The sequence below is a fragment of the Aestuariivivens marinum genome (assembly GCF_022662175.1).
GTDB classification, from domain to species: domain Bacteria; phylum Bacteroidota; class Bacteroidia; order Flavobacteriales; family Flavobacteriaceae; genus Aestuariivivens; species Aestuariivivens marinum.
The window spans coordinates 1-57,671 of record NZ_JAKMCR010000002.1 but is presented as its reverse complement, the minus strand read 5'-3'; the positions used below and the strand labels follow the sequence as shown (position 1 = coordinate 57,671).

Here is a 57,671-nt window from a genome sequence, read left to right as displayed (position 1 = left end):
ATATTATGTAAAAAGCAACTATCGTGATAATTGGACATTGGTAAAACAAAGACGCCTTAAAAAACATAAAGACTATTTGAAGCAAATTCCATTTAGTGATTTTATGGTATTCGATATTTTGGTTAAATCGTTACCAAAAAATATTATTTTACAATCGGGTAACAGTTCTACCATTCGTTATTTACAATTATACAATTTAAATAAAAGTATTGAGGTATATTGTAATAGAGGCACTAGTGGTATTGATGGTAGCACATCTACAGCTATAGGTTGTGCTACAGTAAGCGCTAAACAAACCGTATTTATTACAGGAGATTTAAGCTTTTTTTATGATAGTAACGCACTATGGAATAACTATATCCCCAAAAGCTTTAGAATCATCATCATCAATAACCAAGGCGGAGGTATTTTTAGAATATTACCCGGTAATAAAGATACCGAAAACTTTGATGATTACTTTGAAACTACACATAGTTTAAGTGCTATGCATTTATGTGACATGTATGGTTTTGACTATGCTAGTGTGTCTAATGAAACAGATTTAAAACAGGCTCTTGCACGTTTTTATTCAAGAAGTAAAATACCTAAATTGTTAGAGGTTTTTACGCCAAGACTTATTAATGATAAAGTGTTGCTTGAATATTTCGAATTTATAAAGTAATTTAATCTTTAAATACCTAAAATACCTATCCAATATGAACAAAAGAGAAGAACTTATTGTTAAATACGCCTTCGATTTAAAGGAAAAATTTGATATTGATGCCGATATGGATTTATTGAGAAAAATAGCCATTGGTTTAGGTCCTTCGATTTATAACCCAGATTCCTCAACAGTTTCGAGCTCCGATGCTTCAGAATTGGAACGTGTTAAACACAACTTCTTAATCAAAAAGTTAGGGTTGAATGATGAGCCTGCATTAGATCAAGTTATCGCATCGGTTATAGAACAGTATGGACGAACCAACCGGAGTAAGTATAGGGTAGTGGTTTACTACTTATTAACTAAGTACTTTGGAAAAGAAGCTGCTTATTGAATTCGGTATGGATTTTAAAATGAATCAACCAACGTTGGATTTATTTTAGTTTTTCTGCCTTGATTTTTTCACCTTAACTCAGTTGAAATACATTACCTTTGCGGCATGATAAAATTAGGGCATTACAATACATTAGAAATATTTAGGGAAGCAGAACAAGGGGTTTACCTTGCTGATGAAGATGGCAATGAAGTATTGTTACCCAATAGATATGTGCCAGAAACATTTAAGATTTGGGACAAAATTGATGTTTTTGTGTATTTAGATAATGAGGAGCGTCCGGTTGCTACTACCGACAAACCTTTAGTAACGAGAAACGATTTTGCATTGCTTCGATGCAATGAAGTTACTTCATTTGGTGCTTTTTTAGATTGGGGTTTGGTAAAAGAATTGTTTTGTCCGTTTAAAGAACAGGTCTTTAAAATGAAAGCTGGTGGTTGGTATTTGATTCATTGCTACATGGATGAGAAAACCAACAGGCTAGTGGCGTCTAGTAAAACTAATAGATTTATAGATAATAAAGAGCTTACTGTTAGTCAGTTTGATGAAGTTGATTTGATTGTATCACACCCTTCTGATATTGGGATGAATGTTATTGTTAATAACATACACCATGGGTTAATCTATAATGATAATATTTTTAGGGATTTAAGTATTGGAGACAAGCTTAAGGGCTATGTAAAAAAAATTAGACCAGGCAATAAACTGGATATTGTCTTGAGCAAGGTTGGCTACAGAAGCATTGAGCCTAATGCAGACCGTATTATGCAAGAGCTTAATAATAATGATGGCTATATTAACCTTAATGATAAATCGGATCCGGAAGCCATTAAAGACTTGCTTCAAATGAGCAAAAAGAACTTTAAAAAAGCTGTTGGCACATTATACAAAAAACGTCTAATTGAGATTAAATCAGATGGTATTTATTTAGTTGAGTAATTCAGCTATTTTTTTTTCCAATGCTTGGCCCCTCAAATTTTTGGCAATAATTTTGCCTTCGGTATCCAAAATGAATGTCGCTGGTATAGAGCGAACATTATAAAGTTTTGCTATGGGGTCTTGCCAAAATTTTAGGTTAGATACGTGATGCCAAGTCAGTTGGTCATCCTCTATGGCTTTAAGCCACCTGTCTTTTTGCCCTTCCCGATCTAGTGAAACACCAATAATTTCAAGGCCTTTTTTATGATAGGTTTCATAAAGCTTAACCACATTCGGGTTTTCGCGTCGACAAGGACCACACCATGATGCCCAAAAGTCGATGATTGTTACTTTTCCTTTTACGTCATTTAAAGCAAGTGTTTGACCTTCTGGGGTAGGCGCACTAAAATTAGGTGCCATATTGCCTATTTGAGTTGCTTTTTCAGCTTCCATGATTTGCTTTTGGGCTGTGATAAAAGCTCCAATTTTATTACCATTCGTTGATGTTTTTAACGCTTGGGGTAAACTATTGTAAGCACTTTCAATTTGCTCAAAATTAAGCTGGCGGTTTTGAATCGCTTGATTAAGTATCAATACCGATAAATAAACATCCTTATTTTGGGTTATGTAAGTTATTGGCAGTTCGTTTAGTGTTTCTCTAGTTTGGGTTATTTCCTTTAGAATGGCTTTTTGGTCACGACTGTTTGAAGCTGTGGCCTTTTGGTAATTGGAAGTAAGTGTCTTTAGCTTATCTTTTAGACTATTTTCATTCTTAAAATAACGTTGATAGGCTTCATTATTCGCCGTACCACTTATTTTTGAGGTCAACAGGCTATCTTTTTCAATGTATATATAAATCTCTCCATTTTCAATAATAACAGGCAAAAAACCTTCATAACCATTAATTGTTAGTAGTTCCAAGCTAGGTTCATCTCTTTTACCCTGAAACGAGAACTTTTCATCTATAACTATGGCAGTATCTTTATTAATTAAACGTCCGCGTTCATCCTGAACCTTTAAATAGGCACGCATGCCATTATAAATACCAGGAGCATGGACTTCAATACTATAGCTGTCTTTAAAAGGCTTTTGGTTTTGACAAGAAAAAAATAGTAAGAAAAGTAGTAGGTAACTCAGTTTATTCATTATCTTTTTAAGATGTTTAATTGCTTGCTGTAGTTCGCCCAAATATAATTATTTTTGCGCTATGATACATCAAGATACCATCGTAGCATTGGCAACACCATCGGGTACGGGAGCTATTGCGGTCATTCGTTTATCGGGAAAAAATGCTATAACATTAGCAGAGGCTAATTTTAAGTCGGTTTCAGGAAAGCAGTTGAGTAAACAGGCAACACATACCATCCATTTAGGACATATTATAGATGGTGAAAAAACAATAGACGAAGTTTTGGTATCGGTATTTAAAAATCCAAATTCCTATACGGGTGATGATGTCGTGGAAATCTCATGCCATGGCTCAAATTATATTCAGCAGGAAATCATTCAATTGTTTCTTCGGAAAGGCTGTCGTATGGCTACCGCAGGAGAGTTTACATTACGTGCTTTTTTAAATGGTAAGATGGATTTAAGCCAGGCTGAAGCTGTTGCCGATTTAATTTCGAGTGATAATGAAGCATCCCACCAAATTGCCATGCAACAAATGCGAGGTGGGTTTTCTTCTGAAATTGCTAAACTGCGTGTAGAACTATTAAACTTTGCGTCGCTAATAGAGTTGGAGCTTGATTTTGCCGAAGAGGATGTGGAATTTGTAGATCGTACCCAATTCAAAGATTTAATCAATCGAATAACTTTTGTTTTAAAGCGACTCATAGACTCGTTTGCTGTGGGGAATGTCATCAAGCAAGGTATTCCTGTAGCGATAGTGGGAGAGCCCAATGTGGGGAAGTCGACTTTATTGAATGCCCTGTTGAATGAAGAACGCGCTATTGTTTCGGACATAGCAGGAACAACTCGAGATACCATTGAGGATGAAATTACTATAGGAGGTATTGGTTTTAGGTTTATTGATACTGCGGGTATTCGTGATACTCAAGATGTGGTTGAAGGTTTGGGTATAAAAAAGACCTTTGAGAAAATAGAACAGGCGCAAGTGGTGATCTACCTTTTTGAAGCTGATGTCATTTCGAACGATAGTGAGAAATTTCAAAACCTAAAACTTGAGATCCAAAAGATCAAAAACAAATATCCTCAAAAACCTGTAATTGTTTTAGCAAACAAAATTGATAAACTTGCAAAAGCTCAAAAAGAAGATTTAGAGATTACCCTGAGCACAGTCGAAGGGTCACACAGCCAATTTTTGTCGGCTAAAAATGGAATAGGTGTCGAAGAACTCAAAAATACCTTGTTAAGTTTTGTAAATACAGGTGCTTTGCGTAATAATGATACCATTGTAACGAATTCCCGTCATTACGATGCCCTATTAAAAGCCTTTGAAGAAATCAATAAGGTAAAGGAAGGCTTGGAGACTGGCCTTTCAGGGGATTTATTGGCTATTGACATACGACAGGCCTTATATCATTTTGGTGAAATTACTGGACAGGTGACCAACGATGAGTTATTGGGAAATATTTTTGCTAACTTTTGCATCGGGAAGTAAATTATGCTTGTTAAGCACATGTATTTGTTTAAAATGTGTTAATTATTAGGGTCTTGTTAATTAAAAATAGTCGACTTATAATTATATAAATCAAATTAAAAGACGTTTCTTTGCATAGTTGGTCAATATTATTATTTAGTAAAGATTTTTCCTTTCAGTTTAACTCCTTCCTATATTTTCTGGCTAACATCACTTTAATGTAATTGGATACTGCTTGTTTCTCTAGTTTTTAACTTGTTGTTGTTTTTTCGCATTTCAGTTAAACAATTTTAAACATTTTAAATACTATAATTATGAAAGAAGGAACAGTAAAGTTTTATAATAAGCTTAAAGGATTCGGGTTTATTGAATTATCTGACGGACAAGAAGATATTTTTGTACATCAAAGCGGGTTGATTAACGATATCAACGAAAAAGACAAAGTAAAGTTTGATATCGAACGAGGAAAGAAAGGGTTAAATGCAGTTAATGTTGAAGTAATAAGATAAACTTCAAAATGGCCTCTAAGAATTGTTAGAGGCCATTTTTTTAAACTATATACATGCTTGTTATAAAAGTAATTACAGGAGAAAATATTGAACGTACTTTAAAGCGTTTTAAGCAAAAAGTAAGAAAGACTAAACAACTAAGGACAATAAAGGACAATCAATATTTTATAAAAAAATCGACTAGAAGACGAGAGGAGGTTGCAAAGGCAAAATACAAAGAAGACTATGAACGGTCTAAAGAGATATAATTGTTATGAATGATTTGCATTTAGCGGTTTTAATAGATGGTGATAATGTACCTTCTGGATATGTTAAGGAATTATTGGAGGAAATAGCCAAATATGGAAACCCGACAGTAAAGCGGATTTATGGGGATTGGACAAAGCCTGGTTTAGCTAAATGGAAAAAAGTATTACTTGAAAATGCCATAACACCTATACAGCAATATGGGTATACAGTAGGCAAAAATGCTACCGATTCGGCCATGATAATTGATGCAATGGATATTTTATATTCTGAAAAGGTCAAGGGGTTTTGTTTGGTTTCCAGTGATAGCGATTTTACAAAACTAGCCATAAGGCTAAGGGAGGCTGGAATGATAGTTTATGGTATAGGCGAAAAGAAAACGCCAAACCCTTTTATAGTTTCCTGTGATAAATTTATTTATTTAGAAATATTAAAAAAAGAGACCGAACAAGATAAGTTGACCCCTTTGGAGGTGAAAACGCCTAAATCAAAGATTGATAAAATTACTCCAGCAGTCGTTAATTTAATTAAATCTACTATTTCTGACCTTGAAGATGACGAAGGTTGGGCTTTCTTAGGAGAAGTTGGAGCCTTAATTCAAAAAAAACAACCAAATTTCGATCCTAGAAACTATGGTTACCAAAAACTAACGCCATTTATTAAATCTATAAGTGATTTTGAAATAGAACCACGAAAAAACCCTAATAACAGACAGAAGCTTATTTATGTTAAAATAGTTCAACAATCTAATCTTTAATGAGGCCTCTTTAAATGGTTGAGGAAATTACAATTAGGGATAATTCTTCTCTAGGCACAAGTATTTAAGTGATATTGGTAAAATAAATTTGGTTTCAGCAGAAAGGGAAGTTGAATTACCAAAACAGATAAGAAATGTAAATGAATAAGCACTTAACGAGCTAATTATTGCCAATTTACGATTTGTTGTTTCAGTTGTAAAGCAATATCGAAATAGTGGTTTGCCTCTTTCCGATTTAATCACTAAGGGCAATCTAGTATTGTTAAAAGTAGCTAAGAAATTTGACGAAACACGAGGATTTAAATTTATTTCCTGTGCTGTTTGGTGGATAAGACAGAGTATTATTCAGTTGTTATCCCAAAATTCAAGAACTATTCGATTGACTCTTAATAAAATTGAAGTATTGGTAAAAATAAAAAAGGCAACTGTATTTTTGAGCAAAATCATTATAGAGAACTTACAATTGAAGAAATTTCAGAGATCATAGATGTTTAAAGAGAAGAGATAGAGCTTTGTATAATGAGTTCTGGGTACAGTACTTCTATGGATGCACCATTATCTGAAGATGAGAACCTAAGTTTGTACAATATTATAAAAACATTTATGTCTCTAAAACCAGATGCAGTACTGTTTATTGATTCACTTCATTACGTTTTAGAGGTTGTTTTTATTACACTTTCAGAAAGAGAATCAGAAATAATTGGACTTAATTATGGTATTGGTAATAGAAAGCCTACTAAGGCTATAGATGAAATACCAGAACTATTTGTAATTACAAGAGAACGTGATGGCCAAATAGAGTAATTGGCTATTTTATTAATAAAAGAAACTAGTAAATCACATTTATTAATTAAGTATTTGTAATTTATATTTATTCTAATTTTTTAGTGTTCTAATATAACTTCTTAATTTGTAATTAATTAGATTATTGCATTTCATAAAAAAGAAAGAAAATACTGTCTTGAAATATAAAAAAATAGATTAAATACATAAAATGTCGATAAAATGTATTATGTTTGTGGCATAGTGTTATTAAAATTTACGATATGCAAACAAAAATTATTTTTTTTACGTTGTGTTTTTTTATGGTAACCGGTATTGGTTTTGCTCAAAAGAATAAAGAAGAAAAAAGTATTATTCAGGAAGGTGTCGCTATAAAAAAATATCATAATAAGCCAGAATTGGAGCGTATGCCTAAAGGTATTTTGTTAGGCCTTTATGTTGAGCGTATTGAAAGCTTAGTTAAGTTATTACCTTATATTGCTTTTGCCACCAAACCAGGTGTAACAATGTCTACATTGGGTATCCCAAACGATAAGGATAACAGTAAGATTTTAGATAAGCAATTTGAAGCTACAGACAGTTTTTTGGAAGACAATGCAGATTTTCAAAAGCGTATTTTGCCTTATTCTGATACAGACGATTTAGTTTCAGCCATTCTTTTTTATGAAGAAACTTTAAAATCTCTGCATGAATATGCTGAGTTTCATTAAACATTATATTTTAATTTTATTTGTAAGCTAATGTGTATTCATTAGCTTTTTTTGTTTTAATAGAAGTATTCAATCCAATTTTTAAAATTTAACAAAATTTTAAGAAATATATTACCTATGGTATTTTACCTTTTAAAACTGCATTTTATCGATAAAAAAACACAAAATATATCCAAAATATGCATTTTATCGTAAAAATTTGCATTACATGGATATTTTTTATTATGTTTGGTCATAAATTAATAATTAATCATTTTTAAATTTTTTGCCATGAAAAAATCTACTAGAATGTTTCTATTGTTTCTCTTAGTATTAGGAATATATAGTAATTCCTATGCACAACAAGAAAAGGGAATAGTAGGTATAGATAACTGGTTAAATAATTGGACACAATTTAGACCCAATCAAGAATACTATGGAGAACCTACTCAAATTTTAACAGGAAGTATTAATAAGGACACAAGATTATCTAAACGATATGTTTATTTGCTTTTAGGAAGTGTGTTTGTTGTAAATAATGCCACACTAACAATAGAGCCGGGTACTGTAATAATAGGAGATTATAAAACGAAAGGGTCATTAACAATATCTAAAGGGTCTAAAATTATTGCAGATGGTCTAGAGACAGATCCTATCGTATTTACATCTGGTAAAAGTGTTAAGCGTGCTGGAGACTGGGGAGGGATTATGATATTGGGAGATGCACCTACCAACAAATTTGGAAATGGTTCTGTGGCAGCTTTTCACGAACAGTTAGATGCCAATAATTACGGAAATACTAATTATGGAGGTGACAACGTAGAGAGCAATTCAGGAATTCTTAGATATGTAAGAATAGAATATGCGGGTAAAAGAACAAAAACAGCAGGCTATTTTGATGGATTATTACTCGCTGGTGTTGGCAATAAAACCAAAGTTAGTAATGTTATGGTGAGTTATGCTGCAGGTGATGCTTTTAAAATATTGGGAGGTGGATTCAACCTTGAGCAGGTGGTTTCTTATAAATCTAATGGAAATGATTTTAACTTTAATTATGGAGCTCAATGTGGGTTAATCAATTCGTTAGCTGTTCGTTCACCATATATCTCAAATAGTGAAGGCTCATCACGGTGTGTACATATAATTTCCTATCAAGAACAAGGCGAAGTGGATTTGTCTAAAAAAGGAACAACGGTAATGGCAAAAAATTTAACGCTCCTAAATGATAGTGAAGACCTGGCATCTGATATTAAGTTGGGCTTGGTACGTGAAGGTATTTATGTAGGACATAATTCATCATTGGATATGAAAAAAACAGTCGTTTCAGGATTTAATCCAGCTGTAATTTTTGAAAAAAAGATAACCATTAATCAAGAAAATTTAGAAAAGATTCAATTTTCTGAAATGTATTTTAATAATTGTAATGGAAATATTTTTGTTGAGAACAATACAAATAATGATGATTTAGAAAATTGGTATGGTAATAGTGCATTTTTTAATGTGTATTCAAAAGGCCATAATGCAGAAACTTTTATTGATTTGAATAATGAAAGACGTCCTGATTTCAGATTAAAAATTAATAAAATAATAGCTACGAACAACGACCCAGACTTAGACGATTAACTAAAAACTGATTTACCATTTATGTTTTTTGAGCTTCATTAGAAAAAATGTATTAACATCTTGTTGTTAATTATTGTCTATGTTTATAAGCAATGATGACTTGCTTAACTAAATCCTCTTATCAAAAATATAGAATGAGACATTACGCGAACATTATATTAACTGTTATATTTACTACATGTCTTACAGCGTTATTGAATGCGCAAATCGTAATTAGTAAACCAAACTTGGGTTTTAGCCAGGCCTGTGCAAGCGAATCATTTAACACTTATAATGTTACGTTTACCTTTTCACCTGAAGGTGATTTAACCGCTAGCAATCAATTCATTATTGAACTATCTGATGACACTGGTGATTTCTCAAGTGCAACAGTTATTTTTACATCTACAACAGGAAGTGTTACGACTTCACCAGCCACATTAACATTTTCATTACCCACTACAGTTTCTGGTGAAGCTTATAAATTAAGGATAAAAAGTACATCCCCTGCTGCTTCAAGTACCCCATCCGATGCTTTTCCAGCATATTATAAAGCTCAGGATGAGCCTTTTACCATTAATAATTTGGTGGCTACAGGGGCTTATTGTCCTGGAGGGAGTTATTTGTTAACTATAGATAACCCAGGTGGGCCATCAAACAATTCGCCTTTACAATATCCATCATTAACCTATAACTGGTATAAGGAAACAGGACCTTCGACCTCAGCTTTTGTAGATTCTGGAGAGAGCTTAGTAGTAAACGAACCAGGAACCTATTTTGTAGAGACTAATTATGGATCCTGTACATCAAACTCTTATTCAAATAGGGTAACTGTAAGTGAGTCTGGTTCTGGTTCATCCTCAGAAATTGCTTCAAGCTTAGGAAATCCTTATTGTTCTGGTGATGGTCCAACAACATTAAATGCAATTTCCGGTCAAAGTTATAAATGGTTCAAGGATGATATTGAAATAGATGGTGCCACTGGTCAAATGTATCAAACCAATGAATCTGGAACTTATACTGTTGAAGTTGATTTGGGAGAGTGTATAGATACTGCATCAATTACTTTAAATGCGGAAGGGTTCACCAGTTCTATTGATGTGCCGGAAACCAACTATATTGATGAAGGAGAAACTTTAGTTGTTACTGTCACCACGGACGCAGTTAGTCCTACTTTTCAATGGTATAGAAATGATTCGCCAATTACTGGTGCTGTAAATACTAGTTATGAAACTACTCAAACAGGTGATTATAAAGTTGTTGTTACCCAAACAAGTGGTTGCTTGGCTTCGGTAGAGCATACTTTTGTAATTATTGATGCCTTTCCTGCGGTTGGAAATATTCCGAATGTAATTAGTCCTAATGGTGATGGAGTAAATGATACATGGGTGATACCTCAGCAGTATGTGAGTGGTACAAATACTAAAGTGGCTATTTATAGTTCACATGGTAAAATGGTGCTATACACAAATGATTATCAAAATAACTGGCCCCAGACCCAGTTGGATTTCAATGATATAAACCCTGTTTACTATTATATTATCACAACAGCTAACAATAGTACCAAAAAAGGTTCTATAACGGTATTAAAATAGCATGGGAAAATATCTATTTTTACATATTATTCTATTGGCTTTCCTTCAACAATTCCATGCTCAAGAAAATGGGGTAGTAGCCCTTGATTTACCTGTTAGAAATGGATTACGATTTAATAGATATGCCATAAACCCTACTTTTAGTTTTGTTAGGGAACAAAATAAATACATAAGCTTTACCAATAAAAGGCAATGGGTACAGTTTGATGATGCTCCACAAACCTATTTGTTTAGTTATTCTGGCAGGTTTAGGGAAAATATTGGGGCTGGTATTGGACTTTTTCAACAGGATTATGGTGTATTGACTACTTTTGGAGGCACACTCAATTTTGCTTATAATGCCGTTTTAAATAGTAATAGTAATCTCACATTTGGTGTGAATTTAAGTTTTTATCAAAGTGGTATTAACGAGGGTAAGGTAGTAACAAACTTTCCAGACCCTTCACTGAATAATATTCCAAACAATTCTGTAATTGCAATAAATCCAGGGATTAATTATGGGACTACCTTTTTCGATTTCGGACTTTCTGTAAATAATATGGTCGCCTATAATTTTTCAACATCACAAATGCTAGAAGACAATCCCGGACAAAGTGTTCAAGCTCATGTTATGTACACTGGCTATATGAATACGCGTGGGTTTTTAGATCAAAGCAAATTTTCTGCACTAATAAGATCGGAATTTAAGAGTGACAATACTGTGTTTTCTGGAATCGCCATGTTAACCGTTCCTAAGGGTATATGGATGCAGGCAGGTTATAATTCACTTTATGGGGTGTCTGGCGGGATAGGGTTAAATCTTACCAAGGAAATTGCATTGGAATACAACTATGAGCAGGCCATTGGTGATTTGTCCGGCTTTGGAAATTCACATGAAATCACTTTGGCTTATAAATTTAAGAAAGCCTATAGATATAATTATGCCGATGATGACGATGAAGAAGCATTGATCACACCTTCAAAACGAACAAAAAGTATTGCTGCTAGACGAAAAGTGGCAAGTAATAGCAACAGGCCACGCGTAGTACGACAACCTAGAACAATTAAGGAAAATACAGTTAAGGAAAATACAGTTAAGGTAGATACTAGTGCAGTAACTACCAATAATAAAGAAATAGAACAGGTAACAGAAACCCCTACAGAAGAAATTAAAGCTGAAGAGGTTGCTAGACTTCAAGCAGAACAGGAAGCTAAACTTAAAGCAGAAGCAAAATTAAAAGAAGAACAAGAAGCTCAGGCCAGATTGGCAGAAGAAGCCAGACAAAAGGCAGAAAGGGAAAGATTGGCGAAATTGGCTGAGGAAAGACGCATTAAAGCCGAACAAGAAGCTAAGTTGAAAGCTGAACTTGAAAGACAACGGCAAATAGCTGAGGCCGCACGATTAAAAGCTGAAGCAGAAGCCAAGTTAAAGGCCGAGCAGGAGGCACAACAAGCCAAACTGGTCGAGGAAGCAAGATTGAAGGCCGAACGAGAATCCCAAGAAAAACTAGCTGAAGAGGCTAGGCTTAAAGCGGAAGCTGAAGCACAAGCCAAATTAGCAGAAGAAAACAGACTCAAGGAAGAAGCAGAAGCCAAAGCCAAAGCCGAGCAAGATGAGGAAATTGCAATGCAAGAGCTGGATGGTGTGCTTATACCAGTTGCCAAGGACAGGCCCGCATTGGAGTTGGCGGATTTAACTGTATTAACAGAAAAAGCTAAAATAGAACAACAGGATTTATTGGCTCAATTAAAAGCTAAAGTAGCTAGTAAGCAGCAAGACTTGGATGATCTTAAAGAAGAAAATGATTTAAGTGAACAAGGTATTTATAATACGGCTCCAAAGGCCTTTAAGAGCATATCTGCCGAGAATAGGGAGATAGAGGCCATAAAGGAGGATATTGACAATATTATTAAGTCTCAAAGCAGTCAATTATCCGAACTAGAGCGTTTGTATAATGAGCGATTAAAATCGGTTACGGATCGATCGGATAAAATCAATGTGTTCTATTTACAAAAAATTAATGAACTTAAATCACAACAAAACCAAGCTTTAGTAGTAAAAGCCAATCTTTTATCTGAGCTAGAAAGTATTAGTGTAGCAACTGAAGTAGAAAGAAAGCGTAGAATTAAGCGTGCTGCCTATGATAATGAACAAGCAAGATATCAAAAAGATAGAGAGACATTAAAGCTGCTTAAGCAAATTACACCACTTAGTAACGAACCTTTAAGGCCTGAAGATTTCGATTCTGGTGAAATATTAAGTAATATTCAAATCCTAAAAGGAGTGAATCATACAGATAACGGATTTTATCTTGTTGTTGCTGTACATACCGATGTTAACAAAAGGGATGAGTTCTTGAGAAAGGCCATCTCAGCAGGACAGACCAACATCGATTTCTTTTTTGATGTAAATTCGAGTAAGTATTATATCTATTATCAGAAATATGATTATATAGAAGCAGCAAATTCTGCTATGCAATCAAAAAGTAGTGCGCCTTATAATACCAATATGTCTGTTGTTAAAATTGAAGATTAAAAGTATTTAAAATACGGGTACAAATTAATTTTAAATTTTTGAACTCATTTTCATTTCTATGTATTTTTTTAGATTTCTTACTTTCTATAACACAAAACTTTTTATATATTATATAAAATGTAATAAAAAGACTACTTTAAATTATATAATACTTGATTAATGTAAAAAAAACATCGATAAAAAGCACTTTTTTCAATTAATTTTATAATTGTTCCAAAAAAATTTACGATATTTACTCCGTTTAAAAGCATAAATAATAGATGAAAGTTTTTAATTATATGATTTCAACTACATATTAATGTTTAAACACTAAAAAACAAGACTTTTAATTTCCCCAGTTAAAAGTTATGAGAAAATATCGGCAACCATGAAAAAAACTACTTATGTAAAAACTATTCTTGCTTCTTTCTGCTTTTTGCTACTGGGCTTTTCGGGTATAGCACAATCTTACAAGCCTTTTTCCTTAAGGAGAAATGTTGAAGTAAAGGGAAGCATGCTTGTTGTAGGTAATACAATATTAGGTGAAAACAATCTTGATTTTAATGATCTTAATAGGGACAATCAAGATATTTCAATGCAGTATATTGACATCGATAGTGATGCTTCTACCTATAGTTCTAGTAGTGCCGATTTGTCTTTGCATCTTCAGCCAGATGGTAGTGCAACAACGTGTTACAGAGTTGCTTATGCTGGGTTGTATTGGGGGGCTATATTGCAAAGTGGTAGCAGGGCAGATATTGATAAAGTAAAATTTAAGTTACCAGGAAGCACTACTTATGTTGATATTACTGGAGAAATAGTTTATGATGCTATTGTATCTCCAATTCCAGCTGAAACTGGCGAACCAAGCAATACACCTTACGCATGTTATGCAGAAGTAACCGATTTATTGTCAGCTTTAACTGATATTGAAGGAACTTATGCTGTTGCTAATGTCACTTCTAGTTTAGGATTTAATCATTCTACGGGTTTATCGGCAGGGTGGACTCTAATCGTTATTTATGAAGATCCTAATCTACACACAAAATCATTTAATATTTTTGATGGTTTTAGTCACATATATGATGGCCACCAAGAAACCGTTCCTGTAACAGGTTTTGCTACTCCTCCTGCTGGAAATATTGATTTACAGTTTGCATATGCTGCATTGGATGGTGATAGGACTAAACGTGCCACAAAGTTAGAAATTAATGGTAAAGAAGTTACCACACCATTAAGATCGGCTAATAAGTTTTTTGGTTCGGTAATTGAAAATGAAAATGGTGTATCACATCCAAGGGTTCCTTATAGTTCTAACACTTTGGGCTATGATACTGGATTTTTGGAAATTATTAATTCTGAACCAGAATTTATCAAGAATGGTAATACTTCTGCAGACTTTAGATTGCAAGTGGCAAAGGGACAAGCTGATCCCATTTTTACTTTTTTAGGAGCTTTTGCCGTAGACATCATCGCTCCAGATATTGATTTGACCAAAGTGGTTTTAGATACTGCTGGAGATGATATTGATGGTGGTGATGTGTATTTGGGAGACCAATTATTTTATGAAATAACCTACCAGAGTGTTGGAAACGATAATGTTACTGAGTTTACTATAAAAGATGTACTACCAGACAACATTGTATTTGACCCCAATACCGATATTGATTTATCTAATGCAGGTGGAGCTATGTTACAGTCTTGGGATCCTGATACCCGAACGTTGATTTTCAGTATACCAGACGGATCTGTTGAAGTAAACGATCCCTCTTATGTTATTCGTTTAGCAGTTCAGGTGGTACCTAACTGCTATGACTTAAGTCAGGCTTGTTCGAATGAAATAAAGAATCAGGCTTTCGCTACCTATAGAGGGGTAATTAATCCAACTATAATTGAGGAGGAAGGTAGCTTTGCTACTGAGGAGTGTTTAGGTGTTCCAGGGTCTACAAACTTTATTGTAGACATATCCAATTGTGATTTTACTAGAACTGAAATATTGTGTGGAAGTAGTGTTGTTTTAACCGCTGCTTCTGGGTATGATAGTTATTCTTGGTCAACAAGTCCAACAGGAACACCTGTAATAGGAACTGGTCAAACCTATACAGCAACTGCCGTTGGAACTTACTATGTAACTAATACTACATCATCTACCTGTATTTCGATTGAGGAAGCTATAACTGTATCCCTATACGGAACTACACAAAACAATCCCGTTATTCCGTATGCTGATCAAGTGGTTACTTGCCCAAATGATGGGAAGCAATTGCCATATATTTTCTTATGTGGTGCAAATGAAAACAGAACAATAAACACAGGGATTAGCGATGCAGCTTCAATTGTATGGGAGCAATTGGATGAAAATAGTTGTCCTGCAATGACAATTGATGATTGTGCTAACGAAAATGATGCCTGTACATGGAACCAAGTTGGGACAGGACCCGATTATGTAGCAAATGCAGCAGGAGAGTTTAGACTTGTAATTACTTATCCTGGTGGATGTTTTAGTATTTTCTATTTTAATGTATACCAAAACTTATTAAATCCAACCATATCGGCTGAAGATATTATTTGTACTAGTCCCGGTAGTGTAACTGTTGGTGGGGTGCCTTCAGGCTATGAATATAGCTTAGATCCTAATGGACCTTACCAAGCGTCCAACACTTTTTCCATAAATACACCTGGCTATTATACCGTTTATATACAACAAACTGTAGCCAATTCGTTTCCATGTACATTCCAAACCCCTAGTATATATGTTAGACTTCGTGATGCGAACCTAACCACTGTGGTCACACAACCAGATTGTAATGGTGATAAAGGCAGCATTCAGTTGCAAGTTAACGACGCACTTCCACAATATTATTACAGTCTATCATCAGGAAGCACTTTAATAAATAGCATTGGGCCAATCAACGCTAGTGATTACACCTTTTCAAATTTAAATTCAGGCACTTACACTTATAATGTATCTACAGATGATGGTTGTGTTTTTACAGGTAATATTGATATTATAGATACTCCTGTAATATCAGTAACAGCAGCATTAACACAACCTTTAACCTGTACTGATGGAGAAATAACCATTTATCCTGTTGGAGGAACACTACCATATAACTATTTTATTAATAGTATGACAGTTTCACAAGACTATCCTGAATATGTGGTTACAACTGCTGGAACGTATAACATTACTGTTTTAGATTTTAATGGGTGTGAAGCTTCTACGTCAATTACTGTTGATGGTATTTTACCCCCAGAATTCAACATAAGTCAAACCAATATTTTATGTGCTGACGATCCCAATAGTGGTTCAATATCTGTTAATGTGACCAATGCCAATGGCAATAGCTTAATGTACAGTATTGACGGAGGAACTACCTTTGTGAGTTCACCTGTGTTTAATGGATTATCGGCAGGTAGTTATGATGTCGTTGTACAATATACTTATGATGCCGATGTATGTGCCACTGTAGCACAAACGATAACGATAACTGCGCAAGCCCCAATAACAGGAACCGCGACTTTAACCTCTCCTTTTACGTGTATAACCAATGGTGTTATAACAGTTTCCGGAGTCACAGGAGGAACGTCGCCTTATGAATACAGTATCGATGGCGTGAATTTTCAATCTGGAAATACGTTCTCAGGATTAACCAATGGTACTTATACTGTTACTATAAGAGATGCAAGTGGATGTTCTTCAGCATTGGCACCTATTACAATTGATGCCCTGGATCCGCCAACCGACATGGACTTTAGTAGTACACCATTAACGTGTCCTACAAACACTTCCGATGTTACTATTATCAGTACTACCGGTGGTACAGCGCCTTTGGAGTACCAAATCATTGCACCTTCTGGATCGACAACGGCTTATCAATCCTCAAATGTATTTACAGGATTGGCACCAGGCACTTATACCTTCCAAGTAAGGGATGCCAACGATTGTACTTATAGTGAAAGCTTTACCATCAATTCATTACCTGTGTTAACAGTAGTGGGACAAGCTTTAAGTAATGTTACTTGTTTTGGTGCTTCAGATGGTACTGCCCAATTTACAGTTTCGGGAAGTTCAGGATTTACCTATACCTTAAATGGAGGGGCTTCAATAGCAGGAGCTTCACCAATTAGTTTAAACGGATTGGCTTCAGGTAGCTATACAATAGTCATTACAGATACAGCCACTAACTGTACAGCAACCGATACGGTAACCATAAGCGGACCACCAACCGCATTAACAGTTTCTACTACAGAATCGCCAATTACTTGTAATGCTGATGGTAGTGTAACAATTACTGCATCAGGTGGTTGGGGTGGCTATAGTTATGAACTAGAACAACCAGATAGTTCTGTATTAGGCCCTCAAGGCAGTAATACGTTTGGAGGACTTACACAAACAGGAACTTATACGGTTACGGTTACCGATGCCAATGGTTGCGCTGTTACAACGACTTTCAATTTAAGTACACCAAGTAATCCAACGGCAACGATAATCAATGCCGATTACTGTTTTGATGGGACGAATGCCTCTTCTCTTGAAGTGAGTGCTTCAGGAGGGAATCCACCATATGAATATAGTATTAATGGAAGTGTATTCCAAACGAGTCCAATTTTTTCAAACTTAACACCAGGGATTTATGATATTATAGTAAGGGATTCCTACGGTTGTATTTTTAACTTACCAACAGAAACTATCTCTGATCAATTAACAGCCTCGGCTAGTTTGTTAAAAGGATTGGATTGTACCATTAACCCTGAAGCTCAAGTTGATATTACGGTTTCTGGTGGTACAGGTCCATATAATTATGAAGTATCGTTTAATGGCGGTGCGTTTACAGTAACAGGAAACCCAATATACACCTACAATAATGCGCAAACAGGGAATTACCAATATAGAGTTACTGATGTTTTGGGCTGTATCGCTTTAACAAATGTGGTGACAATCCAACCAATTACAAATCCTTCAGCTACAACTACTGCCACTGATGTTTTCTGTAGCGGAGATTCCAGTGGTATTGTAACCATTGATATTAATGAAACAGTGGGGACGCCTCCTTACGTAGTAAGTTTTAATGGTTCTGGATTTACTTCACAGACTATATATGGTGGTTTAGCTGCTGGGTCATACAACTATATTGTACAGGATTCTAATAATTGTGTGTTTAATGGTTCGGTAACTATTAATGAACCAAGTATTATAACACTGGGATCAGAAATAATTACACCCATTACATGCGGTGTAGGAGGTAATGTACTTGGAGCTATACAAATTCTTAATGTAACAGGAGGAACACTTAATTATACCTATACGCTTTTAAATAGTTCTGGAGCTATAGCTGCTACATCTTCAACCAATCCGTTTGGGCCTACATCAAATGATAATGTCACTTTTAATGACTTGGATTTCGGTAATTACTATCTAAGAATCATAGATCGTAATGGTTGTGAGTATAATTTTGGTCCTTATTTAGTGGCTTCTGATGTTGATAATCTGGATATTACTACTAGTGCAGGAGGAACCTGTATTGCAGGAGTAGAATATAATGTTGAAATAGTTAATGGTACAGGACCATTTAGGATACGCATTTATGATGGTACAACGATTTTTAATCCAACCGATGGGGTTTCACCTAACGGTTTACCAACCTCTAATGTTTCTCCTAGTGAAAGGAATCACCAATTTTCTGGTTTAATGTTCGATGTAAGCTATGTTTTTGAAGTATTAGACACTAGTACAGGATGTACTTATATAGAGGAAGTGCCAGCAGTTCCAAGTCCATCATCCATAGAAGTAGCTGGAACACCTACAAATGTTACCTGTTATGAATTACCTGCTTTAAATAATGGTAGTTTTGATTTTACTGTTTCAGGTTATGATGGAACAGACTTGTCTTGGGAAGTATTTGAAAATTTGACCAATATGACTACAGGAATAATTGGGAATGTTGCTGGTTTAACAGGAGCCGATTACAGTAACAATGTATCTGGATTAGCCCCAGGGGATTACTATTTGTTAGTTTCTGAAACTGATTTGGGGTCAACACAATGTACTGCTATTGTAAATTTCCAGATAACAGAACCAACAGAATTAATACTTGCCGAAGTCGTTAATACAAATGCCAACTGTAACCAAAATGCTCAAGTAGCAGTAAATGCTAGTGGAGGTACACCGCCTTATGAATACGCTTTCGTCGTTGATAGTGTTTTACCCAATGCAGGAGATTGGAACACAAGTAATCTAGCATTCTTAGATGCTGGTGTTAGTTTGGATTGGGATGTTTATGTTCGTGATTCAAACGGATGTAATATTGCAGTACCGCTTGATGTGACTATTGCGACAGATCCCACACCAACAGTGATATTGCCTGCTATTGCAGATGATCAATGTACTTCTGACGGTAGTTCATACACATTTACTGCTACACCTGGCGGTGGAGAAGCAGCACCTGTTACTTACAGTATTGATGGCGTGAATTTCCAATCAAGCGCTACTTTTATAGTTTCAGCTCCAGGTACCTATACCGTAACGATAAGAGATGGCAATGGGTGTACGGCAACCGATACAATTACTATCTATCCGCCTATTCAAATTAATGCTCAAGTAACCGCATTACCTTCATGTACAAATAATGACGGTATTATTACGGCAACAGGTTATGGTGGCTCTGGAAATTACACTTATGAAATTACCTCTGGACCTGTGTTGGTAGGTCCTCAAGCATCAAATGTATTTAATAGCCTGCCAAGTGGTGTTTATACCATTACTATAGAAGACGCTACTTCAGCATGTACTGACCAAGTAGATATAACCTTGGATGCAGCAACTCCAGTAGTGTTTACACCTATAGCAACAAACGTGAGTTGTAATGGTGGTAATGATGGGACTATTACCGTAAACTTGCCAGCAAGTAACGATAATCCACCATATACTTATGAGATTACTTCTGGTCCTGTATTAGTTGGACCACAAAGTTCAAATATATTTACAGGATTACCAGCTGGAAATTATGATATTACTGTTACTTCAGGTAGAAATTGTAGTGAAACAGAGCCTGTTGTTATAGGGGAACCATTGTTATTAGTGGTTTCAGGATCTGCAACCGATTTTGCATGTGCACCAGATAACTCAGTAAACACGTCAACGCTTACCATAGTTGAAAGTGGAGGAACTGCTCCATTCACTTACAGTATAGATGGTACTAACTATTTTACGACGAATACTTTTGATATTATAGATGCCGGCAGTGTTCAAACCATTACTATCTACGTAAGGGATGATAACGGTTGTATCGCATCAAATTCTGTAAACATTAACCCGCTACCTGCATTGACTATGGCTTCTGTAGCTATAGCCACGCCAATAGATTGTAATAATACAGGTACAGTTTCAATAGCTGTTACTGGAGGTTCTGGTAATTTTAATTATCAACTATTACCTAGTGGTACGCTTCAAGCATCGAATATTTTTGCTATTACTGATCCAGGCACCTACTATTTCCAAGTTAATGATTTAGATACTGGTTGTAGTATAGCTACTCCAGCATTAACAATCGCTCCATTTGACACTATAGAAGTTATTGCTAATGCAACTACGCCAGTAACTTGTTTCGGTGACAATAATGGTGCATTCGAATTTACTATAATTGGTTATTCTGGTAACTATAATTATGAAGTTTTTGATAGTTCAGGAATATCTATAAGTGGAATTTTGGCGGGTAACACCTCAACTAATCCCCAAGTAGTTAATGGTATGGCTGCGGGTAATTATTATATTGAAATTACAGAAACAGCTAGTCCATTCTGTTCAACAACATCAAATATGGTAACTATAGCATCACCAGTGTCTGCATTAATGCTTTCGGTTACCGAAACGTCCAATGTTACCTGTAATGATAATCAAGGCACAATTACTGCTGTAGCAAGTGACGGATGGGGTGGTTACCAATATGAATTAACAGGTGCTGCAACGGTAAACTATTCATCAAATGGAACTTTTACAGAACTTTCAGCTGGGTCTTATACGGTTAACGTTATGGATGCTGGCGGCTGTATCGTTTCAGAAAATATAACACTTAATTTACCGACACCTATCGATGCTACAATAACAGCCACACCAACATTATTAAGCTGTTTTGGAGATACTAATGCAACCATTACGGTTAGTAATGTAACAGGAGGACAAGGTAGCAATTACAGTTACACATTGAATATGCTCGCTCCAACTGTAAGTTCATCTGGGCCTCAAACATCACCAATATTTAATGGTTTAGGGGCGGGAACATATAATGTGACCGTTACGGATGGTTATAACTGTTCGTTTACCACACCAGACCTAATCATCGATGAACCGACTCAAATAATAGCCTCTTTGGTAACGGCAACCACACAGACCTGTTTAAACGATACCACACTAACATTGAGTGCTACTGGAGGCACAGGAACTTATGACTATAGTGACTCTGCATCATTTACAAGTGTTTTGGGTTCGTTTACAACATCAACCACATTCTCTGTTCCTGCTGGTACCTATGCTTATTACGTTAGGGATGCCAACGGTTGTATAGCTGTTGTATCTAATGAAATAACCATTGAGCCTTTGGAGCCATTAACCGTGAATTTAGATACTACCAATGCTACTGTTAACTGTGCTGGAGATTCTACTGGAGTAATTGTTGCCGAGGCACAGGGCGGTTTAGGCAATTATTTATATACACTTCAAGATGGTGGTGGAAATGACATTCTTGGTGCTACACAAAATAGTCCAGGGGTCTTTACAGATTTGCCAATAGGAACTTATCAAGTACATGTGGAAAGCATAGATTGTGAAGTAACTTCGGCCACTGTAATAATCACCGAACCATCTGAACCGTTGGTGGCACAATATACGGTAACCGATATTACCTGTAATGGGGAAAATGATGGTATTATTGAAGTCATCGCCTCAGGTGGTACAGGCATTATTAAGTATGCCATAACACCCCGATTGGATCAGTTCTTTGATGAAGCTATTTTTGATGAACTTTCACCAGGGTTTTATGATATTATTGTTCAAGATGAATTGGGTTGTTATATATTACTTGAAGATATTGAAATTGTAGAGGCAGCTCCTGTAATATTGAGCATAGTACCAAACTCTATATTACCCGAAGTTTGTGAAGGCGACATGGATGGTGAATTCAGTATAGATATTTCAGGAGGAAGTTTACCATATAGTGTAGCTTTAGACGATATAAATGGCACTTATACTACTGGTGGAGCTACACAAACCCAATTTGATTTTGTTGGCTTGGCAGGTGGCGACCATACCGTATATGTACGTGATGCCCAAGGTTGTGAATCAGAATGGAACATAACATTTCCAGAATCAGTAAGAATTAACCCTGAAATAATTGTTGAGTTGGGTTGTGCCAATAATTCATCAACCAACATAGTTACGGTAACTATTGACGATAGCATAACCAATCTATCCGATGTAGATTATTCATTAAATGGAGGTCCTTATCAGGTGAGTAATGTCTTTACCGATGTACCTGCAGGTATGGGTCATTATATAGACGTTAGACATACCAATGGCTGCATACAACAGACTGATCTGTTTGATATACCAGCATACGAGCCTTTGGAGGTCGTTCTTGTGGAAAGCACCAATATTAATGAAATCGTTGCTATCGCAACAGGAGGAACCGGTGATTACGAATTTACATTTAACGGAGAGTCCACTGGAAGCACCAATACATTCCAGATTTACGAAACTGGAAACTACACAGTAGTTGTAACCGATAGTAATGGCTGTACCGCAGAGGCCTCAGGGTATTTTGAATTTGTGGACCTCTGTATACCTAACTATTTCACTCCAAATACAGGAGGCCAGTGGGGTCCTGGATGCGGTAAGGACAGCTATAAGGATTTAACCGTAGACATCTATGACCGTTATGGACGTATTGTGGCCAGGTTACGGGTAAATGATACCTGGGATGGTAAATATAATGGCCGTGAATTGCCAACAGGTGATTATTGGTATGTAATAAAACTAAACGACAATAAAGACGATCGGGACTTTGTAGGGCATTTTACCTTGTACCGATAAGAATGTTAACCCTCAAACATGATATTATGAAACTTAAAAACCTACTTATATGTGTTCTGTTTACTACCGCAACCTTTGGTTATGGTCAGGAGCTTAATTTGCCTGTATATACCCAGTATTTGGCCGATAACGATTTTGTGGTCTCACCAACCTTTGCGGGTATAGGAGATTATTTGAAGATCAGGGCAAATGGATTGACCCAATGGGTTGGTATCAAAGATGCACCAGATAACCAGTCAGTATATGCAGATATCCGAATTGGTGATCGTTCAGGACTCGGAGCTTCTTTTTACAATGATCGTAACGGTAATACCATACAAACAGGATCCAAGTTTTCATTTGCCCACCATTTGATTTTGGATGTGACGTCTGAACAGTATCTATCGTTGGGAATTTCATTGAACGTTAATAATTTTAGAATTGACATCAATAATTTTGTGGGTTATGATAGCAATGGGAATCCAATACCAGCATCGGCGCTAGGTATTGAAGACGATAGGGCACAATCTAATTTAAACTTCGATGTAGGGGCTTTGTACCGATACAAGGATTTCTTTATTAGTTTGAACCTAAACAACATCCTTGATAAAAGTTTGGATGAATTTAAGGATATTCAAAACCAGATTTTTCAAGAAGAGCCACGATTTTTAATGAATTATCAAATTTATGCTGGCTATGTGTTCGGAAAGCCCATACGTAATGGCCTGCAGTTTGAGCCCTCTATATTTTACCAAATGTTTACCAGCGACAAGCGTTCTAGTACGGACTTCAATTTTAAGGTAAAGAAGTTTGGTAGGAACGACAACTATGTGTTTGGAGGGATATCCTATCGTTTTTTGAACGACCAATTCTTAAAACCTCTTAATGTTGGACCTATGCTGGGGCTAAATCAAAATAAGTTCTATTTTGCCTATGCTTACCAAATCACGGCTAATGGTTTGTCTGCCTATAATTCTGGAACACATGTGGTTACAATTGGATTGAATTTCTTAAGGGGTATTAGTAATTGTCCTTGTACAAAGACTAGGGTAAGGTATTAATTGAAGTTGGGCAATAGTGTTTATTTGTTTTCTTCTTTAAATTTTAAGTGTAAAATTATTTTGCCTTTATTTGGGACGGGACCATAATGAATGCAGCCACAACTTAATATATCTGTATCAACATACTCAACATCCTTTATTTTTTACTGATAATGGAGTATAATATTTAACCATACTAAAATGGGAGGCCAATTGGCCTCCCATTTCATTTTTAATAATTTAAATTCTAAACTGCTACATCATGCTCACGTAGGGCGTCATTTAAAGAGGTTTTCTTATTGGTACTTTCCTTGCGTTTACCAATTATTAAGGCACAAGGCACATTATAACTGCCAGAAGGGAACGTTTTGGCATAACTACCAGGAATAACTACAGAACGTGCTGGTACGCGACCTTTCATTTCAATTGGGGTATCTCCGGTTACATCAATTATTTTGGTTGATCCTGTTAAAACCACATTAGCCCCTAAAACAGCCTCGGTTTCTACATGTACACCTTCTACCACAATACAACGTGAGCCAATAAAGGCGTTATCTTCTATAATTACTGGCGCAGCTTGTAGAGGTTCTAACACACCTCCTATACCTACACCACCGGATAAGTGTACATTTTTGCCAATTTGCGCACAACTACCCACAGTAGCCCAAGTGTCTACCATTGTACCTTCATCTACATAAGCACCAATATTTACATAACTGGGCATTAAAATGGTGCCACTTGAAATATAGGCGCCATGTCTGGCAACAGCATGTGGAACAACCCTAATACCTTTCTGAGCATAACCCTTTTTTAATGGGATTTTATCATGGAACTCAAGAGGTCCAGCTTCAATAGTTTCCATTTTTTGTATGGGAAAGTATAAAACAACCGCTTTTTTAACCCACTCATTAACTTGCCACCCACTATCTAATGGTTCTGCTACGCGCAATTGGCCGGCATCCAATAAGTTGATAACTTGCCTTATGGCATTAATGGTTTTTTCGTTGTTTAATAAGGATCTATCCTCCCAAGCCTGTTCTATGGTTTGTTGTAATTCTGTCATTGGTCATTAAATTTTCACAAATATACTAGCTATAGTTATTTTATGGAGTAATTTATTGATAAAAATCCTATTAGTTTATTGGTAATTTGGCAACATAAAATCATTGTTTTTACTTTGAACGTATTAATTTTTTTGATGAAGTGCATTAATGTTGTCTTTTGGTCGGTAAAGTTGTGGTTTTTATCAGTTTATCGATAGAAATAATCACATTTTCTAATAATCGAAAATACCAAATGCTACAACTAATTTTTTGTATTTGAGGGGTTTTACTGTTCTATATTTGAATAAGAAATCAAAACCCAAATCTGATGAAAACTTTATACATAACTTTAATCTTAGTACTTTCTTTCACACTTTCTAATGCACAAAGTGAAGTAGAAACAAAGCAAGATGGTCAAGAAATTGTTGTAAAGACATTGGAAATGGATGTTGAAATAGATACTTTAAAATTAAAGGAAGCTATTTCTAAAACCAGTGATATTAAAAACTTTTTAAACAGGGAACGCAAAGTTGAAAATATTAAATTGGTTTTCCCTAAAATTAACAGACGTAAGATCGCTTAAGCTTAGACATATTCAAATATTAATAGAGGTTAAACTTTTGAGGAAAGATCATCTTATTTAGATGATCTTTTTTACTTTTATGACTATTTTTGACTTTTAAAGATATGGGACGTATTTTAGCTTTAGACTACGGATTAAAAAGAACGGGAATTGCGGTTACCGATGAACTTCAAATCATTGCTTCAGGTTTAACTACAGTAGATACAGAAAAGTTGTTATTGTTTTTGCAGGATTATCTCGATAAGGAGAAGGTAGATTTATTTTTGGTTGGAGAGCCTAAGCAAATGGACAATACCCCTTCTGAAAGCGAAGCCTTAATCAAGCCGTTTTTGGTTAAATTAACTGAACAATTTCCCAATATTCCAATAAAAAGAGTTGATGAACGCTTTACTTCTAAAATGGCTTTTCAGACCATGATAGATAGCGGAGTTAAAAAAAAACAGCGTAAAAATAAAGCCCTTTTAGATGAAATAAGTGCCACATTAATTCTGCAAAGCTATTTATATTCAAAAATTTTGTAATAATATACGTTATAAATTTTTTGTTTAATTTAATTCATAAAAACATAAAAACACTATTACTAATATTACTTTCTTTTTTGTCGTAAATTTTGTTAGTGCTGATCCATTTCCAGATGGAGGAATAACTTCATTAAGCGGTACTCAAATTATTTTTACTTAAACTTCATTTAATTCTTCGTGAGTAGATATTCCAATGCAAATTATTGTAGATGAACTTCTACTTTTGACTTAGATCAGTTTTCATGTTCTGAAGGTTTCACAGCATACAATTTTACCTATGGACCAGCAATATCTGAACAAGATTTTACGGGTACCTGTGGATTTGATACTACATGCGATTATAATGGGGGAACTTTGCCTGTAGAGGAATTTATTTTAAATAAAACATTAAATATATTTCCAAACCCTTTACGACATGGAAATGATATAACTGTATCTTTTGGCAGCCTAATTACAGTAAAAGCCAGTCTCTATAGTATTACTGGTAAAAAAATATTTCAGGTTAATATTGAAAACCAGGATAGAAAAGTGATTAATTTAACCAATTTGGTAAATGGAGTGTACATGCTAAAGATTGAAAAAGGCGAAGCCTTGGTAACACGGAAAATAGTTATAATGAAATAATTTTTATTTTCAGCAAACAACATAGGTAATGTATCTCTGTAAACTCAAATTTTATTTATGACTACACAAAATTTAATTTCAATTTTTTAGTATATTTTATTTTTCATTCATTTTATATGAATTTATAAATGAAAAAATTCATGTATTTTTGTGCGACTAAAAAAAGCAAATCAAGACAATGATTTTACCTATTGTAGCCTATGGAGATCCAGTGTTAAGGAAAAAAGCAACCAATATTTCAAAGGATTATCCAAACTTGGATGTGTTATTGACAAATATGTTTGAAACTATGTACAATGCCTATGGGGTAGGGTTGGCTGCTCCACAAATAGGCTTGCCAATCCGCCTGTTTTTGGTAGACACTTCGCCGTTTGCTGAAGATGAAGAACTTTCAGACGAAGATAAAGATGCTTTAAAAGACTTTAAACGCATATTTATAAATGCAAAAATAATAGATGAAGAAGGGGAATCTTGGACATTTAACGAAGGTTGTTTGAGTATTCCTGATGTTAGGGAAGATGTATTGAGGCAACCCAAGATAACGATTGAATATTTTGATGAGAATTTTAATGCACATACTGAAACTTTTAATGGTTTGATTGCTAGAGTTATTCAGCATGAATATGATCATATTGAAGGTATTTTGTTTACCGATAAACTTTCTGGTCTTAAAAAAAGACTATTAAAGAGTAAGCTTAACAACATTTCGAAAGGTAATATTCGTGTGGATTATAAAATGCGATTCCCAAATCAAAAAAAGAAAAGGTAGTGTTTGTAATCAATAGATAAAAAAATATATTTGTCCCCTTTCAAAACAATAATTTATGAGCTTAGAAAAGATATTGTCAATATCTGGAAAACCAGGATTATATAAGTTAATTACACAAACACGTGGTGGTTTTGTAGCAGAATCATTAATCGATAAAAAAAGACTTTCAGTAAGAATTCAGCAAAATGTAAGCTTACTTAGTGAAATAGCCATTTATACTTTGTCAGAAGAAGTACCTCTAAGGCAAGTTTTTGAAAATATTAAGCAAAAAGAAAAAGGAGCTAAGACAAGTGTTAACCCTAAAGACAGTAAAGATAAGCTTGAAGAATACTTTTTTGGTGTTTTGCCAGATTATGATGAAGATAGGGTTTATGCCAGTGACATAAAAAAAGTCATTCAGTGGTATAATCTGTTACACGAACACAATATGCTAGATGATTTAACTACTGAAATTGAAACTGTCAATGGTGTTGACGAGGAAGAATAATAAATCGCAAGGCTTATTTTGAAAAATAAGCCTTTTTCTTTTCTTAATTAAGGATTGATTTTCAATTCCTTTTTAAGAAATTTCGCCGTATGGCTTTTAGGATGTGTCATAACCTCTTCTGGAGTTCCTTCGGCTATAATTTTACCGCCTCGTTTTCCACCTTCATAACCTATGTCAATAATATGGTCTACAGTCTTAATAACATCCATATTATGCTCTATAATGAGTACCGTATTGCCTTTATTAACTAATTTGTTAAGAACCAACATAAGGACTCTAATATCTTCAAAATGAAGACCAGTAGTGGGTTCATCTAAAATATAAAAGGTGTTCCCAGTATCGCGTTTACTTAATTCGGTAGCCAGTTTTATGCGCTGAGCCTCACCACCAGAAAGCGTTGTGCTTTGTTGCCCTAGGGTAATGTAACCCAAACCAACATCTTTAATGGTTTTAAGTTTTTTGTAAATTTTGGGAATATGTTCAAAGAAATCTACCGCTTCATTAATCGTCATATTCAACACATCACTTATCGATTTTCCTTTGTATCTAATCTCAAGTGTCTCCCTATTAAAGCGTTTGCCTTGACAGGTTTCACATTCCACATAAACATCAGGTAAAAAATTCATCTCAATAACGCGAAGACCACCACCTTTACAAGTTTCACAACGCCCTCCAACAACATTAAAGCTAAAACGTCCAGCTTTATAACCTCTTATCATAGCTTCAGGAATTTTAGCAAATAAAGCCCGTATTTCACTAAAAACACCTGTATACGTAGCAGGATTACTTCGTGGTGTCCTACCAATTGGAGATTGGTTAATGTCAATGACTTTATCAATATGTTCCAAGCCTTTAATGCTTTTGTAAGGCATGGGCTTTATTACACCGTTAAAATAGTGGGCATTTAAAATAGGATAGAGCGTTTCATTGACTAAAGTAGATTTGCCACTACCAGAGACTCCTGTAACTCCTATCATTTTTCCTAAAGGAAACTTTACTGAAATGTTTTTAAGGTTGTTACCAGTACATCCTTTTAATTCTAAAAACTTATTATTTCCTGAACGACGCTTTTTAGGAATTTCTATCGCTTTGGTACCGTTTAAGTAATCGGCCGTAAGGGTGTGGTGTGTTTTTAATTCATCTGGACTGCCTATACTAATAATTTCACCACCATGCCTACCAGCTTTAGGACCAATATCTACAACATAATCGGCTCGTTCAATCATGTCCTTGTCGTGTTCTACTACAATGACAGAATTTCCAATATTGCGAAGTGATACCAAGGAATTGATTAGCTTCTCATTATCACGCTGATGCAGCCCTATACTTGGTTCATCCAAGATATACAGTACACCAACTAATTGTGATCCTATTTGCGTAGCTAAGCGAATACGTTGAGCTTCGCCACCTGAAAGAGACTTAGAACTACGATTTAATGATAGATAGTCTAAACCAACATCCAATAAAAATTGAAGTCTTGATTTTATTTCCTTCAAGATTTCTTCTGAAATCTTGAATTGCTTTTTTGACAAATGATTTTCTAAATCATTAAACCACTGTGCCAATTCAGCAATATCTATTTTAACAAGTTCAGCAATGTTTTTGTGGTTAATCTTGAAGTATAGAGATTCTTTTTTAAGCCTAGAACCTTCACAAACAGGGCATGTAACTTTATCCATAAAGTTCTTAGCCCAGCGCTTTAATGAGGTAGATTCAGCACTTTTGTATTGGTTTTCAATGAAATTAGCTACACCCTCAAATTCAATTTTGTAATTTCTGGTGACTCCTAAAGTTTTACTTTCAACCGAAAATTTTTCATTGCCTCCATACAGAATTATATCTTTTGCTTCTTGCGGAATGGATTTCCAAGAATCACTCAGTTTAAAATTATATCGTTGCGCTATCGTTTCTAGCTGTTTAAAAATCCAACTATTTTTTTCAGGACCATGAGGTACTAGGGCTCCATTCTTTATAGAAAGTGTTTCATTAGGGATAATCTTTTTTTCATTAATTTGGTATAATGTTCCAATGCCATTACAATTATTACAGGCTCCTTTAGGTGAATTAAATGAAAAATTGTTGGGTTCTGGATTCGGATATGAAATGCCTGATGTAGGACACATCAATTTTCGACTAAAATAGCGTAAAGTATTAGTATCCTGGTCAATAATTAAAAGGACATCATTACCATGGTACATGGCCGTATTGATACTTTCGGTAAGACGTTTGTCATTATCTACAGTATCATCAATTTTTAATCGGTCTATAACAATTTCTATATCATGAGTTTTGTACCGGTCTAAGCGCATGCCTTTAACAAGATCTCGTATTTCACCATCTGTTCTAACTTTTACAAAGCCTTGTTTTGCAATTTGTTCAAATAATTCGCGATAATGTCCTTTACGGGACTGTATAACAGGAGCTAAAATGTTTATACGTTTACCGTTAAAATTTTCGAGTATTAATTGTTTGATCTGATGATCGCTATAGCTAACCATTTTCTCACCAGTATTATAACTGTATGCATCACTTGCCCTAGCAAATAATAAACGAACAAAGTCATAGATTTCGGTGATAGTGCCTACAGTAGATCTAGGTGATTTGCTGGTTGTTTTCTGTTCTATGGAAATAACAGGGGAGAGTCCATCAATTTTATCGACATCAGGACGCTCCAAACCTCCTATAAACTGTCTTGCATACGCCGAAAAGGTTTCAATATAACGTCGTTGCCCTTCCGCGTAGATAGTATCGAATGCCAATGATGATTTACCACTTCCGGATAAGCCTGTAATGACAACTAACTTTTCACGTGGAATAGATACATCAATGTTTTTAAGATTATGTACCCGTGCTCCTTTTACTTCAATAAAGTCCTCAAATTGGCTCATAAATTTGCAAAAGTGCAAAGTTACGATTTTAGATGTTAAAATTTATGTAAGGTTAGTTTACCTTTTTTTCTATATGTTCTTTACCAATGATTATTACAAATTCTTAAGAGTACAAATAAGTTACGATTTAATAGTGGATAATTCTCCAGATTCTACAGCGGCTTTGTAATTGGCTTTTACCTTTGTTAAGAATCCAAAAAATTTCTTACCGTCTTGCTTCTCCAGTATAACATAAGTATCTCCCTTTTTATTGGTAATCAATTCCTTAATAACCACAGCATTACCATAGAGACTTTTGTAGTTAGCTACCTTACCTCTTTTGGCAATAAAATTTTTCTTAGGAAAAGCAATATGGTTATAGGATTGTCCAATAGGTGCATTGATTGTTAATTTATCGCCAACTTTGGGTTTGTCTTGTGCATTAATTGTCAAAGCTGTTACAAATAAAACTATGGATAAAATTAATCTTTTCATATTAATATGTTTAAGAATTTGAATTTTCATCAAAAATAACGGTAAAAATTAATTGAGGCAACTTGCTTTGTGTTGTGCTTATTTATTATATACTATCGATTAAAGAGTGAACCCCTATAAATTTTAAGGGTAACAATTTGTAAGGGTTGTTAAGATGAGAATATGATGCCTTGTTAAGTAGTATTTTTATTTTTAAAAGAATAAATTTATTGCTTTTACCCCTCATATTGTAGGGTTAGGCTTGAGTTTTATACTCTATTAAATTTAACAAAACTTTATGAATTTTGACCTGGAACTTAATGAGAATCTTGAATTTCTATAGTATTATTGTGTTGAATTTACTAGTAAATATTTTGAAATAATTATTTTTAAGGAATTAGGAATTATAAAAGGTATTATATATGAAATTATTAGGTATAGGATCAAGAATTGATCATTCAGAATATGGCAAAGGGGTAATAACTAATGTAACATCACAACATTATTGGGTGACATTCATTGACAACGGATTGGAAACTATAGATTTAGATAGTGAATTTAATATTATAGAAGCTGCTGATGGAGATGTTGATACTGTTAGTTTTTTTGAGGTTGAAACCAGTTTGGTCCAAATATTAAAAAAGTGGAGTGATGTTAGTGAAGTAGTGCCTATAGCCGATAAATGGAAAGGAGGCACTATGCTTTTGCAACCTGCAGATAGGTCACTACAAAATAAGGAAGTGCCAATAGATACGTTTTTTCATAAAATTACCATGGTTCGCGATCGTTTACGGGTTATGGAGCAACGAATCAATTCCAGTAACTTGGATGAACAAGGTAAGATAGATTTACAGCAATACATTACCAGAATATATGGTAGTTTAACTACATTTAACGTACTGTTTAAATCAAAATCACACCAATTTGTAGGACAAAAAGGGAAGTAAGCTGAAAGATAAAAGTCTAAAGAGACGTTTTAATATTGTCAATTTCTAATCCAAAAATCAAAAACCGGTGAAGCTGGGGTAATTGAGCACCACTTTCTGTGGTAATCCAATTATTCCATGTAGCTTCTATACCATCAATTGGCAAAAGTGATGTCCACATTTTAAATGCTTTTGGTTTATTGGCACTATCAAATAGCCACAAATAAGAATCCTCGGTAGCCATGCCGTTTGTTTCATAAGTTACAAGCAACGCATCTTCATTATTATAAGAAACTAGTTGACGTTCTACACCTTCGTCAAACACTTTGTATGGTGCTACAAGCCAAAAGGAATCATTGTTAAAGTAATTTATAGCTTTTTCAATAAGTTCTTCCGCCATCTCCCCATCAATTATGAATCCATGAACGTATGCTTTATGCGCATTAGAGTCCTTTAAATTAAGGTTTACTTTAAAATCCTTCCATAAAACATCACAGGTCTCTTTGCTTTTGTACCACTTATAATGTCTACGTTTCTTAAAGGTCCATTCTATATAGTCAGTATTCTTATAGGCATCATAGTCCAATGCATTTAACATTTTATGTGCCAAGGCATCTGCCTGTTCTCCTGAAGTTCCTATTGGCAAGGGTTCGTTATATTTATAGTATAAAAACGCATATAATAACAAACTTGGCAATGTTATGAATACCAATGCCCCAAAAGTTACTTTTAGTATTTTTTTTAATCTCATATTATGCCCCAATTTTAGGTTAAAAACCTAAATCTTATCAAACTAAGGTATTAATTGTAAATGAGTATAAGAAAGAAAAACATTAAAAACCGATAGCTGCATCATCCCCTCGATAATCTGCACCACCTTCTAACAAGTCATCCTCTAAAACAAGTATTCCATCGACCTGACCAATTGTGGGCGAATCTTTTTCATTAATTAAATACCCTAATTTTTGTAGTTCATATATAAGGGTTTTATCAAAAGAGTTTTGCTCCATTTTAATTTCATCTGGGAGCCATTGATGATGAAATCGTGGTGCATTGACAGCTTCTTGCATTGTCATGTTGAATTCATGGACATTTAAAATAGTTTGCAATACCGATGTAATTATGGTTGGTCCTCCCGGAGTGCCTACGGACATAAATAACTTTCCATTTTTTTCAATTATTGTAGGGGCCATGGAGCTTAACATGCGTTTTTCGGGTGCAATGCTATTAGCCTCTGCACCTACAAGTCCATACATATTGGGCACACCTGGTTTACTACTAAAATCGTCCATTTGATTATTAAGAAAAAAACCAAGTTCAGTACAGTATAATTTAGAACCGTAGGCTCCATTAAGTGTTGTTGTTGCTGAAATGGCATTACCAAATTGGTCAATTATGGAATAATGGGTAGTTTCGTCACTTTCAATAATTTCAATATTACCATGGCTTATTTCTCTGGATTTAGAGGCTTTTTTAAATGAAAAGTCACGCATACGCCCTTTTAAATAACCTATATTCATTAATTTTGAAACTGGAATATCAACGAAATCGGGATCACCCAAATAATAATTTCTATCGGCATATGCTCTGCGTTGAGCTTCAGTTAGCACTTGAATGGTTTTAAGTGAATTATGTCCGTATTCATGTAAATCAAAAGGCTCAATCATATGCATGATTTGTGACAAACAAACACCGCCGCTTGTAGGTGGTGGCATTGAAATGATTTTCATATTGTCATAGTTAAAAACTATGGGAGTTCGCCACTTAGCTTCGTATTTTTCTAAATCCTCCAAGGTTATAATGCCACCATTGTCTTTAATAAAGTTGACCAAAATTTTAGCTGTTTCCCCTTTATAAAACCCAGCTTTACCATAAGTGGCGATACGCTCTAAAGTTCTAGCTAATTTAGGATATGTAATAGTATCACCCACTTTCCATGGTTTGTCAAAAGGAATAGAATCTTTATTAGCCTTAAGGAATGATGGTTGGTGTTTTTTAATTCGTTTTTCCTGTTTTCCGGTAACTATAACACCTTTGTATGCCAAGGTAATAACAGGTTTTAAAATGCTGTCCATAGGAATACTGCCAAATTTTTCGTGTACTGCAAAAACACCTGCAACAGTACCAGGGACGCCCACAGAAATAGCTCCTAAAGTACTTTTGTTGGGGATAACATTTCCCAATGAATCCAAAAACATGTTTTTAGTTGCAGCTAGTGGTGCTTTTTCACGATAGTCTATAGCGCCTATAGATCCATTGTTTCTTCGATATACCATAAAGCCCCCACCACAAATATTGCCTGCATATGGATAAGCTACTGCCAGGGCTAATTCAGTAGCAACCATGGCATCGAATGCATTGCCACCCTTTTTAAGTATGTCACTACCAATTTTTGAAGCTTCTATGCGAGCAGAAACCACCATAGCATGTTTGGTTATCAAGCCTCGTCCATGCTCTTTTGGTATTATTTGTTCAGCAGCTTCCTTGCATGAAAAGAAAATGGAAAAAAGGAGTATTATATAAATGCTTCTATTCATAGGAGCCCTTATTTATGATAAGTTCTTTGAGTTTTTTATTAGAAAAAATGATAAGGTCATTAAAAAAATTTGAAAATTCAGTTTCAAATTGCCTGTAAAATGCTTCTAACTCATTTATGGCCTGGTCCATTCCTGAACGGTTTTTAGTTCTACGGTTCATTCCATCTAGCACTCGAGCTATGCCATCAATAGAGGCATAGCTCAATAACCAGTTGTTAGACACCATAAAAGGAATCATTTTTTTTATCCTAACGGGTAGTAAATCATAATGGGTTTCTAGTGAATCGTAAAATAGTTGTACATATAAATCTAGAGGGATTGAGGAATACTTAATCCAGTTTTTTGCTAAAAAATGGTCATATAAGATATCTACAATCACACCCGAATAATGCCCGTATTTGTCATGTAAACGTCTGGTACTTTGTCTTACGGTGTCATGGGTATCTGTATAGGTATCAATTTCCCTATGTAATAAAATACCAGTTTGAACATCACTAGGATATTTTTTATAGTCTTTTCCTTTTATGCCATCAGCAATAAAGTTACCAATGGTAATTAGGTCATTTTCTCCTGATAAATAAATATGAGCTAAAAAATTCATTGGTGTAATTTACAAATATGGTTTAAAGAAAGTGCCGTGTTTTAAATAATTATTAATTATTGGACGTTATTTTGTTATAACCACAAAAGCAATTTCAGGCTAACAAAAGCATAAAGCGAAACAATAAAATACCATTTTCTAATTGTATATTTGTACACTAATTCAATGCCTAATATTTATGACACTTATTAAATCAATTTCAGGAATAAGAGGAACCATAGGGGGTCTTGTTGGTGATAATTTAACACCAATTGATGCCGTTAAGTTTGCTGCAGCTTATGGTGTTTGGATTAAACAGCAGCGTAATAAGGAAAATTATAAAGTTGTTGTTGGACGAGATGCACGAATTTCTGGAAAAATGATTCAAAATCTGGTAATGAACACCTTAATTGGACAAGGTATTAATGTGATAAATGTAGGGTTGTCTACAACGCCAACCGTAGAGGTAGCAGTACCCATGGAGCATGCCGATGGAGGGATTATACTTACGGCTAGTCATAATCCGAAACAGTGGAACGCTTTAAAGTTATTAAATGATAAAGGCGAGTTTTTAGACGGAAAAGATGGTGCTAGAATATTAGATATAGCTGAAGGAGACAATATCGAGTTTACAGATGTTGATAACCTTGGAAAAATCACTAAGAATGATGCTTACTTTGATTTGCATATTATTGAGGTATTAGATTTGCCACTGGTGAATGTGAAGTCAATTGAAGAAGCACGTTTTAAAGTGGTAGTAGATGGTGTAAATTCAACAGGGGGTATTGCTGTGCCATTATTGCTGGAACGCATGGGGGTTCATGTCGTAAAGTTGTATTGTGAACCAAATGGTCATTTTCCACATAATCCAGAACCGCTAAAGGAGCATTTAATGGATCTTTCAGAAAAAGTAGTTAAAGAGCATGCAGATTTTGGTATTGTCGTTGATCCAGATGTAGATCGTTTAGCCTTTGTAGATGAAAATGGTGAGATGTTTGGTGAAGAATATACATTAGTAGCCTGTGCCGATTATGTATTAAGTAGAACATCGGGAAATACAGTTAGTAATATGAGCTCTACAAGAGCACTTAGAGACATTACTGAAAAGTATGGTGGTACTTATGAGGCGAGCGCTGTTGGGGAGGTCAATGTGGTGAAGCTTATGAAGCAAAATAAAGTAGTTATTGGTGGTGAAGGGAACGGAGGAATTATTTATCCAGAGTTACATTACGGTCGTGATGCCTTAGTTGGAATTGCTTTATTTTTAAGTTTGTTGGCCGATAAAAAAATGTCAGTAAGTGAACTGCGGAAGACTTATCCTAATTACTTTATGAGCAAAAAGAAAATTGAGTTAACTCCAGATTTGGATGTTGATGCCATTTTGAAAGAAATAGAAGCGCGTTACCAAAACGAGCAAATAAACACAATTGATGGTGTAAAAATAGATTTTGCTGAAAGTTGGGTGCACTTACGAAAGAGTAACACAGAGCCTATTATTAGAATTTATACCGAAGCTAAATCACAATATGAGGCCGATGCTTTAGCCAATAAAATAATTAATGAGATTAAGGAAGTAGCTAATTTGTAGAAAGTTTTAAGTTTTTAATTTAAAACTAAATTATTTAATAAAATAAATTATTTTAAGTCTATGAATAACAGATAATTAGAAATATAGTATTTATCTGTTCAATTAAATATTGACAGTATTGCCAACAGGAATTTACATTACCTCTTCTTGAATTCCTAATATTGTATTTTATCCTTGTGTTTCCAGCGTTTATGTGTCCAAAAATAGTACTCTGGAGCTTCATAAATTTGTTTTTCAACTTCTCGTAAAAACAAATCAGTTAATTCATAATCCTTAAATTTTTTTGGTGTTTCGGTAAGCGTTATAATTTCTGCCTTATAATATCCACGTTTAACTTTTTTAACCTTTAAGTAAGCAATTGTTAAATTTAATTTTTTTGCCAAGCGCTCAGCTCCTGTAAAGCATGGTACTCTTACATCCATAAATTTACCCCAATACACTTCTTTGCTTAATCTAGGTGATTGATCACTTAAAAAAGCAACAACGCTTTTAACACCTTGACTTTCATTATTGGTAACTGTAGAAATGGTCTCTTTTGTACTAATAAGTGTGGTTTTAAATTTGGACCGAATATTTCTAACCAATCTATCAAAGTAAGGATTGGATAATTTTTTATAAACTCCATAACCTTCAAAAGCGATATGATTTTGAATTTCTATGGCCCATTCCCAACTGGCGTAATGGCCAAACATTAATATAACGCTTTTATTTAGTGATTCCAACCGTTTTAATTCATCAGTATTCACAATATGAAACCGATTTTTTAGTTCTTTTTTAGAGATATTCATGGTTTTGGCCATCTCTAAAAACATATCACAAAGGTGTCTATAAAATGTTGTTCTAATGAAGTGAATTTCTTGTTTGGATTTATAGGGGAATACCAATTTCAAATTTTCAGTAACCACTTTTTTTCTATAACCTATAATATAATAAAGTAATATAAAAACTATATCTGAGAGTATATATAATAATCTAAAGGGAAGTACGGAGATAAACCACAAAAAAGGATAGACCAAAATATAAATTAGGAATTGCATGAATTAGTTTTAGATTTGTAGCCGCAAAGATAGATTAATTTGATTGTAAACTTAATAAGCAATGGACATAAACATTATTACCATAATAATTATTGCCGTCAATGTTATTATATCCTATAAAGGTTTTGGAGACTTTGATTTTTTTGAAAAATATAAATTTCATGTTGGAGCTGTAAGACGAGGTGAGCAAATTCGATTATTTAGCTCTGGGTTTCTACATGTCGATAATGCACATTTGTTTTTTAATATGTTTACTCTCTACTTTTTTGCAGATGTTGTAATTGGATTATTAAGCGTTACCAAATTTATAATCATTTATTTTGGAAGTCTGATATTAGGAAGTTTATTGTCTTTGTATTTTCATAAAAATGAGTATCATTATTCGGCTGTAGGTGCTAGTGGAGCTGTTATGGGAGTAATCTATTCAGCTATACTATTGCAGCCAGGAATGAGTTTGTATATGTTATTTATACCCATTCCCATACCTGCTTATGTTTTTGGAATAGGCTATTTATTATATTCTATATATGGTATGAAAAATAGAATTGGAAATATTGGTCATGATGCCCATTTTGGCGGCGCTATTGGTGGATATGCCATTACTTTAATAATAGAACCATGGCTGTTTAAAACCAATTTACTTATGGTCGTATTATTGGCCATTCCAATAATTTTATTGTACATCTTACGGAAAACAGGGAGGATATAAACTAAAGTAACTCTTATTTGAATAAGTATGGCATAGCTATTGCCCCATAATAATAACTGATTAGATATGGTTTTGTTAAATTATTGATAATTAGTTTTTTAGCAAACATTGTTTAATATGAAAAGATAGGTTTAATTTGTTTTAATGACAAATTGACCTAAATGTATACATGAAGAAATCTAATTTTATATCGTTTGACAGTTTGTCATTACAAGAGTTTGATGAGAATTCAGAATTAATTCCGTTAATGACACCAGAAGATGAGGAAGAAATAAATAATGAAGATCTACCTGAAACCTTACCTATTTTATCCTTGCGTAATACCGTTTTGTTTCCTGGAGTAGTTATTCCTATTACAGCTGGACGTGATAAATCCATTAAATTAATTAACGATGCCAATAAGGGGAGTAAAGTTATTGGTGTAGTGGCCCAAAAGGAAGAATCGGTTGAAAACCCTAATGCTAAAGAAATTTACGAAACAGGTACCGTAGCAAGAATATTACGTGTGCTTAAAATGCCAGATGGTAATGTTACGGTAATAATACAAGGGAAAAAACGTTTTCAAGTAGCCGAGGTACTTACTGAAGAACCCTATATGAACGCTACCATTAGGGACTTGCCTGAAGCTAAACCAGCTATAAATAATAAGGAGTTTATGGCAATTATTGATTCTATTAAAGATTTGGCACTTCAAATAATTAAGGAAAACCCTAATATTCCCAGTGAAGCCTCTTTTGCTATAAAAAATATTGAAAGTAATTCATTTTTAGTAAATTTTGTATCGTCCAATATGAGTCTTTCTGTTGAGGAGAAGCAGAAATTATTAGAAATGAATGACCTGAAAAGGCGGGCATTGGCAACACTTAAGTATATGAATATAGAGTTTCAGAAACTGGAACTTAAAAACGACATCCAGTCTAAAGTACAGATGGATATGAGTCAGCAGCAACGCGAATATTTCCTGCACCAGCAAATGAAAACCATTCAAGAGGAATTGGGAGGTGTTAGTCATGATCAGGAAATAGAGGAAATGAAGTTGCGTGCCCAGAGTAAACAATGGGATGATAAAGTAGCTAGGCATTTTGAAAAGGAAATTGCCAAAATGCAGCGTATGAATCCACAAGTGGCAGAATATTCAATACAAAGAAACTATTTGGATTTATTTTTGGAGTTACCATGGAATGAATACAGTGAAGACCAGTTCGATTTAAAGCGTGCGATGAAAATTTTGGATCGAGACCATTTTGGTTTAGAGGATGTAAAACGTCGTATTATAGAATATTTGGCGGTTTTAAAGCTTCGTAACGATATGAAATCACCTATTCTTTGTTTGTATGGTCCTCCAGGTGTGGGTAAAACCTCATTAGGAAAGTCTATTGCCGAAGCTTTGGGCAGGGAATATGTGCGTATGTCCTTAGGAGGTTTACGCGATGAAGCTGAAATTCGTGGGCATAGAAAAACCTATATAGGTGCCATGCCAGGACGTATTATTCAAAGTATAAAAAAAGCTGGAACTTCGAACCCTGTTTTTGTGTTGGATGAGATTGATAAATTATCCAACTCACATCAAGGCGATCCGTCATCAGCTATGTTGGAGGTGTTGGATCCTGAACAGAATAATGATTTCTATGATAATTTTCTGGAAATGGGTTATGACTTATCTAAAGTTATGTTTGTGGCAACTTCGAATAGCTTGAATACAATTCAGCCAGCGTTACTAGATCGAATGGAAATCATTAACGTAACAGGTTACACCATTGAGGAAAAAGTTGAGATTGCCAAGCGTCATTTGTTGCCTAAGCAATTAAAGGAGCATGGTTTAAATGCTTCACATTTAAAGATTGGTAAGCCTCAATTGGAAAAAATTGTTGAAGGTTATACACGTGAATCAGGAGTGCGTGGCCTTGAAAAGCAAATTGCAAAAATGGTACGCTATGCTGCCAAGAATATTGCTATGGAAGAAGAATACAACATTAAAATTACCAATGAGGACATTATAGAAGTGTTAGGTGGCCCAAAATTAGAGCGCGATAAATATGAAAACAATAATGTGGCTGGTGTAGTAACAGGTTTGGCGTGGACGCGTGTTGGTGGTGATATTCTATTTATAGAATCCATTTTATCTAAAGGTAAGGGCAACTTGAGTATTACTGGGAATTTGGGGAATGTGATGAAGGAATCGGCTACTATTGCCCTGCAATACATAAAGTCTAATGCCAAAGACCTTGGTATTAACCCTGATGTGTTCGATAAATACAATGTGCATATTCATGTACCAGAAGGTGCAACACCAAAAGATGGCCCAAGTGCTGGAGTTACCATGTTAACATCTTTAGTGTCGTTGTTCACGCAGAAGAAGGTGAAGAAAAGTTTAGCCATGACAGGGGAAATCACTTTGCGTGGTAAAGTATTGCCTGTAGGTGGTATTAAGGAAAAGATTTTAGCAGCCAAACGCGCTAGAATCAAAGAGATATTGTTGTGCGAAGATAACCGTCGTGATATTGAAGAAATTAAACAAGAATACCTAAAAGGTTTAACATTCCATTTTGTCACAGATATGAGTGAGGTTATAGCTATCGCTATTACCAGCCAAAAGGTTAAAAATGCGAAAAAATTATAAGGGATTTGATTTATTAATATTCGATTTAATTAAGTTTCTTAACTTATATTTTCTTTTTTCAGACACCATTCAAATATAAGAACACTTATTAGCTAAAATAAAATATACCTGCTGCCGTTTTAAGATAGATTTGTTTACTTTGCGTCTAAATATGCTAAGGAAAAATATCACATGGTTTTGTTTGGCTATTGGTGTTATCGCTAATGCACAAGTTGGTGGTGAAGCTACCTATCAATTTTTGAATTTGGTATCCTCGCCAAGACAGGCAGCGCTTGGGGGTAAAGCACTTACTAATGTAGATTATGATGTTACCCAGGGTTTATTCAATCCGGCAACCATAAATGTAGAAATGGATAACCAATTGGCTCTTAATTATACCAGTTATTTAGGGGGTATTGGTTATGGTACAGCGTCGTATGCCTATACAGTAGATAGAAGGACAAAAACCTTTCATGCTGGAATCACCTATATTAATTATGGTACTTTTGATGGTTATGATGAAAATGGGAATTCTACAGGCTCCTTTACGGGTAATGAAGCGGCCCTCTCATTTGGTTATGCCTTTCAAATTGGGTATTCCGATTTTTATTTAGGTGTCAATGCAAAGCTTATCACCTCTAAACTAGAGCAATATAATTCTTTTGGAATTGCAGCTGATTTTGGGTTGCTTTACATTAACGAGCATCTCGATTTCCATGCAGCGATAGCAATTAGAAATCTAGGCACACAAATTAAAACCTATGCTGGTTTAAATGAATCTTTACCCTTTGAGGTAGATTTTGGTATGTCTCAAACCTTGCAGCATGTTCCTATTCGTTGGCACGTTACTTTGGAGAATTTACAGGATTGGCCTATAGCAAGGTCTAATCCGGCACGGTCAACTAGTGATTTATCGGGCAATCAAACCCAAGAAAATATAGGATTCTTAGGACAGGTGATTCGACACACCATAATAGGTTTAGAGTTATTTCCCGAAAAAGGATTTAATTTACGCTTGGGTTATAATTTTAGAAGAGCAGAAGAATTACGTATTGTAGATCAGAGGAATTTTTCGGGGCTGTCAGCAGGAATATCCATTAAAATGAATAAAATGCGCTTTAGTTATACACATGCCAAATATACAAGTGCAGCCAATGCTAGTTTTTTTGGTTTACAAATCGATTTAAATTCAAGATAGACATGAGCAGAATTACTATTGCCATAGATGGCTTTTCGTCAACAGGAAAAAGCACCATAGCAAAGCAGTTGGCAAAACACTTGGGTTATGTTTATGTAGATTCAGGTGCAATGTATAGGGCAGTGACCTATTTCGCAATGCAACATGGATTTATCTCTAATAATCATTTTGATTTAAATGGCTTGATTTCAAAATTAAATGATGTAAACATAAGTTTTAAATTTAATGAAACATTGGGTTTTGCTGAAGTATATCTCAATGGCATAAATATTGAAAAAGAGATTCGCACTTTAGAAGTTTCTGGTTATGTAAGTAGGGTAGCAGCTGTTCCTCAAGTGCGTACCCAAATGGTTAGGCAACAAAAGAAACTGGGTGCCCAAAAAGGCGTGGTCATGGATGGGAGGGATATTGGAACGGTTGTTTTTCCCAATGCAGAATTAAAGTTGTTTATGACAGCTTCGGCTAAAACAAGGGCCCTAAGACGCTATAATGAGCTGTTAGAACGAGGTGATGCAGTGAGTTATGACGCTGTTTTAAAAAATGTTGAAGAACGTGATTTTATAGACTCCAATCGTAAAGACTCGCCTTTGGTTAAGGCTGTGGATGCTATTGAGATTGATAACTCAAACCTTTCGATAGAAGAGCAATTTGACAAAATATTGAGTTTGTATAATGAAGTTGTATCTAACAATTCACTCTAAACACTTAGTTTTAATTTTTCCTAGTTAACAGCTATTTCTTTAATTTTTAGTAAAATACATTAGGTGTTTGTGTAAAAAAACATTAATTTTGCACTCCTTTTAGCGAATCGTCGGAAAATAAAAGGAAATAGACTGATAAACAATAAATAACACTTCTGTGTGTTAAGCGCATAATTTTTCCGAAGCATACAGAATACAAAACGCAATGTTATTGTGTTTCAAAAGAGACCAAATACATTGTTAATTTTAATTAAATGGCTGAAAAAGCAAAGCAAGCTGAGGTTGAAGTAACAGAATCAACTGAAGTACAAACAGCAGAAGCTCCTGTGGTATCGGAAGCCCAAGCAAATCCTGAAAAATTCTTAAAAGAGTTTAACTGGCACAACTACCAAGAAGGTATTGATGAGGTTGACGACAAACAATTAAAAGAATTTGAAAAATTAGTAGCAGAAAATTTCGTTGACACTTTGGATAACGAAGTGGTTGAAGGAACTGTAGTACACATCACAGATCGTGATGCTATTATCGACATCAATGCAAAGTCTGAAGGTGTTATTTCCTTAAATGAATTCCGTTACAACCCAAACTTAAAAGTAGGTGATAAAGTAGAAGTCCTAATTGATGTTCGTGAAGATGCGACTGGACAATTAGTATTATCACATAGAAAAGCTCGAGTAATTAAGGCATGGGACCGTGTAAATGCGGCCCACGAATCTGGTGAAATCGTTAACGGTTTTGTAAAATGTAGAACTAAAGGAGGTATGATTGTGGATGTATTTGGTATTGAAGCATTCTTGCCAGGTTCTCAAATCGATGTAAAGCCTATCCGCGATTACGATCAGTACGTTAATAAAACTATGGAATTCAAGGTGGTTAAGATCAACCATGAATTTAAGAACGTAGTAGTATCTCACAAAGCTTTAATTGAAGCAGATATTGAAGAGCAAAAGAAAGAAATCATAGGTCAGTTAGAGAAAGGTCAAGTATTGGAAGGTGTTGTTAAGAATGTGACTTCATACGGTGTGTTTATCGACCTTGGTGGTGTAGATGGTTTAATCCACATTACAGATCTATCTTGGTCTAGAATAAATCACCCTAACGAGATTGTTGAATTAGATCAAAAGCTTAATGTGGTAATTCTTGATTTTGATGAAGATAAATCAAGAATCCAATTAGGTTTAAAGCAGTTAAGCAAACACCCATGGGAAGCTTTAGCCGATGAAGTTAAAGTAGGGGATAAAGTAAAAGGTAAAGTAGTTGTTATTGCAGACTATGGTGCATTTATTGAAGTTGCCGATGGTGTTGAAGGCTTAATCCACGTATCTGAAATGTCTTGGTCTACGCATTTGCGTTCTGCTCAAGACTTTGTATCTGTCGGCGATGAAGTTGAAGCGGTTATCTTGACTTTAGATAGAGAGGAGCGTAAAATGTCATTGGGTATTAAGCAATTAACGCCAGACCCATGGACTGATATTACAGGTAAATACCCAGTTGGCTCACACCATACAGGAGTAGTACGTAACTTTACAAATTTTGGTGTTTTTGTTGAATTGGAAGAGGGTATTGATGGATTGATTTATATTTCAGATTTATCTTGGACTAAGAAAATTAAGCATCCAAGTGAATTCTGTTCTGTAGGAGATAAGTTGGATGTTGTTGTATTGGAGTTGGATGTTGAAGGCCGTAAACTAAGTTTAGGGCACAAACAAACAACAGATAATCCTTGGGATAAATATGAAACCGAATTTGCATTGGATACCGTTCACAAAGCATCAATTGCTGAAATTGTAGATAAAGGTGCTACAGTTGTATTTAATGATGACATCGTTGCATTTGTACCTTCACGTCACCTTGAGAAAGAAGACGGTTCTAAACTTAAAAAAGGTGAAGAAGCTGAATTCAAAATCATTGAATTTAGTAAGGAGTTTAAACGTGTAGTGGCATCACATACTGCTGTCTTTAAAGAAGAAGAAGCAAAAATTGTTAAACAAGCTGTAAGAAAAGCCGAAGCTGCCGCAGCAGAAGCAAAACCAACTTTAGGTGATGCTAACGACGCTTTACAAGCACTTAAGGATAAAATGGACGGAAAGAAAAAATAATTTTTTTACTTTCATTTAAAACTCAAAGCCTCCAAGTTATTGGAGGCTTTTTATTTCAGTACATATCATCTATATTTTTAATTTTTTCCATTACCTTTGTAGCCCAGATACGTTTGGATAGTATATGAGTCAAAAAGTTTTACTTAACGCAAAAGAGGTAAACATCATTCTTCACCGATTGGCTTGTCAGTTAATTGAAAAACATACTGATTTTTCGAACACCGTTTTAATAGGTTTACAGCCTAGGGGGATTTTTTTAGCTAACCGCATTGCAAAAATACTTAAAGAAGAATATCATATAAATAACATTCAATTGGGCTATTTGGACATCACCTTTTACAGGGATGATTTTAGAAGAGGGGATAAAACTTTGGCAGCAAATTCAACCGAAATCAATTTTATTGTTGAAGATAAAAATGTGGTGTTTATTGATGATGTATTGTATACTGGACGCAGTATTAGAGCGGCCTTAACGGCCATACAGTCGTTTGGAAGGCCTAATGAAATTGAACTATTGGCATTAATAGATAGGCGTTTTAGCCGTCATTTACCCATTCAGCCAGATTATAGAGGACGACAAGTAGATGTAATAAATGAAGAAAAAGTAAAAGTAAACTGGATTGAAAATGACAAGGAGGATTCAGTTTATTTAATAGAAAAATAATATCATGATTAACTAAAGTTTTAATTAAAAGTATCACAACAACTTTTAATTTTAACTTATAATTTTAACTTTGACAATGAGCGAATTAAGTGTTAATCACTTATTAGGAATAAAATATCTGAATAAAAAAGATATTGAACTTATTTTTAAAACTGCCGATCACTTTAAGGAAGTGATTAACAGACCCATTAAGAAGGTGCCTTCGCTCAGGGACATTACCATAGCCAATTTGTTTTTTGAAAATTCAACACGAACCAAGTTGTCATTTGAATTGGCAGAAAAACGCCTCTCAGCCGATGTACTTAATTTTTCATCTGCGCAGTCATCTGTCAAAAAGGGTGAAACCTTAATAGATACGGTAAATAACATACTTTCTATGAAAGTAGATATGGTGGTGATGCGTCATCCTAATCCTGGTGCTGGTGTCTTTCTGTCCAAACACGTTAAGGCCAGTATAGTTAATGCAGGTGATGGTGCCCACGAACACCCTACACAGGCATTATTGGATTCTTATTCCATTAGGGAAAAATTAGGCAGTGTAGTGGACAAAAAAGTGGTTATTGTTGGTGATATTTTGCATAGTAGGGTAGCATTATCCAACATCTATGCACTACAGATGCAAGGGGCTGAAGTTATGGTTTGTGGACCTAAAACATTGATTCCAAAATATATTGATAAGCTAGGTGTTAAAGTAGAGACCAATTTAAGAACAGCGTTAAACTGGTGCGATGTAGCTAACATGTTGCGTGTCCAAAACGAACGTATGGATATTAGCTACTTTCCTTCTACACGCGAGTATGCTCAACAATTTGGTGTTAATAAGGTCTTATTGGATTCACTTGATAAAGAAATTATTATCATGCATCCTGGCCCTATAAACCGTGGGGTAGAGATTACCAGTGATGTGGCCGACTCTAGACAATCCATCATTTTGGATCAGGTACAAAATGGAGTTGCCATTAGAATGGCTGTGATTTATTTGTTGGCTTCAAAAATAAAACAATAGCATATGATTTTAAATCAAGAAGGGAATATAACTATAATAACACATGAGACTGCTTCAATAATTGAATTGATTAAAAAAATGCAGGCATTATACCCTAAATTTAAAAATGATAATGTAATTATTACCTTAACCGCTATTAATAAACTAAGCACTAAGGACATTGTTGAATTTTTAGAATTATCCAATACTCATAGAGCTGCTAAGCATTCATTTGTTATTGTTTCTGATAAAATTGATGTCGATGATATTCCAGATGAAATTATTGTGGTCCCTACTATTGAAGAGGCCTATGATATTATTGAAATGGAAGAAATGGAACGGGATTTAGGCTTCTAGGTTTGTTGTTTGGTTGTTTGTCGTTTAATAGATTTCGGCTATACAACATTGTGTTTTCAACATAAAATATCATGAAATTAACCGTACTAGGATGCTATAGTGCTACACCAAGGGCGTTGACCAATACCACTTCTCAAGTATTGGAAATCAACAACCATATGTTTTTAATTGATTGCGGAGAAGGTACTCAAGTGCAATTGCGCAGGCACAAGATTAAGTTCAGCCGCATTAAGCATATTTTTATTTCACATTTACATGGTGACCATTTTTTTGGGTTGGTTGGGCTGATTTCTACCTTCCGATTACTTACCAGAAAGACAGATTTACATATTTATGGCCCAAAGGGAATTAAGGAAGTGGTAACACTTCAAATGAAACTGGCCGATTCCTGGACAAACTATCAACTTATTTTCCATGAGTTGACCTCAAATGAATCAGAAATGATTTTTGAAGACGATTTAGTAGAAGTTCATACTATTCCCTTAGAGCATCGGGTATATACCAACGGCTTTTTATTTAAGGAAAAAGTGGGTGATAGAAAGCTGGATATTAAAGCTGTAAAAGAAGCCAATATCAATGTAGCTTATTATAGAAAACTAAAGCAAGGTGGGGATGTATTAAATGAAAAAGGTGAATTGATTAAAAATGAGTTGGTTACAATTAATCCGGATAACCCTAAGAGTTATGCATTTTGCAGCGATACAGTTTATAAGGAAGATATTGTAACTATAATAAAAAACACAACGGTACTTTACCATGAGTCTACTTTTTTGGAAAAGCATGCTCATTTGGCATCAAAAACCAAGCATTCTACCGCAAAACAAGCCGCTATGATAGCTAAATATGGTAACGTAGACACTTTGTTGTTAGGTCATTATTCAACACGTTATGATGGCTTAAATGGATTTAAGACCGAAGCAGAAGAAATTTTTGCCAATGTTAAGCTATGTGAAGACGGTAAAGTCTTTTCGTTTTAGAAATTTCTAGTAAATTGTATGGGATATTATGGAAAATGATTTAAGTAATTATAGAAGGTCATACGACAGAGGGGAATTACTTTTAAGTAATGTGCCCGAAAACCCATTGGAATTATTCCAAAAGTGGTTTTATGAAGTAGAACAGTTTTTTCCTGAAGACGAAAACAATGCAATGACTTTAGCTACAATAAGTTTAGACCAATATCCAAAGAATAGGGTAGTACTGCTGAAGCGGTTTACCTATGAAGGTTTTATTTTCTACACCAATTACAACAGTGAGAAAGGCAAGGCAATAGAGGCTAATCCCAATGTTTGTTTGTCCTTTTTTTGGCATGGGGCAGAACGCCAAATAATCATTAAAGGACAGGCAGAAAAAATTTCAGAAAACTTAAGTGATGGTTATTTTGAATCACGGCCAAGAGGCAGTCAATTAGGTGCTATAGTGTCTAACCAAAGTGAAATTATTGAAAACAGGGACGTATTAGAAAATGAACTCAAAGCATTAGAGAAAGCATATAAAGGTAAAGACATTCCAAGGCCCAATCATTGGGGCGGCTATTTGGTTAGGCCTGTCGAGCTTGAATTTTGGCAAGGGCGTCCCAATAGATTGCACGATAGGATACGTTATAAACTACGAGATGATTATAATTGGCAAATAAATCGATTATCTCCTTAAATATCAGACAAAACACACTTTTTAAAATTATTAATTCATTTAATCGATAAAATATGCATTTAATCGATTAAAATACTGCCGTTTATCGATTTAAAGTACAAACATAATGAATAGCCTAAAGAAGGTTAATAACTTTATGGGACCAAATCTAAATTTACCTACTTATGAAGTTATTAAAACAATTGCCTTTATTGGCACTTTGTGCTTTATTTACGTTTTCATGCTCTAGTGAAAACCTGGATGACAAAGCCGATTCGTTAGTTGAAAGCCTCATTACTCCACAGACTAAAACTATTGAGCTAGAAATTTTAAAACTCATTAACAGTCATAGGGACTCTTTAGGGATTGCCCCTTTGAAAGATATGAAAATTATTAAATCTGTAGCTTTTTCTCATACCGATTATATGGTAGACAAAAATGTAGTATCTCATGACAACTTTTATAAAAGAAGCACTTATTTAAAAGAAAATGCCAGTGCTACTAAAGTATCAGAAAATGTTGCTTATGGGTACACTTCAGCAGAATCTGTTGTTAACGCTTGGATAAAGAGTGAAGGCCACAAAGCCAATATTGAAGGGGATTTTACAAACTTCGATATTTCTGCAGAACAGAACGCTGAGGGTAAATGGTATTACACTAATATTTTTATAAAAAAATAACATAATTACTTAAAAAAGTAATTGACAATATAGCCTGTTAAATCACTTTTTGATAAGTACGGGCTATACTTTAATAACTTTTGTTATTGAATTTAGCTTTAGGTATAAAATCCTCCTAGAAATGGGAGGGTTTTTGTATTTGGTGTTATACTGTGTTAATAGTATTATTTATAAAAGTATTTAAATTTTCACAGCAAATTTCTTGTTTAAACAATTATTCTAAATTGTGGTCTTCTTTTGTAGGATTAATTTAGCATTATTTTACTGTGTACAATTTTAAATGTACTGTCCATCCAATATTCTTAAATTAAATCATGTTATTTATTTCTCTAGCGTTAGATTTAGTCTATTAGGGATGCAGTTATTTCGATTTTTACTCTTATATAATCAATCTAATCCTTCTTGTCAGATTGGCTTTATTATTGTTTTCATCAATTACTTCATAATAGTTCATTAACCTATCTTAGGCTTGAAGCATAAAATTTAATAAAAAACAAATATGAATCTTATTGAGTATTCTTTTTGTATCCCTTTCTTTTACTCAAAACGGATATAAATAAATGAAGCTTAATTAGCTGTCTGTTGTTTTATTTTTGTTTAAAACAAGATATGGTTAATATAAAAAGAAAACCACTAAGAACATTTTGCCTTAATGGTTTTCAGGATTTATTTATAAATTGAATTTAGCTTTCTTACTGCATCTTTATTATGATGAATTCAGTACGTCTGTTCAGTTGGTGTTTGTTTTCTTCACAATCTACACTACCATCACAGCCGTTAGTTAATCTACGTTCACCAAAACCTTCATGGGCAGTTATTCTTGCTGCGTCAACACCGTTTTCAATTAAATATTCGTAAGTTGAATTTGCCCTGTCAATAGATAGCTTATCGTTATATGACAGTGTACCTCTAGAGTCGGTGTGTGATTCTATACGTATAACCATGCCAGGATAATCTTCGTTCATCAACTTAACAATCTTATCCAATTCCAAAGCGGCGTCAGGACGGATATTATGTTTATCGAAATCGAAGTAAATAATGCCTAAATCAGCTAAGATAGGTACATCCCTTACAGGTGTTAATTCTAGGTCAACTGTAATAGTTGTTACAGAATCTTCAATACCTTTAGACGTGAAACTCTTAGAATCGTCTTCATACTTTTTCTGACTAGCCGTAATTTTATAATCTACATTTCTATCTATATTGATTTCATAGTATCCTTCTTCATCCGTTTCCATGTAAGCAATCTGCTTACCGCTACCGTCTAATAAGGTAATAATGGCATTAGGAACCGGTTTGTTGTTTATTACATCGGTAACAGTTCCTTCAACATTTAATAAAGGGATTCGGTTATAGGCATAAATATCATCATCACCCATACCTCCAGACCTGTTGGAAGCAAAGTATCCTGAGAGGCCATCGGAGTTCATGGTAAAAGAAAAATCATCCTTACTGGAGTTTACTGGAACACCTAGGTTTATTACATCTACAATCTCACCGGTTTCATTAGCAATGGTTCCAAAAATATCCAAGAGCCCAAGGCCTACATGTCCATCGGAAGAGAAGAATAAACTGCCTTCATTATTGATGAAAGGCATACCTTCCGAGCCTTTAGTATTTACCGTTTCTCCTAAGTTTTTAGGTTCCCCTAAAGAGCCATCATCATTAATATCTACTACATATAGATCTGAAGAACCGTATCCGCCAGGTCTATCTGAAGCAAAATATAATTTTTTGTTATCAGGACTTAGTGCAGGATGTTGGGTGCTGTATTCAGAATCGTTGATCGATAAGTCTTCAACATCGCTCCAAACACTATCCTTTAATGTTGCTTTGTATATTTTTACTTGATTGATTCCTTTTTCATTACTGTCGTAAACATTGTTGATAAAACTATTTCTTGTGAAATACATGGTTTTACCATCATTTGTAATCGTTACTGGTCCGTCATGATAAATTGTATTTACATCTCCTTTTAATTTTGATGTGTGATCTGCAGGCTCCTTACTATCTTTCTCAACAGCGTATACATCTAAAAATGGTTGCTCATTCCATCCATACAGACGTTTAATGGAAACGCCTTCATCTCTTGTAGATGCAAAATAAATTTTACCATTGTGTTCGTAAGCACCAAAATCACTCAATTTGGAATTATGATTGAATTTTTTTAGAAAATACTGTTGCTTGGCATTAAATATATTAGTGATGAAGTTACCTCGTTTTAAGTATTTACTGGTATTAATAACACCACCTGAATCTTTATAACGTTGTAACCATTCCTTTGAATCATCATATTTTTCTATGCCACGCAGTGCTTGAGCATAATTATAATAATATTCAATTGGAATATTTTCTTGTGTAACCGCTTTTTTATAATACTTTGCTGCATTTTTAGGATCTCTTAGCAAGGCATAGCAATCTGCCAAACGACGCACGGCATAATCTTCGTTATATTTGTTTTCAATGAGCTCTTTATAAACTTCAGCAGCTTTTACAAAAGAGAACTTATTAAACAAGGTGTCTGCTTTTTTTTGTTTTCCGTATTGCGCAGAGGCAGTAAAACTCACCGTCAATAGGATACAAACTAATATGTAATTCTTTATTTTCATGGGGTGATTTTTTTATTAGAAATATCTAGGTGATTTTAATTTATTACTCATGAACTTAAACTCATAAATCAATAGGACTTCATGTGTACCGTTGGTATAATTGTTTATGTCTGAAATAGGCTTTTCATAGGCATAGCCTACTCGAAGCTGTCTTGATACCTGAAAGTCGGCAAAGCCACCAATAGCTCCTGTAGATTCATTCAATCGATACGATCCGCCCAACCAAAACTTTTCATTAAATAAGAAATTGGCCGTGAAATCGTAAGATAAAGGAGCCCCATTAGTAGCTTTAATTAAATACGAGGGTTTAAACTTTAAACTATTACTTAGGTCAAACACATAGCCACCTGTAAAGTAGTAGCTTAAGCGTTCAAGAGCTTCATAGCCCTCATCTCGGTTCCTGTCGGTTTTCAACACTCTTGGAGTAGATAGACCTAAATACCATTTATTGGTATGCCAAAAGACGCCTAATCCAATGTTTGGACTCCATCTGTCTTCTATACCTCTAATGGATGGATCGAAATTTTGGGATTGACGAAAATCTGGATCCAAACTATAACTAGTAAAACCACCTTTAATACCAAAGGCCAGCTTACCATCAACACCCGTTGGGATACTATATGAGAAATCGCCATAGAGATAAGAAAAATTTTCAGGACCTAAATCGTCTTGAATAAAAGACAAGCCTAAGCCAATTCTGTCATTTCTTAGTGGTGAATGGATTGAAAGTGTTTGTGTAATAGGACCACCATCAAAGCCAACCCATTGGCTTCTATGAAGACCAACAATGCTTAAAGCTTCCCTACTACCTGCATAAGCTGGATTTATAGAGATTGTATTGTACATATATTGGGTGAACTGCGGTAACTGCTGAGCCATCCCAAACGTACAGCCAAACAATGCTATAACGATTATGTAATTTTTAATAAGTTTCATAGGTTAAAGTTTTATTTGGTTCCTAAGTAAACTGGTCCAGTAAATGGAGGCAATCCACTGTTTTCTAATGTTATGATATAGTAATAAGTTCCATTTGGGACAGTATTTGCACCACCAATGGAGGATTTATGGGCTTGTCCTCTCCATTCTCCGGCGCCTTCTCCTATAGAATAGTTGTTGTTCTCGAAGATTAAAGCACCCCATCTATTGAAAATTTTAACACTAATTTCAAATCCACAATCTGCTGTTATTCCTGTTATATCAAAGCTTTCATTAAACGAATCACCATTAGGTGTTACTGCTTTGGAGATAACAACATCTTCCGAGTTACAAGGGTATACAACACAATCATCATTAATATTTATGGTCACTTCAGTAGTTTCCAAACAACCTGTTGAACTTGTATAGGTATAACTAAACACATAATCACCTAGGAAATCGTTCTCTCCATTTATATCTACTAAATTTGACGGATCAAACATACTACCATTAAAGTTAATATTATTGGTTATACCAGCAACAAATGTCCAACTTGTATCATCATTAAAATCACTGATATAGTCATCTAAATTTATAATACCATCGTCGGCACAGGCTTCATCTGAAACTTGAGTTGTGAATTGGTCTACAGTTACATTAACCACTTGTTCGAATACAGCTGTATTGTTACAGTCGTCCGTTACTTCCCATCGTCTTACTATTTCATAACTTTCGGTTACATTAGTAGTATACGTAGATGACTCAGTAAACACCACGTTTACATTTTCCGAACAATTATCTGCAAATCCAGGCTGTGGAGCAGTAGGGATAGCATCACAGCTTGCCGTTATAGATGTTTGGAATTCAGTAACTAGCTCAGGAGCTTCATCATCAACCACTGTAATGATTTGTACTTGATCTTCAGCAGTATTACCACAGTTATCAGATAATGACCAAGTTCTGGTTATTATTTTTTCATTCGGACAGTCACCATCGGCAATACTATCAGAATACGTAGCTTCAATACCCGTAGAGCAATTATCACTTTCATCAGTTACATCACCTGAAATAGTTAAGTCATTGGCATCGTCTTGACAATTAATAGTAATATCAACCGGTGCAGTGAACGTTGGTGCTGTGTTATCAGAGATCGTAATGGTCTGTACCTGATCGGCTGCAGCATTGCCACAGTTATCGGACAGGCTCCAAGTTCTTGTAATGACAAATGTACCTTCACAAGGACCAGCCACAGGATCGCTGTCCACATAGGTGGCCTCGATATTTGTAGAACAGTTGTCGGCCTCATCGGTAACATCACCGGTAAAGGACACATCCGTATCGTAGTTACAATCGGCATCTGTGAATATTTCAATATCCGCAGGTGCAGTGAACGTAGGCGCGGTGTTATCAGAGATTGTAATGGTCTGAACCTGATCTGCTGCAGCGTTACCACAGTTATCGGACAGGCTCCAAGTTCTAGTGATAACGAACGTACCTTCACAAGGACCAGCCACAGGGTCGCTGTCTACATAGGTGGCCTCGATATTTGTAGAACAGTTGTCGGCCTCATCGGTAACATCACCGGTAAAGGACACATCTGTATCGTAGTTACAATCGGCATCGGTGAACAGTTCTATATCCGCCGGTGCAGTGAACGTTGGTGCTGTGTTATCAGAGATCGTAATGGTCTGTACCTGATCGGCTGCAGCATTGCCACAGTTATCGGACAGGCTCCAAGTTCTTGTAATGACAAATGTACCTTCACAAGGACCAGCCACAGGGTCGCTGTCCACATAGGTGGCCTCGATATTTGTAGAACAGTTGTCGGCCTCATCGGTAACATCACCGGTGAAGGACACGTCTGTATCGTAGTTACAATCGGCATCTGTGAATATTTCAATATCCGCAGGTGCAGTAAATGTGGGCGCGGTGTTATCAGAGATCGTAATGGTCTGTACCTGATCATCAGCAGTGTTACCACAGTTATCGGATAGGCTCCATGTTCTGGTGATAACGAACGTACCCTGACAAGAACCTGCCACAAGATCGCTGTCCACATAGGTGGCCTCGATATTTGTAGAACAGTTGTCGGCCTCATCGGTAACATCACCGGTAAAGGACACATCCGTATCGTAGTTACAATCGGCATCGGTGAACAGTTCTATATCCGCCGGTGCAGTAAACGTTGGTACTGTGTTATCAGAGATCGTAATGGTCTGTACCTGATCGGCTGCAGCATTACCACAGTTATCGGATAGGCTCCAAGTTCTTGTAATGAGAAATGTACCTTCACAAGGACCAGCCACAGGGTCGCTGTCCACATAGGTGGCCTCGATATTTGTAGAACAGTTGTCGGCCTCATCGGTAACATCACCGGTGAAGGACACGTCTGTATCATAGTTACAATCGGCATCCGTGAACAGTTCTATATCCGCCGGTGCAGTAAACGTTGGTGCTGTGTTATCAGAGATCGTAATGGTCTGTACCTGATCGGCTGCAGCATTGCCACAGTTATCGGACAGGCTCCAAGTTCTTGTAATGACAAATGTACCTTCACAAGGACCAGCTACAGGGTCGCTGTCCATATAGGTGGCCTCGATATTTGTAGAACAGTTGTCGGCCTCATCGGTAACATCACCGGTAAAGGACACATCTGTATCGTAGTTACAATCGGCATCGGTGAACAGTTTTATATCCGCCGGCGCAGTGAATGTAGGGACTATATTGTCCGTAATTGTTATTGTTTGTGTCTTAACGGTAGTATTATCACAATCATCTTTTAAGGTCCATGTTCTTGTAATCACTAAAGAACCTTCACAAGGACCACCTACTGTCTCGTCGTTGTAAGTAGCATCAATGTTAGGAGAACACTGGTCTGCTTCATCGGTGACATCTCCGGTTACTGCTGGAGAAACATCGTAACTACAACTGGCATCAGTAAAGATTTCAATAGCGCCAGGTACTGTAAAGTCTGGTGCAATAGTATCTTCAATAGTAAATTGAGCTGTTGTTTCACTAAAGTTACCACAACCATCTGTAGCTCTAAACGTTACGATTACAGAACCTGTCATACCACAGTCGTCTGACATCACATTGCCATCTACACCATAGTTGTTAGACCATGTTATTGCCGAACAGTTATCGGTCGCTGTTGCTCCAGCATTAGACGTTAACCATGTATTAAAATCACTTAGGTTACCAGAACCGTCACATTCAACGGTCTGGTCAGAAGCCGGAACAGTTATTGTAGGATTTTCAGTATCCTTGATTAAATAAGATGCTGTTGTTGTTGAAGCATTACCACAATCGTCAGTAGCAGTAAAAATTACCATAATGGCACCGTTCTCACATTGTACTGTAGTATCCATTCCATAATCATTGCTCCAGGTCACCATACCACAACTATCAGTGGCAGTTGCACCCGCATTAGAGTCTAACCAGGCTTGTAATAATGTTTGGGTATCTGTATTGACATCACATTCGATTTCGATATCTGCTGTGTTGGAGTTATCTATTACTGGAGGAATCTCATCGTTAATTACAACAATTTGTGAACAGGAAACCGTATTACCCGACATATCAGAAATCTGATATGTTCTGGTTACAGTTTCTGGACAACTTAGATTATCACTAATTTCTGAAACTAAGGAGAAACTCGCTTCATCAATAGAGCAATTATCGGATGCACTTCCTCCTGCATTTGCGAATTCAGAATAATTAGCATAGGCGGGTTGTTCCGATAAATCACATATTGCTGACAGATCGCTGGGACATGTAATTGTTGGGTTTTCATCGTCAGTTACCGTTACGATCTGCTCACAGGTAGCAGTATTACCGGATCCGTCAGTTACGGTCCATGTTACGATAGTATCACCAAGAGCGAAAGGCTCAACAGCGTCGTTTGTTACAGAGGCTACCGAACAGTTGTCGTCGGTTACCGGAGTTCCAAGGTTTACACCAGAGGCGGTACATAGTCCTGCATCGGCATTGGCCGATACGTCAGCCGGACAAGTAATGGTTGGATTTTGGTTGTCAGTTACCGTTACGATCTGCTCACAGGTAGCAGTATTACCGGATCCGTCAGTTACGGTCCATGTTACGATAGTATCACCAAGAGCGAAAGGCTCAACAGCGTCGTTTGTTACAGAGGCTACC

At 35.3% G+C, this 57,671-nt stretch carries 43 protein-coding genes and 2 pseudogenes (1 of these 45 running past the window's edge); 34 read left to right on the top strand and 11 right to left on the bottom strand.

Going from position 1 to position 57,671, the window contains the following annotated elements:
• The 3 genes from menD to MR053_RS07440 all read left to right on the top strand — a co-directional run.
• Positions 1-661: the 3' portion of a 2-succinyl-5-enolpyruvyl-6-hydroxy-3-cyclohexene-1-carboxylate synthase gene (gene menD / locus MR053_RS07450; RefSeq protein WP_242131841.1), read on the top strand. The gene continues 1,100 nt to the left of window position 1, outside the view; only the last 661 of its 1,761 coding nucleotides appear in the window; its start codon lies beyond the left edge, outside the window; it ends in the stop codon at positions 659-661.
• A 34-nt stretch (positions 662-695) separates the two neighbouring features.
• Positions 696-1,034, top strand: a complete 339-nt coding sequence (locus MR053_RS07445) for a DUF2853 family protein (protein ID WP_242131840.1) — start codon at positions 696-698, stop codon at positions 1,032-1,034.
• A gap of 105 nt (positions 1,035-1,139) precedes the next feature.
• On the top strand, positions 1,140-1,973 hold the full coding sequence (locus MR053_RS07440; RefSeq protein WP_242131839.1) for a CvfB family protein: 834 nt from the start codon (positions 1,140-1,142) through the stop codon (positions 1,971-1,973).
• On the opposite strand, the gene MR053_RS07435 is transcribed toward MR053_RS07440, so the two are convergent.
• Positions 1,962-3,098 (bottom strand): TlpA disulfide reductase family protein, encoded by a 1,137-nt coding sequence (locus MR053_RS07435; RefSeq protein WP_242131838.1) that lies wholly within the window; start codon positions 3,096-3,098, stop codon positions 1,962-1,964. The genes MR053_RS07440 and MR053_RS07435 overlap by 12 nt on opposite strands.
• Before the next feature lie 61 nt (positions 3,099-3,159).
• Here MR053_RS07435 and mnmE point away from each other — a divergent pair, with 61 nt between their 5' ends.
• From mnmE to MR053_RS07380, 13 genes and pseudogenes are all read left to right on the top strand, one after another.
• Positions 3,160-4,572 carry a tRNA uridine-5-carboxymethylaminomethyl(34) synthesis GTPase MnmE gene (mnmE, locus tag MR053_RS07430; protein ID WP_242131837.1) on the top strand — a complete coding sequence of 471 codons (1,413 nt, stop codon included), beginning with the start codon at positions 3,160-3,162 and terminating at the stop codon, positions 4,570-4,572.
• A 293-nt stretch (positions 4,573-4,865) separates the two neighbouring features.
• Positions 4,866-5,060, top strand: coding sequence for a cold-shock protein (locus MR053_RS07425; protein ID WP_242131836.1), 195 nt, complete (start codon positions 4,866-4,868; stop codon positions 5,058-5,060).
• Positions 5,061-5,113: 53 nt separating this feature from the next.
• Positions 5,114-5,308, top strand: a complete 195-nt coding sequence (gene rpsU, locus MR053_RS07420; RefSeq protein WP_223550440.1) for a 30S ribosomal protein S21 — start codon at positions 5,114-5,116, stop codon at positions 5,306-5,308.
• Between the two features lie 5 nt (positions 5,309-5,313).
• Positions 5,314-6,063 (top strand): NYN domain-containing protein, encoded by a 750-nt coding sequence (locus tag MR053_RS07415; RefSeq protein ID WP_223550442.1) that lies wholly within the window; start codon positions 5,314-5,316, stop codon positions 6,061-6,063.
• 70 nt (positions 6,064-6,133) lie between these two features.
• Positions 6,134-6,211: pseudogene (locus tag MR053_RS14050) on the top strand (sigma-70 factor domain-containing protein); the annotation flags it as partial.
• Positions 6,212-6,223: 12 nt separating this feature from the next.
• A pseudogene (locus tag MR053_RS14045) lies at positions 6,224-6,550 on the top strand (sigma-70 family RNA polymerase sigma factor); the annotation flags it as partial.
• 32 nt (positions 6,551-6,582) lie between these two features.
• The gene (locus tag MR053_RS07410) at positions 6,583-6,867 is read left to right on the top strand and encodes a sigma-70 family RNA polymerase sigma factor (protein WP_242131835.1); all 285 of its coding nucleotides are present in this window, start codon (positions 6,583-6,585) and stop codon (positions 6,865-6,867) included.
• 242 nt (positions 6,868-7,109) lie between these two features.
• Positions 7,110-7,556 (top strand): hypothetical protein, encoded by a 447-nt coding sequence (locus tag MR053_RS07405; protein ID WP_242131834.1) that lies wholly within the window; start codon positions 7,110-7,112, stop codon positions 7,554-7,556.
• A gap of 270 nt (positions 7,557-7,826) precedes the next feature.
• Complete coding sequence (locus MR053_RS07400; protein WP_242131833.1) at positions 7,827-9,158, top strand: hypothetical protein; 1,332 nt, start codon at positions 7,827-7,829, stop codon at positions 9,156-9,158.
• 134 nt (positions 9,159-9,292) lie between these two features.
• A complete protein-coding gene (locus MR053_RS07395) occupies positions 9,293-10,732 on the top strand; it encodes a T9SS type B sorting domain-containing protein (protein ID WP_242131832.1) in 1,440 nt (479 codons plus the stop codon).
• A 1-nt stretch (position 10,733) separates the two neighbouring features.
• Complete coding sequence (locus MR053_RS07390) at positions 10,734-13,247, top strand: PorP/SprF family type IX secretion system membrane protein (RefSeq protein WP_242131831.1); 2,514 nt, start codon at positions 10,734-10,736, stop codon at positions 13,245-13,247.
• A gap of 367 nt (positions 13,248-13,614) precedes the next feature.
• A complete protein-coding gene (locus tag MR053_RS07385; protein WP_242131830.1) occupies positions 13,615-23,313 on the top strand; it encodes a T9SS type B sorting domain-containing protein in 9,699 nt (3,232 codons plus the stop codon).
• A 26-nt stretch (positions 23,314-23,339) separates the two neighbouring features.
• Complete coding sequence (locus MR053_RS07380; RefSeq protein ID WP_242131829.1) at positions 23,340-24,353, top strand: PorP/SprF family type IX secretion system membrane protein; 1,014 nt, start codon at positions 23,340-23,342, stop codon at positions 24,351-24,353.
• Positions 24,354-24,579: 226 nt separating this feature from the next.
• Here the strand turns inward: MR053_RS07380 and MR053_RS07375 are convergent, their stop codons facing one another.
• Entirely contained in the window at positions 24,580-25,395 is an 816-nt protein-coding gene (locus MR053_RS07375) for a 2,3,4,5-tetrahydropyridine-2,6-dicarboxylate N-succinyltransferase (protein WP_242131828.1), read from the bottom strand.
• 308 nt (positions 25,396-25,703) lie between these two features.
• Here MR053_RS07375 and MR053_RS07370 point away from each other — a divergent pair, with 308 nt between their 5' ends.
• From MR053_RS07370 to MR053_RS07350, 5 genes are all read left to right on the top strand, one after another.
• Positions 25,704-25,958 (top strand): hypothetical protein, encoded by a 255-nt coding sequence (locus MR053_RS07370; RefSeq protein ID WP_242131827.1) that lies wholly within the window; start codon positions 25,704-25,706, stop codon positions 25,956-25,958.
• Between the two features lie 104 nt (positions 25,959-26,062).
• Positions 26,063-26,479 carry a Holliday junction resolvase RuvX gene (ruvX, locus tag MR053_RS07365; RefSeq protein ID WP_242131826.1) on the top strand — a complete coding sequence of 139 codons (417 nt, stop codon included), beginning with the start codon at positions 26,063-26,065 and terminating at the stop codon, positions 26,477-26,479.
• Positions 26,480-26,833: 354 nt separating this feature from the next.
• Complete coding sequence (locus MR053_RS07360) at positions 26,834-27,103, top strand: T9SS type A sorting domain-containing protein (protein WP_242131825.1); 270 nt, start codon at positions 26,834-26,836, stop codon at positions 27,101-27,103.
• A 178-nt stretch (positions 27,104-27,281) separates the two neighbouring features.
• Positions 27,282-27,872 (top strand): peptide deformylase, encoded by a 591-nt coding sequence (gene def / locus MR053_RS07355; protein ID WP_242131824.1) that lies wholly within the window; start codon positions 27,282-27,284, stop codon positions 27,870-27,872.
• Positions 27,873-27,927: 55 nt separating this feature from the next.
• On the top strand, positions 27,928-28,359 hold the full coding sequence (locus MR053_RS07350) for a DUF5606 family protein (protein WP_242131823.1): 432 nt from the start codon (positions 27,928-27,930) through the stop codon (positions 28,357-28,359).
• 47 nt (positions 28,360-28,406) lie between these two features.
• Here MR053_RS07350 and uvrA read toward each other — a convergent pair whose 3' ends face one another.
• Entirely contained in the window at positions 28,407-31,247 is a 2,841-nt protein-coding gene (gene uvrA, locus MR053_RS07345; protein WP_242131822.1) for an excinuclease ABC subunit UvrA, read from the bottom strand.
• Between the two features lie 120 nt (positions 31,248-31,367).
• Complete coding sequence (locus MR053_RS07340; protein WP_242131821.1) at positions 31,368-31,721, bottom strand: hypothetical protein; 354 nt, start codon at positions 31,719-31,721, stop codon at positions 31,368-31,370.
• Positions 31,722-32,122: 401 nt separating this feature from the next.
• Between MR053_RS07340 and MR053_RS07335 the strand changes: the two genes are divergently transcribed.
• Entirely contained in the window at positions 32,123-32,647 is a 525-nt protein-coding gene (locus tag MR053_RS07335; protein ID WP_242131820.1) for a hypothetical protein, read from the top strand.
• Between the two features lie 16 nt (positions 32,648-32,663).
• Here MR053_RS07335 and MR053_RS07330 read toward each other — a convergent pair whose 3' ends face one another.
• From MR053_RS07330 to MR053_RS07320, 3 genes are all read right to left on the bottom strand, one after another.
• On the bottom strand, positions 32,664-33,377 hold the full coding sequence (locus MR053_RS07330; RefSeq protein ID WP_242131819.1) for a hypothetical protein: 714 nt from the start codon (positions 33,375-33,377) through the stop codon (positions 32,664-32,666).
• Between the two features lie 82 nt (positions 33,378-33,459).
• The gene (ggt, locus tag MR053_RS07325) at positions 33,460-35,163 is read right to left on the bottom strand and encodes a gamma-glutamyltransferase (protein WP_242131818.1); all 1,704 of its coding nucleotides are present in this window, start codon (positions 35,161-35,163) and stop codon (positions 33,460-33,462) included.
• A complete protein-coding gene (locus tag MR053_RS07320; RefSeq protein ID WP_242131817.1) occupies positions 35,156-35,764 on the bottom strand; it encodes an acyl carrier protein phosphodiesterase in 609 nt (202 codons plus the stop codon). Before MR053_RS07320 ends, ggt begins: the two co-directional genes overlap by 8 nt.
• Positions 35,765-35,942: 178 nt before the next feature.
• Here MR053_RS07320 and glmM point away from each other — a divergent pair, with 178 nt between their 5' ends.
• On the top strand, positions 35,943-37,331 hold the full coding sequence (gene glmM, locus MR053_RS07315; protein WP_242131816.1) for a phosphoglucosamine mutase: 1,389 nt from the start codon (positions 35,943-35,945) through the stop codon (positions 37,329-37,331).
• 155 nt (positions 37,332-37,486) lie between these two features.
• Here the strand turns inward: glmM and MR053_RS07310 are convergent, their stop codons facing one another.
• Positions 37,487-38,368 (bottom strand): lysophospholipid acyltransferase family protein, encoded by an 882-nt coding sequence (locus tag MR053_RS07310; protein ID WP_242131815.1) that lies wholly within the window; start codon positions 38,366-38,368, stop codon positions 37,487-37,489.
• A gap of 61 nt (positions 38,369-38,429) precedes the next feature.
• Here MR053_RS07310 and MR053_RS07305 point away from each other — a divergent pair, with 61 nt between their 5' ends.
• From MR053_RS07305 to MR053_RS07255, 11 genes are all read left to right on the top strand, one after another.
• Entirely contained in the window at positions 38,430-39,077 is a 648-nt protein-coding gene (locus MR053_RS07305) for a rhomboid family intramembrane serine protease (protein ID WP_242131814.1), read from the top strand.
• A gap of 169 nt (positions 39,078-39,246) precedes the next feature.
• The gene (lon, locus tag MR053_RS07300; RefSeq protein ID WP_242131813.1) at positions 39,247-41,697 is read left to right on the top strand and encodes an endopeptidase La; all 2,451 of its coding nucleotides are present in this window, start codon (positions 39,247-39,249) and stop codon (positions 41,695-41,697) included.
• Positions 41,698-41,848: 151 nt separating this feature from the next.
• Positions 41,849-42,874 carry a type IX secretion system protein PorQ gene (gene porQ / locus MR053_RS07295; protein WP_242131812.1) on the top strand — a complete coding sequence of 342 codons (1,026 nt, stop codon included), beginning with the start codon at positions 41,849-41,851 and terminating at the stop codon, positions 42,872-42,874.
• 2 nt (positions 42,875-42,876) lie between these two features.
• Complete coding sequence (gene cmk, locus MR053_RS07290; RefSeq protein WP_242131811.1) at positions 42,877-43,575, top strand: (d)CMP kinase; 699 nt, start codon at positions 42,877-42,879, stop codon at positions 43,573-43,575.
• Positions 43,576-43,829: 254 nt separating this feature from the next.
• Entirely contained in the window at positions 43,830-45,674 is a 1,845-nt protein-coding gene (rpsA, locus tag MR053_RS07285) for a 30S ribosomal protein S1 (RefSeq protein WP_242131810.1), read from the top strand.
• 124 nt (positions 45,675-45,798) lie between these two features.
• Entirely contained in the window at positions 45,799-46,338 is a 540-nt protein-coding gene (gene pyrR / locus MR053_RS07280) for a bifunctional pyr operon transcriptional regulator/uracil phosphoribosyltransferase PyrR (RefSeq protein ID WP_242131809.1), read from the top strand.
• A 76-nt stretch (positions 46,339-46,414) separates the two neighbouring features.
• Positions 46,415-47,344: an aspartate carbamoyltransferase catalytic subunit gene (locus MR053_RS07275; protein ID WP_242131808.1), complete on the top strand. Its 930-nt coding sequence runs from the start codon at positions 46,415-46,417 to the stop codon at positions 47,342-47,344.
• A 3-nt stretch (positions 47,345-47,347) separates the two neighbouring features.
• Entirely contained in the window at positions 47,348-47,680 is a 333-nt protein-coding gene (locus MR053_RS07270) for a ribonuclease Z (RefSeq protein ID WP_242131807.1), read from the top strand.
• Between the two features lie 71 nt (positions 47,681-47,751).
• On the top strand, positions 47,752-48,657 hold the full coding sequence (locus MR053_RS07265; RefSeq protein WP_242131806.1) for a ribonuclease Z: 906 nt from the start codon (positions 47,752-47,754) through the stop codon (positions 48,655-48,657).
• 28 nt (positions 48,658-48,685) lie between these two features.
• Positions 48,686-49,333 carry a pyridoxamine 5'-phosphate oxidase gene (gene pdxH, locus MR053_RS07260; protein WP_242131805.1) on the top strand — a complete coding sequence of 216 codons (648 nt, stop codon included), beginning with the start codon at positions 48,686-48,688 and terminating at the stop codon, positions 49,331-49,333.
• 164 nt (positions 49,334-49,497) lie between these two features.
• Entirely contained in the window at positions 49,498-49,992 is a 495-nt protein-coding gene (locus tag MR053_RS07255) for a CAP domain-containing protein (protein ID WP_242131804.1), read from the top strand.
• A 692-nt stretch (positions 49,993-50,684) separates the two neighbouring features.
• On the opposite strand, the gene MR053_RS07250 is transcribed toward MR053_RS07255, so the two are convergent.
• The 3 genes from MR053_RS07250 to MR053_RS07240 form a co-directional block, all read right to left on the bottom strand.
• Positions 50,685-52,601 carry an OmpA family protein gene (locus tag MR053_RS07250; protein WP_242131803.1) on the bottom strand — a complete coding sequence of 639 codons (1,917 nt, stop codon included), beginning with the start codon at positions 52,599-52,601 and terminating at the stop codon, positions 50,685-50,687.
• A 15-nt stretch (positions 52,602-52,616) separates the two neighbouring features.
• Positions 52,617-53,537: a PorP/SprF family type IX secretion system membrane protein gene (locus MR053_RS07245; RefSeq protein ID WP_242131802.1), complete on the bottom strand. Its 921-nt coding sequence runs from the start codon at positions 53,535-53,537 to the stop codon at positions 52,617-52,619.
• A gap of 11 nt (positions 53,538-53,548) precedes the next feature.
• On the bottom strand, positions 53,549-57,671 hold a 4,123-nt coding region (locus MR053_RS07240), incomplete at its 5' end, for a T9SS type B sorting domain-containing protein (protein WP_242131801.1).

Excerpts from the sequence above, each read along its gene's own strand:
- MR053_RS07270 (WP_242131807.1), top strand. The coding sequence starts at position 47,348 with ATGATTTTAAATCAAGAAGGGAATATAACTATAATAACACATGAGACT.
- MR053_RS07435 (WP_242131838.1), bottom strand. The coding sequence starts at position 3,098 with ATGAATAAACTGAGTTACCTACTACTTTTCTTACTATTTTTTTCTTGT.
- MR053_RS07350 (WP_242131823.1), top strand. The coding sequence starts at position 27,928 with ATGAGCTTAGAAAAGATATTGTCAATATCTGGAAAACCAGGATTATAT.
- MR053_RS07330 (WP_242131819.1), bottom strand. The coding sequence starts at position 33,377 with ATGAGATTAAAAAAAATACTAAAAGTAACTTTTGGGGCATTGGTATTC.
- porQ (WP_242131812.1), top strand. The coding sequence starts at position 41,849 with ATGCTAAGGAAAAATATCACATGGTTTTGTTTGGCTATTGGTGTTATC.
- MR053_RS07375 (WP_242131828.1), bottom strand. The coding sequence starts at position 25,395 with ATGACAGAATTACAACAAACCATAGAACAGGCTTGGGAGGATAGATCC.
- lon (WP_242131813.1), top strand. The coding sequence starts at position 39,247 with ATGAAGAAATCTAATTTTATATCGTTTGACAGTTTGTCATTACAAGAG.
- MR053_RS07380 (WP_242131829.1), top strand. The coding sequence starts at position 23,340 with ATGAAACTTAAAAACCTACTTATATGTGTTCTGTTTACTACCGCAACC.
- MR053_RS07305 (WP_242131814.1), top strand. The coding sequence starts at position 38,430 with ATGGACATAAACATTATTACCATAATAATTATTGCCGTCAATGTTATT.
- def (WP_242131824.1), top strand. The coding sequence starts at position 27,282 with ATGATTTTACCTATTGTAGCCTATGGAGATCCAGTGTTAAGGAAAAAA.
- MR053_RS07340 (WP_242131821.1), bottom strand. The coding sequence starts at position 31,721 with ATGAAAAGATTAATTTTATCCATAGTTTTATTTGTAACAGCTTTGACA.
- cmk (WP_242131811.1), top strand. The coding sequence starts at position 42,877 with ATGAGCAGAATTACTATTGCCATAGATGGCTTTTCGTCAACAGGAAAA.
- MR053_RS07425 (WP_242131836.1), top strand. The coding sequence starts at position 4,866 with ATGAAAGAAGGAACAGTAAAGTTTTATAATAAGCTTAAAGGATTCGGG.
- MR053_RS07385 (WP_242131830.1), top strand. The coding sequence starts at position 13,615 with ATGAAAAAAACTACTTATGTAAAAACTATTCTTGCTTCTTTCTGCTTT.
- MR053_RS07310 (WP_242131815.1), bottom strand. The coding sequence starts at position 38,368 with ATGCAATTCCTAATTTATATTTTGGTCTATCCTTTTTTGTGGTTTATC.
- MR053_RS07415 (WP_223550442.1), top strand. The coding sequence starts at position 5,314 with ATGAATGATTTGCATTTAGCGGTTTTAATAGATGGTGATAATGTACCT.
- rpsU (WP_223550440.1), top strand. The coding sequence starts at position 5,114 with ATGCTTGTTATAAAAGTAATTACAGGAGAAAATATTGAACGTACTTTA.
- MR053_RS07250 (WP_242131803.1), bottom strand. The coding sequence starts at position 52,601 with ATGAAAATAAAGAATTACATATTAGTTTGTATCCTATTGACGGTGAGT.
- pdxH (WP_242131805.1), top strand. The coding sequence starts at position 48,686 with ATGGAAAATGATTTAAGTAATTATAGAAGGTCATACGACAGAGGGGAA.
- pyrR (WP_242131809.1), top strand. The coding sequence starts at position 45,799 with ATGAGTCAAAAAGTTTTACTTAACGCAAAAGAGGTAAACATCATTCTT.
- MR053_RS07440 (WP_242131839.1), top strand. The coding sequence starts at position 1,140 with ATGATAAAATTAGGGCATTACAATACATTAGAAATATTTAGGGAAGCA.
- MR053_RS07265 (WP_242131806.1), top strand. The coding sequence starts at position 47,752 with ATGAAATTAACCGTACTAGGATGCTATAGTGCTACACCAAGGGCGTTG.
- glmM (WP_242131816.1), top strand. The coding sequence starts at position 35,943 with ATGACACTTATTAAATCAATTTCAGGAATAAGAGGAACCATAGGGGGT.
- MR053_RS07275 (WP_242131808.1), top strand. The coding sequence starts at position 46,415 with ATGAGCGAATTAAGTGTTAATCACTTATTAGGAATAAAATATCTGAAT.
- ggt (WP_242131818.1), bottom strand. The coding sequence starts at position 35,163 with ATGAATAGAAGCATTTATATAATACTCCTTTTTTCCATTTTCTTTTCA.
- mnmE (WP_242131837.1), top strand. The coding sequence starts at position 3,160 with ATGATACATCAAGATACCATCGTAGCATTGGCAACACCATCGGGTACG.
- MR053_RS07445 (WP_242131840.1), top strand. The coding sequence starts at position 696 with ATGAACAAAAGAGAAGAACTTATTGTTAAATACGCCTTCGATTTAAAG.
- rpsA (WP_242131810.1), top strand. The coding sequence starts at position 43,830 with ATGGCTGAAAAAGCAAAGCAAGCTGAGGTTGAAGTAACAGAATCAACT.
- MR053_RS07395 (WP_242131832.1), top strand. The coding sequence starts at position 9,293 with ATGAGACATTACGCGAACATTATATTAACTGTTATATTTACTACATGT.
- ruvX (WP_242131826.1), top strand. The coding sequence starts at position 26,063 with ATGGGACGTATTTTAGCTTTAGACTACGGATTAAAAAGAACGGGAATT.
- MR053_RS07390 (WP_242131831.1), top strand. The coding sequence starts at position 10,734 with ATGGGAAAATATCTATTTTTACATATTATTCTATTGGCTTTCCTTCAA.
- MR053_RS07410 (WP_242131835.1), top strand. The coding sequence starts at position 6,583 with ATGAGTTCTGGGTACAGTACTTCTATGGATGCACCATTATCTGAAGAT.
- MR053_RS07405 (WP_242131834.1), top strand. The coding sequence starts at position 7,110 with ATGCAAACAAAAATTATTTTTTTTACGTTGTGTTTTTTTATGGTAACC.
- MR053_RS07320 (WP_242131817.1), bottom strand. The coding sequence starts at position 35,764 with ATGAATTTTTTAGCTCATATTTATTTATCAGGAGAAAATGACCTAATT.
- uvrA (WP_242131822.1), bottom strand. The coding sequence starts at position 31,247 with ATGAGCCAATTTGAGGACTTTATTGAAGTAAAAGGAGCACGGGTACAT.
- MR053_RS07245 (WP_242131802.1), bottom strand. The coding sequence starts at position 53,537 with ATGAAACTTATTAAAAATTACATAATCGTTATAGCATTGTTTGGCTGT.
- MR053_RS07335 (WP_242131820.1), top strand. The coding sequence starts at position 32,123 with ATGAAATTATTAGGTATAGGATCAAGAATTGATCATTCAGAATATGGC.
- MR053_RS07400 (WP_242131833.1), top strand. The coding sequence starts at position 7,827 with ATGAAAAAATCTACTAGAATGTTTCTATTGTTTCTCTTAGTATTAGGA.
- MR053_RS07370 (WP_242131827.1), top strand. The coding sequence starts at position 25,704 with ATGAAAACTTTATACATAACTTTAATCTTAGTACTTTCTTTCACACTT.
- MR053_RS07255 (WP_242131804.1), top strand. The coding sequence starts at position 49,498 with ATGAAGTTATTAAAACAATTGCCTTTATTGGCACTTTGTGCTTTATTT.